Annotated in this window: 51 protein-coding genes, 1 tRNA gene and 1 riboswitch (2 of these 53 running past the window's edge); of the genes, 17 read left to right on the top strand and 35 right to left on the bottom strand. The window is 43.0% G+C overall.

Annotated features, from left to right (window positions below; all coding sequences use genetic code 11):
• On the bottom strand, positions 1-428 hold the 5' portion of the coding sequence (locus EL241_RS03795; protein ID WP_036104659.1) for a redox-sensing transcriptional repressor Rex. Its footprint begins 214 nt before the window's first position; the window shows 428 of its 642 coding nt (coding positions 1-428); the start codon lies at positions 426-428; the stop codon falls past the left edge of the window.
• Positions 429-746: 318 nt separating this feature from the next.
• Here EL241_RS03795 and EL241_RS03790 point away from each other — a divergent pair, with 318 nt between their 5' ends.
• The gene (locus EL241_RS03790; protein WP_036104662.1) at positions 747-2,699 is read left to right on the top strand and encodes an ABC-F family ATP-binding cassette domain-containing protein; all 1,953 of its coding nucleotides are present in this window, start codon (positions 747-749) and stop codon (positions 2,697-2,699) included.
• A gap of 142 nt (positions 2,700-2,841) precedes the next feature.
• Here the strand turns inward: EL241_RS03790 and EL241_RS03785 are convergent, their stop codons facing one another.
• Positions 2,842-3,411 carry an isochorismatase family protein gene (locus EL241_RS03785; RefSeq protein ID WP_036104665.1) on the bottom strand — a complete coding sequence of 190 codons (570 nt, stop codon included), beginning with the start codon at positions 3,409-3,411 and terminating at the stop codon, positions 2,842-2,844.
• Between the two features lie 88 nt (positions 3,412-3,499).
• On the opposite strand from EL241_RS03785, the gene EL241_RS03780 reads away from it, so the two are divergent.
• Positions 3,500-4,396 carry a TetR/AcrR family transcriptional regulator gene (locus tag EL241_RS03780; protein WP_126320364.1) on the top strand — a complete coding sequence of 299 codons (897 nt, stop codon included), beginning with the start codon at positions 3,500-3,502 and terminating at the stop codon, positions 4,394-4,396.
• A gap of 38 nt (positions 4,397-4,434) precedes the next feature.
• Here the strand turns inward: EL241_RS03780 and tsaD are convergent, their stop codons facing one another.
• The 6 genes from tsaD to EL241_RS03750 all read right to left on the bottom strand — a co-directional run bounded on the left by tsaD (position 4,435) and on the right by EL241_RS03750 (position 7,850).
• Positions 4,435-5,451 (bottom strand): tRNA (adenosine(37)-N6)-threonylcarbamoyltransferase complex transferase subunit TsaD, encoded by a 1,017-nt coding sequence (tsaD, locus tag EL241_RS03775; RefSeq protein WP_036104667.1) that lies wholly within the window; start codon positions 5,449-5,451, stop codon positions 4,435-4,437.
• Positions 5,451-5,930 carry a ribosomal protein S18-alanine N-acetyltransferase gene (gene rimI / locus EL241_RS03770; RefSeq protein ID WP_036104668.1) on the bottom strand — a complete coding sequence of 160 codons (480 nt, stop codon included), beginning with the start codon at positions 5,928-5,930 and terminating at the stop codon, positions 5,451-5,453. Before rimI ends, tsaD begins: the two co-directional genes overlap by 1 nt.
• Positions 5,903-6,574 (bottom strand): tRNA (adenosine(37)-N6)-threonylcarbamoyltransferase complex dimerization subunit type 1 TsaB, encoded by a 672-nt coding sequence (gene tsaB / locus EL241_RS03765; protein ID WP_036104669.1) that lies wholly within the window; start codon positions 6,572-6,574, stop codon positions 5,903-5,905. Before tsaB ends, rimI begins: the two co-directional genes overlap by 28 nt.
• Positions 6,571-7,029, bottom strand: a complete 459-nt coding sequence (gene tsaE, locus EL241_RS03760) for a tRNA (adenosine(37)-N6)-threonylcarbamoyltransferase complex ATPase subunit type 1 TsaE (RefSeq protein ID WP_036104670.1) — start codon at positions 7,027-7,029, stop codon at positions 6,571-6,573. Before tsaE ends, tsaB begins: the two co-directional genes overlap by 4 nt.
• Before the next feature lie 82 nt (positions 7,030-7,111).
• Positions 7,112-7,468 (bottom strand): fluoride efflux transporter CrcB, encoded by a 357-nt coding sequence (gene crcB, locus EL241_RS03755; protein ID WP_003758153.1) that lies wholly within the window; start codon positions 7,466-7,468, stop codon positions 7,112-7,114.
• Positions 7,458-7,850: a fluoride efflux transporter FluC gene (locus EL241_RS03750; protein ID WP_036104673.1), complete on the bottom strand. Its 393-nt coding sequence runs from the start codon at positions 7,848-7,850 to the stop codon at positions 7,458-7,460. The genes crcB and EL241_RS03750 overlap by 11 nt, the downstream gene beginning before the upstream one ends.
• A 152-nt stretch (positions 7,851-8,002) precedes the next feature.
• Here EL241_RS03750 and EL241_RS03745 point away from each other — a divergent pair.
• A tRNA-Leu gene (locus EL241_RS03745) sits at positions 8,003-8,086 on the top strand.
• A gap of 522 nt (positions 8,087-8,608) precedes the next feature.
• Here EL241_RS03745 and EL241_RS03740 read toward each other — a convergent pair.
• The 6 genes from EL241_RS03740 to EL241_RS03715 form a co-directional block, all read right to left on the bottom strand.
• Positions 8,609-9,058 carry a hypothetical protein gene (locus tag EL241_RS03740; RefSeq protein ID WP_036104674.1) on the bottom strand — a complete coding sequence of 150 codons (450 nt, stop codon included), beginning with the start codon at positions 9,056-9,058 and terminating at the stop codon, positions 8,609-8,611.
• Between the two features lie 12 nt (positions 9,059-9,070).
• The gene (locus tag EL241_RS03735) at positions 9,071-9,442 is read right to left on the bottom strand and encodes a DNA/RNA non-specific endonuclease (protein ID WP_126320363.1); all 372 of its coding nucleotides are present in this window, start codon (positions 9,440-9,442) and stop codon (positions 9,071-9,073) included.
• Between the two features lie 312 nt (positions 9,443-9,754).
• Positions 9,755-10,240: an SMI1/KNR4 family protein gene (locus EL241_RS03730; protein WP_036104675.1), complete on the bottom strand. Its 486-nt coding sequence runs from the start codon at positions 10,238-10,240 to the stop codon at positions 9,755-9,757.
• A gap of 20 nt (positions 10,241-10,260) precedes the next feature.
• On the bottom strand, positions 10,261-11,685 hold the full coding sequence (locus EL241_RS13780; RefSeq protein ID WP_052009104.1) for an HNH endonuclease signature motif containing protein: 1,425 nt from the start codon (positions 11,683-11,685) through the stop codon (positions 10,261-10,263).
• Positions 11,685-11,975 carry a DUF5344 family protein gene (locus EL241_RS03720; RefSeq protein WP_036104676.1) on the bottom strand — a complete coding sequence of 97 codons (291 nt, stop codon included), beginning with the start codon at positions 11,973-11,975 and terminating at the stop codon, positions 11,685-11,687. The genes EL241_RS13780 and EL241_RS03720 overlap by 1 nt, the downstream gene beginning before the upstream one ends.
• A gap of 2 nt (positions 11,976-11,977) precedes the next feature.
• Positions 11,978-12,196, bottom strand: coding sequence for a hypothetical protein (locus EL241_RS03715; RefSeq protein ID WP_036104677.1), 219 nt, complete (start codon positions 12,194-12,196; stop codon positions 11,978-11,980).
• 274 nt (positions 12,197-12,470) lie between these two features.
• On the opposite strand from EL241_RS03715, the gene EL241_RS13615 reads away from it, so the two are divergent.
• Positions 12,471-12,620, top strand: a complete 150-nt coding sequence (locus tag EL241_RS13615) for a hypothetical protein (RefSeq protein ID WP_159099828.1) — start codon at positions 12,471-12,473, stop codon at positions 12,618-12,620.
• Between the two features lie 11 nt (positions 12,621-12,631).
• On the opposite strand, the gene EL241_RS03710 is transcribed toward EL241_RS13615, so the two are convergent.
• On the bottom strand, positions 12,632-13,990 hold the full coding sequence (locus tag EL241_RS03710; RefSeq protein WP_036104678.1) for a DUF2254 domain-containing protein: 1,359 nt from the start codon (positions 13,988-13,990) through the stop codon (positions 12,632-12,634).
• A gap of 109 nt (positions 13,991-14,099) precedes the next feature.
• Positions 14,100-15,143, bottom strand: a complete 1,044-nt coding sequence (locus tag EL241_RS03705; RefSeq protein WP_036104679.1) for an alpha/beta hydrolase — start codon at positions 15,141-15,143, stop codon at positions 14,100-14,102.
• Between the two features lie 204 nt (positions 15,144-15,347).
• Here EL241_RS03705 and EL241_RS03700 point away from each other — a divergent pair, with 204 nt between their 5' ends.
• Both EL241_RS03700 and argH read left to right on the top strand, forming a co-directional pair.
• Positions 15,348-16,562 (top strand): argininosuccinate synthase, encoded by a 1,215-nt coding sequence (locus EL241_RS03700; protein WP_036104680.1) that lies wholly within the window; start codon positions 15,348-15,350, stop codon positions 16,560-16,562.
• 3 nt (positions 16,563-16,565) lie between these two features.
• Complete coding sequence (argH, locus tag EL241_RS03695) at positions 16,566-17,933, top strand: argininosuccinate lyase (RefSeq protein WP_126320361.1); 1,368 nt, start codon at positions 16,566-16,568, stop codon at positions 17,931-17,933.
• A 21-nt stretch (positions 17,934-17,954) separates the two neighbouring features.
• Here argH and EL241_RS03690 read toward each other — a convergent pair whose 3' ends face one another.
• The 3 genes from EL241_RS03690 to EL241_RS03680 are packed head-to-tail and all read right to left on the bottom strand — an operon-like array spanning position 17,955 to position 20,124.
• A complete protein-coding gene (locus EL241_RS03690) occupies positions 17,955-18,821 on the bottom strand; it encodes an ROK family protein (RefSeq protein WP_036104682.1) in 867 nt (288 codons plus the stop codon).
• A 40-nt stretch (positions 18,822-18,861) separates the two neighbouring features.
• Positions 18,862-19,404 (bottom strand): HD domain-containing protein, encoded by a 543-nt coding sequence (locus EL241_RS03685; RefSeq protein ID WP_036104684.1) that lies wholly within the window; start codon positions 19,402-19,404, stop codon positions 18,862-18,864.
• 24 nt (positions 19,405-19,428) lie between these two features.
• On the bottom strand, positions 19,429-20,124 hold the full coding sequence (locus tag EL241_RS03680) for a carbonic anhydrase (RefSeq protein ID WP_036104687.1): 696 nt from the start codon (positions 20,122-20,124) through the stop codon (positions 19,429-19,431).
• A gap of 214 nt (positions 20,125-20,338) precedes the next feature.
• Here EL241_RS03680 and EL241_RS03675 point away from each other — a divergent pair, with 214 nt between their 5' ends.
• Positions 20,339-21,634: an arsenic transporter gene (locus EL241_RS03675; RefSeq protein WP_036104689.1), complete on the top strand. Its 1,296-nt coding sequence runs from the start codon at positions 20,339-20,341 to the stop codon at positions 21,632-21,634.
• A 34-nt stretch (positions 21,635-21,668) separates the two neighbouring features.
• Here the strand turns inward: EL241_RS03675 and EL241_RS03670 are convergent, their stop codons facing one another.
• The 5 genes from EL241_RS03670 to EL241_RS03650 are packed head-to-tail and all read right to left on the bottom strand — an operon-like array spanning position 21,669 to position 26,018.
• Positions 21,669-22,742 carry an ABC transporter substrate-binding protein gene (locus EL241_RS03670; protein ID WP_036104692.1) on the bottom strand — a complete coding sequence of 358 codons (1,074 nt, stop codon included), beginning with the start codon at positions 22,740-22,742 and terminating at the stop codon, positions 21,669-21,671.
• Complete coding sequence (locus EL241_RS03665; protein ID WP_036104694.1) at positions 22,739-23,548, bottom strand: ABC transporter permease; 810 nt, start codon at positions 23,546-23,548, stop codon at positions 22,739-22,741. Before EL241_RS03665 ends, EL241_RS03670 begins: the two co-directional genes overlap by 4 nt.
• Positions 23,545-24,360, bottom strand: a complete 816-nt coding sequence (locus tag EL241_RS03660; protein ID WP_003758120.1) for an ABC transporter permease — start codon at positions 24,358-24,360, stop codon at positions 23,545-23,547. The genes EL241_RS03665 and EL241_RS03660 overlap by 4 nt, the downstream gene beginning before the upstream one ends.
• Positions 24,361-25,455 carry an ABC transporter ATP-binding protein gene (locus EL241_RS03655; RefSeq protein WP_003758117.1) on the bottom strand — a complete coding sequence of 365 codons (1,095 nt, stop codon included), beginning with the start codon at positions 25,453-25,455 and terminating at the stop codon, positions 24,361-24,363.
• Positions 25,456-25,475: 20 nt separating this feature from the next.
• A complete protein-coding gene (locus EL241_RS03650) occupies positions 25,476-26,018 on the bottom strand; it encodes a helix-turn-helix domain-containing protein (protein ID WP_036104696.1) in 543 nt (180 codons plus the stop codon).
• A gap of 270 nt (positions 26,019-26,288) precedes the next feature.
• Between EL241_RS03650 and EL241_RS03645 the strand changes: the two genes are divergently transcribed.
• Entirely contained in the window at positions 26,289-26,654 is a 366-nt protein-coding gene (locus tag EL241_RS03645) for a hypothetical protein (RefSeq protein ID WP_036104698.1), read from the top strand.
• Positions 26,655-26,672: 18 nt separating this feature from the next.
• Here the strand turns inward: EL241_RS03645 and cobA are convergent, their stop codons facing one another.
• The 8 genes from cobA to EL241_RS03605 form a co-directional block, all read right to left on the bottom strand.
• Entirely contained in the window at positions 26,673-27,650 is a 978-nt protein-coding gene (gene cobA / locus EL241_RS03640) for a uroporphyrinogen-III C-methyltransferase (protein WP_036104700.1), read from the bottom strand.
• Entirely contained in the window at positions 27,647-27,961 is a 315-nt protein-coding gene (gene nirD / locus EL241_RS03635; protein WP_003758108.1) for a nitrite reductase small subunit NirD, read from the bottom strand. Before nirD ends, cobA begins: the two co-directional genes overlap by 4 nt.
• A 4-nt stretch (positions 27,962-27,965) precedes the next feature.
• The gene (gene nirB, locus EL241_RS03630) at positions 27,966-30,365 is read right to left on the bottom strand and encodes a nitrite reductase large subunit NirB (RefSeq protein ID WP_036104702.1); all 2,400 of its coding nucleotides are present in this window, start codon (positions 30,363-30,365) and stop codon (positions 27,966-27,968) included.
• A gap of 131 nt (positions 30,366-30,496) precedes the next feature.
• Entirely contained in the window at positions 30,497-30,979 is a 483-nt protein-coding gene (locus EL241_RS03625; protein ID WP_052009105.1) for a precorrin-2 dehydrogenase/sirohydrochlorin ferrochelatase family protein, read from the bottom strand.
• Positions 30,976-31,686 (bottom strand): sirohydrochlorin chelatase, encoded by a 711-nt coding sequence (locus tag EL241_RS03620; RefSeq protein ID WP_159099829.1) that lies wholly within the window; start codon positions 31,684-31,686, stop codon positions 30,976-30,978. The genes EL241_RS03625 and EL241_RS03620 overlap by 4 nt, the downstream gene beginning before the upstream one ends.
• Before the next feature lie 99 nt (positions 31,687-31,785).
• Positions 31,786-33,834, bottom strand: coding sequence for a Na+/H+ antiporter (locus tag EL241_RS03615; protein ID WP_003758100.1), 2,049 nt, complete (start codon positions 33,832-33,834; stop codon positions 31,786-31,788).
• Between the two features lie 97 nt (positions 33,835-33,931).
• Positions 33,932-34,570, bottom strand: a complete 639-nt coding sequence (locus tag EL241_RS03610; RefSeq protein ID WP_003758098.1) for a GTP pyrophosphokinase — start codon at positions 34,568-34,570, stop codon at positions 33,932-33,934.
• A 154-nt stretch (positions 34,571-34,724) separates the two neighbouring features.
• Positions 34,725-35,042: an iron-sulfur cluster biosynthesis family protein gene (locus tag EL241_RS03605; protein WP_036104707.1), complete on the bottom strand. Its 318-nt coding sequence runs from the start codon at positions 35,040-35,042 to the stop codon at positions 34,725-34,727.
• Between the two features lie 135 nt (positions 35,043-35,177).
• On the opposite strand from EL241_RS03605, the gene EL241_RS03600 reads away from it, so the two are divergent.
• The 5 genes from EL241_RS03600 (at position 35,178) to EL241_RS03580 (ending at position 40,126) form a co-directional block, all read left to right on the top strand.
• Positions 35,178-35,951, top strand: coding sequence for a YtvA family blue-light photoreceptor (locus EL241_RS03600; protein WP_003758096.1), 774 nt, complete (start codon positions 35,178-35,180; stop codon positions 35,949-35,951).
• A 75-nt stretch (positions 35,952-36,026) separates the two neighbouring features.
• Positions 36,027-36,217: riboswitch (Lysine riboswitch) on the top strand.
• Positions 36,218-36,360: 143 nt separating this feature from the next.
• Positions 36,361-37,761 (top strand): amino acid permease, encoded by a 1,401-nt coding sequence (locus tag EL241_RS03595; RefSeq protein ID WP_221644484.1) that lies wholly within the window; start codon positions 36,361-36,363, stop codon positions 37,759-37,761.
• Positions 37,762-37,839: 78 nt separating this feature from the next.
• The gene (locus tag EL241_RS03590) at positions 37,840-38,376 is read left to right on the top strand and encodes a YceI family protein (RefSeq protein ID WP_036104711.1); all 537 of its coding nucleotides are present in this window, start codon (positions 37,840-37,842) and stop codon (positions 38,374-38,376) included.
• A 120-nt stretch (positions 38,377-38,496) separates the two neighbouring features.
• Positions 38,497-39,402 carry an EamA family transporter RarD gene (gene rarD / locus EL241_RS03585; protein ID WP_126320359.1) on the top strand — a complete coding sequence of 302 codons (906 nt, stop codon included), beginning with the start codon at positions 38,497-38,499 and terminating at the stop codon, positions 39,400-39,402.
• 82 nt (positions 39,403-39,484) lie between these two features.
• Positions 39,485-40,126, top strand: a complete 642-nt coding sequence (locus EL241_RS03580; protein ID WP_036104720.1) for an NAD(P)-dependent oxidoreductase — start codon at positions 39,485-39,487, stop codon at positions 40,124-40,126.
• 129 nt (positions 40,127-40,255) lie between these two features.
• On the opposite strand, the gene EL241_RS03575 is transcribed toward EL241_RS03580, so the two are convergent.
• Positions 40,256-53,449 (bottom strand): isopeptide-forming domain-containing fimbrial protein, encoded by a 13,194-nt coding sequence (locus tag EL241_RS03575; RefSeq protein ID WP_126320358.1) that lies wholly within the window; start codon positions 53,447-53,449, stop codon positions 40,256-40,258.
• A 264-nt stretch (positions 53,450-53,713) separates the two neighbouring features.
• Here EL241_RS03575 and ybaK point away from each other — a divergent pair, with 264 nt between their 5' ends.
• Together ybaK and EL241_RS03565 are read left to right on the top strand one after the other, a co-directional pair.
• Positions 53,714-54,184 (top strand): Cys-tRNA(Pro) deacylase, encoded by a 471-nt coding sequence (gene ybaK / locus EL241_RS03570; RefSeq protein WP_003758089.1) that lies wholly within the window; start codon positions 53,714-53,716, stop codon positions 54,182-54,184.
• Positions 54,185-54,283: 99 nt separating this feature from the next.
• A complete protein-coding gene (locus tag EL241_RS03565; protein WP_036107840.1) occupies positions 54,284-54,751 on the top strand; it encodes a DUF986 family protein in 468 nt (155 codons plus the stop codon).
• A gap of 47 nt (positions 54,752-54,798) precedes the next feature.
• On the opposite strand, the gene EL241_RS03560 is transcribed toward EL241_RS03565, so the two are convergent.
• Together EL241_RS03560 and EL241_RS03555 are read right to left on the bottom strand one after the other, a co-directional pair.
• A complete protein-coding gene (locus tag EL241_RS03560) occupies positions 54,799-55,179 on the bottom strand; it encodes a hypothetical protein (protein ID WP_040486732.1) in 381 nt (126 codons plus the stop codon).
• 128 nt (positions 55,180-55,307) lie between these two features.
• Entirely contained in the window at positions 55,308-56,201 is an 894-nt protein-coding gene (locus EL241_RS03555) for a diacylglycerol/lipid kinase family protein (protein ID WP_170166140.1), read from the bottom strand.
• Between the two features lie 169 nt (positions 56,202-56,370).
• Between EL241_RS03555 and EL241_RS03550 the strand changes: the two genes are divergently transcribed.
• Positions 56,371-57,372 (top strand): oxidoreductase, encoded by a 1,002-nt coding sequence (locus tag EL241_RS03550; RefSeq protein WP_036107843.1) that lies wholly within the window; start codon positions 56,371-56,373, stop codon positions 57,370-57,372.
• Between the two features lie 60 nt (positions 57,373-57,432).
• On the top strand, positions 57,433-57,671 hold the 5' portion of the coding sequence (locus EL241_RS03545; protein WP_036107846.1) for an aldo/keto reductase. 616 nt of this gene lie beyond the right edge of the window; only the first 239 of its 855 coding nucleotides appear in the window; the start codon lies at positions 57,433-57,435; its stop codon lies beyond the right edge, outside the window.

Raw genomic sequence — 57,671 nt, 5'->3', positions numbered from 1 at the left:
CGTAATGTTTCTTCCATATCATTTAAATGATAAATTGGTATATCTTGTTGGATCGTGCCTACTTTATCAGCATCGACATCAAAAGCAGCGGCGATCTTGATATTATTGTTTTTCATGAAGTTGTAATGCAGGAGCGCCATTCCTAAGTTCCCTACTCCAATGATAGCAACGTTAGTTTGTTTATCTTGACTTAGCGTTTTGCTGAAGAAATCGAGGATATACGCTACATTATAGCCATAGCCTTTCTTTCCAAGTGCTCCAAAATAGGAGAAATCACGACGAATGGTTGCAGAATCTACTTTCACTGCCTCACTTAATTCAGCAGATGATACGCGCTCTTTACCAGACTCATGTAGATATTTTAAATAACGATGATATAATGGCAAGCGTTTTGCTGTTGCTTGTGGAATTTTTGTATTTTCCTCCATCTTAACTTTTCCCTTCTTCCTTGAAAATTTTGCTAATTGAACCGAAGCACTTCTTAAAGATCTGCAGATAACTGCTCTCATTTTCACATGCTTGCTTTTATACTATAAACATTTCACAAAGAATGCACAAACTTTTTGCTCATAATTTTTCAAAAAACTAACAAAAAGCCGTTAGACATCATTTTACCATAAAAATTCACAAAAGAAATCACAAATTTTCACAAAAATATAATACGTGAAAAGAATTTTGATAGTCGCACGTTGCCTTTGCTAATTCTTTGAGCTAAACTAAAAGTAGTAAGTTAGAGGAGAGAAATCATGATTTTATTACAAGTACAGCAAATCAGCAAATATTTCGGGGCAGAAATGATCCTAGATAATATAAAATTAGAAGTAAAAACAAATGATCGAATTGCATTAGTCGGCCGCAATGGTGCTGGGAAATCCACCCTGCTAAAAATCATCGCTGGCGAACTGAGTTATGACGGGGGGACGATCTCCAAACCAAAACAGGTGAAGATCGGTTATTTGGCACAAAGCACACCCCTAGAATCAGAACGAACGATCTGGGCAGAGATGCTCACCGTTTTTACTGAGTTACAGCAAATGGAACGACAGCTGCGCGAGATCGAATTGAAAATCGCCGATCCGGAGATTATTTCCAACGAAGCGCAATTCCAATCGCTTTTGAAGCAATATGATGAACTGCAGCATAACTTCAAAGAACAAGGCGGTTATCAATACGAAGCCGATATCCGTTCGATTCTGCATGGTTTCCGCTTTTATGAAGCAGATTATGAGAAACCGATCCAATCCCTGAGCGGTGGTCAAAAAACACGGCTTTCCCTAGCGAAATTGTTGCTTTCCAAGCAAGATATCCTTATTCTCGATGAACCGACCAACCATTTGGACATCGATACGCTGACATGGCTGGAAAACTATCTGCAAAATTATCAGGGCGCGTTGGTCATCGTTTCGCATGACCGTTATTTCTTAGATAAAGTCGTCAACCAAGTTTATGAGATCAGTCGCACGAAAATCGACCGTTTTGTCGGCAACTACAGCCAGTTCTTGGTTCAAAAACAAGCCAAGCTCGAAAAAGAATGGAAAGAATTCGATATGCAACAAAAGAAAATCGCGAAACTCGAAGATTTCGTTGCTCGCAATATCGTCCGCGCTTCCACGACAAAACGCGCGCAAAGCAGAAGAAAACAATTAGAAAAACTCGACCGGATCGATCGGCCAGAAGGCAGTGAGAAATCGGCACATTTTGGTTTCCATTTTTCCAAACCTACTGGAAAAGATGTGTTATCAACATACGATCTGGCGATTGGGTATCAAAAAGAGCAACCGATCGCTCAGCATATCCAGTTTGAAGTCAAACGTCCCGACAGTGTGGCGATCGTCGGTCCCAATGGTATCGGCAAAACCACCCTTTTAAAAACGTTGATCGAAAAGTTGCCACCATTATACGGCGACTTTGAATTTGGTTCCGGCGTTCAGATTGGCTATTACGATCAAGAACAAACCAATCTTTCCTCCAATAAAACTGTGCTCCAAGAATTATGGGACGATTTCCCCGATATGACCGAACAAGCTGTTCGGACATGCTTAGGCAATTTTCTATTTTCTGAGGAAGACTGCAGCAAGCTGGTCTATAGCCTAAGCGGCGGGGAGAAAGCACGGCTGGCATTATCGAAGCTGACGCTACTTGGTGCTAATGTGTTGATCTTAGATGAACCGACCAACCACCTGGATATCGATAGCAAGGAAGTATTGGAAGCTGCACTGATCCAATTTGAGGGAACGATTTTATTCGTTTCGCATGACCGCTATTTTATCAACCGAATCGCTTCGAAAGTATTGGAAATGGCTCCTGATGGCGCGACGACATATTTAGGCGATTATGATTATTACTTGCAAAAACTAGCCGAGGCAGAGGAGATCGCCCGCTTAGATGCCGAGGAAGCAGCGAAACAAAACCCGTCTGCCCCGCTTCCTACTAGCAGCAGTCCAGCCAAAAATAGCTATCAGCAAGATAAAGAGCAGCAGAAGCAACGGCGGAAATTAGAGCGGCGCTTAACAGAGATCGAAAAAGAATTGGAAAAAACGGAAGCCCAAATTTCCGAATTGGAAAGCTTGCTTACAGAACCTACTGTTTATCAAGACCACGAAAAAGCATATGAGGTCAACACGCAATTAGAAAAGCAGAAACGAGCAGCAGAAAAATGGATGGAAGAATGGGAAGAAGTTAGTGAACATCTGGAATAGAGAATGGAAAAAAGAGCGATTATCTCGCTCTTTTTTTCCATTTATTGTCGCTTTAAGGCGGTTCTCCCAGCTCTTCTATGAGAACCTAGTCCAATCGTCAAGCTCCATTGCATATAATTTGCTGGTATCTATTTGTTGATTCTTAACCTTCGAATGAAGCAATGATTTCTGCTGTTGTTCGGATTTTCCCCATTCTAGGAAAAATATAATTTTTCACATGATCGTGCTCTTCCTGAGTAAAACCGGACATCGCATCAATACTGAAAACTTGATTATATCCAAGCATAAACGCTTCTCTTGCTGTTGTATCCACCCCTAGACCTGTTGCGATACCTGCTAACACGATTGTATCGATTCCGCGTCTACGCAACTGCAGATCCAAGTCTGTTCCAAAGAATGCTCCCCACTGCTTTTTCACTATCAGATGATCCGTTTCCTGTACATTTAACTCCGGAACGATCTCATCCCACTGCTCAGGAAGATTCAATTGTGGGGCCTCCCGATCTAATAATGGAGCTGGCATGTCTTTCATATCTTTACTTGATACATGGACAAGTACAACAAATGCACCTGCTTTGCGAAATTTATCCGTCAATTGCGCTGCCTTTGCCACCACGTCTTCAGCTGAATTCGGAGCATAATTGTTTCCCAGCCATTTTTGCAGATCAATAATTACTAACGCCGTTTTTTTAGGATCTAATCCATTTCCCATTTTAAAGACCTCTCTTTTACGATTTATTTGACTTGATGTTTTATATATTGTACTATAAGTCAAAACAAGTCAAGTGGAAGGAATTAAAATGATGAAAATTCTTAAAGAAGATGTAATCAACACAGCAGAGCTGCTTTTCAAAAAACATGGATATTTAGACGTCACTATCCAAGATATTGCTGATACGTATGGAGTAGCGAAAGGCTCGATCTATAAATTTTTTTCGTCAAAAGAAGCACTTTTTAGTGAAGTATTTGATCGCTGTCAAAACGAATATTTTGCGGAAACCGAGAAACTATATGAACAAGCTCATTCCACAACTCGAATCAGATTCTTACAGCAAATCGTCTTTCGCTTTCAGTATTTTTCAACATACCAAAATATTTTAGTAGCATTTACAGAGCTGCCCATTCAACAGGATGATACCTTTGAAACATTGCGTAAAAGAGTAAGAGCCAGATTGATCGAATGGCACCGCAAGTGCTTAATGGATTTTTATGGCGATAAACTCACTCATAACCGCTATGATCTGATCTTTATATATCGCGCGATTTTGAAAGAATATTTATCTTGGGTGATAGAAGCGGAAACCCTTGTTTCTCTGGAAGACATAGCTGAAATCATCATCAGCAAAATGGACGTCCTGGTGGAAGATAGTTATCAGAACACCTCACAGTCTATTATCAGCTCGGAAAATTATACTTCCTATATTCGCGGAACAAAGACTATGGATGAACAAGCTATGATTACTCGATTATTGACTAGCATGGAAGCAGCGATTGCCGAATTGCAGTTACAAGATGAAATGTCAGCAACCCTTACAAGTCTCTTAAATACGTTAAAAAGTGAATTGATAGATAAACCGGTAGACAACAAGCCGCTGCTGCAAGCAATCTTATTTTATTTAAAACAGGAAAAAACTTTGATGAGTAGTGTCATTCAATTGAAGAATATTCTCTTTACAGAAGATGCAAGCGCAAAATAGTTAACAAAAAAACAGCTGGCCTGCTACCCAGCTGTTTCTTATTTTCCTAATTCCAAACTTGGATCGGCATTCAGTGCCAAACCACTCCGTTTGCCTTGTTCGTAAGCGATAGTTCCTGCCGCTGCGATCATTGCTGCATTATCGCCGCACAGCGATAACGGCGGAATCACCAGCTCTACTTCCGGAAGTGCTTCAAAAGCAGCTTCTAAACCTGCTCGGAGTCCCTCATTCGCAGCTACACCGCCAGCCAGCAGCAATTGTTTGACACCATAATGTTGTACCGCCCGCATGGTTTTCGTTACTAATACTTCTACCACACTTGCTTGGAAACTTGCCGCAAAATCTGCGTTGTTAAGTGTCTCACCACGTTGGCGCATATTATGCACTTGATTGATGAACGCTGATTTTAAACCGCTAAAACTGAAATCATAATTATCTTCCCGAATCATCGCTCTGGGGAAAGGAAAAACAGCTTCGCCTTCCTTTGCTAAACGATCGATCTGCACACCGCCGGGATAAGCCAAGCCAAGTGTCCGAGCTACTTTATCATAGGCTTCGCCGGCTGCATCATCACGTGTTTCACCAATCACGTCAAAGGAATAATCTTCTTTCATCAAAACAAGTTCCGTATGGCCACCACTCACTACCAAGGCAAGCAACGGAAATTTCAAAGCCGCCACCAAACGATTGGCATAGATATGGCCGGCGATATGGTGAACACCGATGAGTGGTTTTTGATGAGCAAATGCTAACGCCTTCGCAGCATTTACCCCGATAAGTAATGCACCGACTAATCCCGGCCCCTCCGTCACAGCGATTGCTGTAACTTCATCGATCGTCACACCTGCTTCTGTCAATGCGGCTTCGATCACAATCGTGATCTGCTCGACATGATGCCGCGATGCGATTTCAGGAACCACGCCGCCAAAACGTTTATGGCTCTCGATCTGCGAGGCGACAATATTTGAAAGGATCTCCGTACCATTTTTCACCACTGCTGCAGCTGTTTCATCACAGCTTGACTCGATTCCTAAAATATACTTGTCTTTTGTCATTATAGATCCACCCACATTACTAGTGCATTTTCGTGATTGTCCGGATAATAATTCTTACGGATCGCTCCGGGTTCGAAATGCAACTTTTTATATAAATTTTGTGCTTTCTGATTACTCACGCGAACTTCTAACGTCATGTGTGTGACACCAGCCTTTTCCGCCTGCTGCATCAATTCCCGCAGCAACAGCTCGCCATAATGATTGCCTTGCTGTTCGGGATGAATCGCAATATTGGTGATGTGCCCTTCATCTAAGATCAGCCAGATCCCCGCATAGCCGATAATGACCGCGTCTAATTCGATGACGATATAAGCCGCAAATTCATTCAATACCAGTTCATTGCGAAAAGCCGTTTCCGTCCATGGCGAAGTAAATGCCGCTTTTTCAACACGTAAAATACCGGGTAAATCTTCCAGTTCCGCATTACGCAGAACTACTTTTCCCGACTCGTTCACTTGTTTTCCCTCGCTTCCAGCCACTTGCTTTCCGCCTCCGCAAGCTTCAAATAGGTTGGCACAAACTGCGTGGCATTCTCGCCAGCTTCATTCAAAGCGAGTTTTACTAATGTACTAGCTCGTGCAAAGTTCAAATCGACCGATGCAAAAATCGCCCGATCACCCAGCCGCTCGCTGATACGTTCCTTTAAAACAGGAGAAATGTCCCCAGCGATGATCGCCCGGTCCGAGATGTGAGCAAGCAGTTCCTCCAAAGCGATATGCTGATCGGAAAATACACTCTTCCCTTGCTGATAAACCGCTCCATATACATTTCCGCGCCGTGCATCGATCAATGGCACTACTGGCTCCGTGGCGAAGGAAAAATTACCTGCAATCGCAGCTAATGACGAAATGCCCACGATAGGGATCTGCCGGTCCCAAGCAAGTGTCTTCGCAACTGTCACTCCGATCCGAAGCCCTGTATACGATCCCGGACCACTCGAAACAGCAATTTTCTCCAAGTCAGCAACCGCAATGCCACATTCTTCCAATAACTGTTCAATCGCCGGCATCAGCCGAACACTGTGATTTTTCTTTAAATTGGTCGTGAGCTCGCCTAATATTCCCGACGCATTCCCAACCGCGACACTCATCGTATCCGTTGCTGTATCGATTCCTAAAATCATTTCATCACCTCCGCACATAACGCCTCATAGCGGTTCCCCACCGGATTCAGAACAATATCGCGCACCTCATCGCTCACCCGCGTGATCGTTATTTCCAAATAATCAGGAGGTAGAATGTCACGAATAAAGTGCGCCCATTCCACGACAGCAACACCGTCGCCCTCGATATATTCCTCGATCCCCAGGTCATCGCTGCCAGCTTCTTCCAGCCGATAAACGTCCAAATGATATAGGGGCAGTTTCCCCGATCGGTATTCCCGTAATATCGTAAACGTCGGACTTTTGACCATTTGGCTGATACCAAGACCTTCTGCAAGACCTTTTGTAAATGTCGTCTTCCCCGCGCCAAGATCACCTTCCAGCAAGATCAGATCCTGCCGCTTTAAATGTCCAGCTATTTTTTCCGCAAACTGGATCGTTTCCAGCGCGTTTTTCGTCTGTACACAATACTCCATTTCGTCACCTATCTCAATTTATTCTGTCATTATCATATCATATAATAATCAAAAACAATATCGCCGCTACTTCATCATCAGCTTACTTTCCCAGCCACAATCCAAACAAGACCGCTGCTAGTCCGCCGCCATAAGTAAGAAGTGCATAACTCACCATATTCCCTATTTTCCGATTGCGGAACAGTTCCACTAGATCGACTTGAAACGTTGAAAATGTCGTAAAACCCGCGATGATCCCCGTTCCGATAAACAACCGCCAATGTGCTGGGACTGCTATCGCCGTCAAATAGCCTAGCAACGTCGCACCGATCATATTGATCAAAAACGTTCCCAAGGGAAAAGCAAACCGCCAGTTCGCCTTAACAAGCAACGATAAGACATAGCGCCCGACCGCCCCGATACTGCTTCCTGCTGCCACCACTAAAAAGTTAATCCACATGGAGCGTCCTCCTTCTCTGCAACCGTGCACTTATTGAAAAACCATAAAACGCCAGCACTAGTCCCGCAACAGCGCTGATGATCCCATAAGTCATTGCTAACCCCACATGACCTGCCTCAAGCAGCTGGATCGTTTCCATGCTAAATGTAGAAAACGTCGTAAACGTTCCGATAAATCCTGTTCCGATCCCGGAAATAAACGCCTGCGAAAATATTTTTCGCGATTGCAGATAAGAAACCGCAAACCCCAATAAAAAGCTGCCAACCAGATTAACGATCAGCGTATGCCACGGAAATAGCCCGTCAGGAACGATAACACTCACCCCATACCGCGCCATGCCACCTAAAGCACCAAAAAAAAGAATATATCCATAATAATACATCTATGCCAACCACTTTTCGTTATTATTTATTCGTTTATTATAGCACGAGAGATATCATTATTGCGGATTATTTTAGTAGAAATCCAGCTTGACAATTCTTATCGAAGCTAGTTATAATAACGTTACGCGTGAGTTTCACGCACTAAAACAACGCGGTCGTGGCGGAATCGGCAGACGCGCTAGGTTGAGGGCCTAGTGGGGTAAAACCCGTGGAGGTTCAAGTCCTCTCGGCCGTATATAAAGTATGAAAACTCTTAGAGGTTCTAGGGGTTTTTCTTTTTTTCTTCTCCTTGTAAGTAGGTAGGCATAATTGGTAACTAGCCTAGTGGGTTACTGTTAGTAGGAATAAAAAGTATTTTTAATAAAAATGTGAGATATAATGATAACTTCCTTATCGAGAATTTTATCAGAATCAATTCAAAGAGACTTGGAAGATATTGTTATATATTATAAACAAAGGGTTAAACAGAAACTAAACTCCTATGCTTCTGCAAGTTCTCCTACATAGTTGGCTCACCTATTGCAAGCTTCTTTACTAAAGCGTATAAGTACTCAAACTCCCCTCAATGTGTATCTTGTATTTCAGTATTCCTCTATCTGTGTAGATGTTTTGGCTGGATAAATTGAAAATTTCTTCCATGTTATCCCTCTCCTATCGTCTTATTACCTTTATTTAACGAACGAACGTTCTTGTTATCAATAGGTATTTAGGCACAAAAAAAGCCCTGCCAATTAAGGCAAGGCTACAAAATATTCTTTTACTTATTTTTATTTCTCTCTGCGTCTATCCATTCCATAAAAATGTCAGATGAGTGTTTATCGTCAGTATTAGAATAAACTGGTTCATATTGGTAATCTGATTTTAAGGAATTAGCTTTCACATCATAAGTCAATCGCATTTCGGTCGGAATTGGACGGTCGTATTCTTTGCATGCAGAAATTATGCGGTCAAGTTCTTTTATCCCCGCATTCAGTATAGAAAAAACTTCTTTCTTATTAAAATTTTTCTTATTTCCTAACACCTCATTTACCTTACTAATAGTAACTATTTTTCCCTTTATTTGATAAAAAACATTAAATGTCAATGCACTTTCTTCATAAGACACGTAAATAAATACCTTTTCTGCTTGTGATTCTACATAGTCAAGCCCTAAAGAAATCATATCTGCTTGAATCTCCATAAATACATCTTCAAATACTTTTGCCATTTTAAATTCCTCCTAGTTGCGTATAATTTTTTTATAAGCGTTCCCGTCTATTTCATATTCTACCTCAAAAGATTTTGGTCGTAGAGAGCCTTCCTCATAATGTATTTTTATATCCACCGATACTTTTTTTCCTTCTTTGATTGCTTTAGCCCATGTATCTTCTAAATTTTTATAATGTTTTAAATTCACTTTCTTTGCTTGTGATACCAAGTTATCCAAGTCCCCCGAACCACCAAACCTATCGGCTACTAAATGCCCTGCATGGTCTCCTTCTTGCTTATCGGGTGTTTTTGGGTTATGTGGCTTCCGTCCTTCGTGGATTTTAAGTTGTAAATCATCTGCATACGCATGGACGATAGCGCCGTTTGAATCGGATGATAAAATACGTCAAAAATGTTGGTTGCCGTTACTTTCATGCCTACTCCAATTTATTTATTATACTACAATCTCAAGTGAGAATTTAAATCATTTTCCCACTATAAAACAAAAACCCCCAATACTACTTAAAGTACTGGGGTTACTTGATAGCGCCATGACCTTAACGGGCACAGGATTTTGAGGACTGTAAACACCGAAAATGGGTGGTGCTAGCTAGATATATAAAAATATCCTAACCGTTACTAAACACTATCTTTCTATATTTAAAACAGCCTAAACTGGTCTGTTTTTGGTCAATAAACTTTATTGAAATCCGGCTTATTTCACAATCTTCATAAATTCATCAAAGCTATTTGCTACATGATAAAATACAGGTTTCCAATCATCCGATCTTTCATGATCCCATACAACGACTGTAGGATTATCTCCACCTTTTCGAAAATCTAAACAAAGGAAATTTCCTGCAAAAAGGACTGCTATTGGAACAACAGCATTACCTAGTTCATCTGCATGTTCCTCGTCCGTCAATCGTTCTTCGATTTGCGCTAAAACCACGTTTATATCATATACTCCCAGCTCTATTTCCTTTGGGTTAGGTACTTGGCATAACAACCTATCAATGACATATTCATGATTATTTTCTGCTAGGAATACCCCTCTATAATCTTTAGGAGAACAACCATTGTATTCTTTTATTAATTCCCTATATTTTTCAGGAAATGTCACTCTTAAAAACGCCTCATTTTCATTAATTAGTTCATCTGTAGGCAATGGTAAAATTACACTAGTATTATCAAATTCCATTCTTTTATGCTCCTTTTATTTTAACGTTTGCTGTCCGCCCACATGCCTGCACTTCTTCCACCATCATGGGTAGTCACGTTGTGTATGCCGAATTCTACTAACTCCATTTTCCCCGGTGTTTCTGTATGATGCCATGTAGTTTTTTCCACTACGCCACCAATTTGCTCATTCAGCCATTTAAATTGTATATAGTCGGACTTAACCCACAGTTCTTTTGGTAAATATACTGTCTTACATACAACTCCAGCATCTTTAAATTGAGCAATTCGTTTGCTGTCAATTTTTTCGATTTTTATTTTAGGTATATAGCCTAACTCTTCTGATCTTTGCTTTATAACTATACGCTTACTCTTTGGTATAATTGCTCCACCTAGAACATCATTTTTCCAATCCCAAGTATTATTACTCTTAACATTACCAGCATACACAGCCGCATACTCATCCAAAACCTCATCAAACGTCTTCGTTCCTGCAATAAATTCATTGATTTTCTTCGTATTCGGCTCCGGGATTTTCTTCGTTTTGTTTCTTTTAAAGAAATCCTTCGCACTCTTGATCGAGCCAAACTTTTTCAATCTCGCAAGTCGATTTATCCCACCTGCTACCCCGATAACACCCATCACGCCTGTTACGACATTGGTATAACCATAAGCGTCTCCATATTCATAGGGTTCGAGCATGCTTTGATACGCCACTAACTTTGTTGTTTCTAGTGGATCGGCTAGAAAAGAAGTCGCTAAACTCCCTAATCCCTTTACTGTTTGAACAGGGTGGAAAAATGGTGCTATAAAACTGGTTGCTGTTACTTTCATGCCTGCCCCGATTTGCCTTGCTTTGTTTCGATCATAATTCCGATAATCTTTTTCAATTCGAGAAGCATGGCGCTGCTCCATCTGTAATAATTGTTCCATTTTCTTTGCTGTCTTGGCAAGTTCATGCCCTTCTGAATCCTGTAACTTTCTTATTTTCTGTTTAAGTTCCCGGTCTAGCTCTTCCAACACCTGTTTATTATGGGTCTGATTCGCTTTCATATCCGGTTTATCATCTAAAATCGGAAACATACTTCTGGGTGGCGCATGGGAAGCGAACACACTATAACTAAGCTCGTGCAACGCTTGCTCCTCTGATTTTGCCACGTTTCGCAAGTAGCTTGGATTAATGATACTCGGTCGATTCGGATAGATCTCGCCGTCAATACTGCGAAAATCTTCCATGTAACTGGATAGATATGTAAAAAGTTTCTCCACCGCAACCGTTTCTCGGTCGACCGTGTCACGATGACCGCCATACGCGATATTCATTGCCTTGGCTAGTTTTCCGTCTTGTTGTTGGATCTCTCGCTGTAATTTTGCTAGTGAACTATCCAATGTTTTTAGGGACTGTTTCATTTTATAAAGCGCTCGAACCGCTTCTTCCATCTCTCCCATGGTAAGTTTGAATTCCACTATTTTCCACCGCCTAGTTGTTTATCTTGTTGTATCACGCTCTCCACGGCTTTCTTACTTGTTTGGATATCTTTTTGTAAACGATTTAAGCTCCACGAATGGAGCGTCTTTTCCATCGCTCGCTGGACTTCGGTATAACGTGTGATAAAATTAGGGGATTTCATGTGTTCTACTTTCGCCAATATTTTTTCTATGTGTTTCATTTCGGTTTGAAAGCTGTCTAAGGAATGCTCCGCACGTTTTAATTCTTGTAAAACTTCTCCTGCCGTCCATTTGATCTCTTGCGCCATTGTTAGAAGTCCTCCCTTAGCTGTGCGGATTTCTCGTTGCAAAGGGAGATTATGCTTCCTAATATGCTTTCGATATTTATCAGTGTATTTTCCAAGGTTTCGATTTCTTTGTGGTTCTCATCGACCAATTGCTTACGCCTTCGACCCACGGCAGACTTTGCTTCTTCCAGTACTGCCCTTCTTGCGTTTATCGTACTTTTTAGCTGTGTTTTGTAACTCATATGTGTTCATCTCCTTGGTGTCTGTGTGAGAAAAGTATACCAAAAAAGAGAATAAAGAGCTATAATCCTTCTATAGCGCATATATTAAAAAAACCACTCCCTAATTAAAGAGAATGGCGCAAGAAATAAGGTGCCTATTAGATAGGTTAGCTCCTACTAGATAGCTTATTAAAGCCCTGTTGATATAAGTGAAGTGCACCCCTAAGTTAGACCAAAAAATCCAACTTTAGGGGCGCACTATAAGACAATGGGGTATCCAACTAGGAGGTACTACATGATCATCATTGAATGGCTCATCTCCCTTTTTCTCTCTCTTCTAGGTGACGGCATCCAAGATTTTGTCGGTGCTAAGCTCGCGAATCGAGAAAAGAGGAGAAAGCGAAGTAAAAAGAAAAACAAATATAACTTTGATCGGCTAAATTAAGTTTTTGATCTTCACAAAAACTTCGTCTTGATCTTCAAATAAGCATCCATCTTCTTTGTGTAAATAGCAATCTCATGAATAGAGTCCAACATCATTTTCCGATCTTGTTGGTAAAAATGATCTTTGTTGGCAAACTCTAACGTTTCTTGGATAAAATCCCAAATATCCTCAAAACGTTTAGGATTTACTACTTTAATAACGACAGCCATGGTGTAAAACAATTCATTAAATAGGACGTAATTGCCATTTAAATAATAGCGAACTTGCCCAAAACCTTCATGGAGGTAACTTCTAAAATCGATCAATTTGTAAACGACGCGAATCTGATTTTCTTTATCCTGTAGGTATGGCGCGGAAGAGACCGTTTTATCCATATAGATCAGTAGTTCTGCCATTTTGTGAAAGGTAGACTTTAATGTATGCGGGTCATTATTTCCGATTGCTTTGATCGCCATGTCACTTAACTTGCCCATGCTGTATTCCATATCCTGCATCTCCGAACGTTTATGCCCGATCGTGATGAAGGTATTGTAGCTTTCTCGATCGACATTATCACAGCCGGGACCCCAATAGGAAAATAAAATGCTTCCTTCTAATACGAAATCCCCCGGTTTTGCTTCTAATTCAAGCATGATATCGTCTTTTCTCGCTTGCTCGATCAGCTGATAAAAATCGATCAGTTCAATGTAACCCGCCGTATCCGAGTGAAAAGATTGATGATTTTCCTTAGGTAAAAGCGAACTATCATCATCTGTACGATGAGGTTCTAATTCTTCTAATATGGTGGACTCCATAATCCCGATCGAGTTATTTTTCATCCGCTCCACAATATTATGTACTTGCAGCCATGTAACCGTATGATTAATAAAACCAATAAATACGATTGCTGTAAACAGTGTTACGATCACGCAAGAAATTGGAACGGCGGTGAAGGTATCGCGGGAACTCGTCGTCACAAATAAAAAGGAGATCAATGTAAAAACAAAGCTACCGTTAAATATCCCTAAGATATGCTGCGTTTTTCGATCAGCAACAAAATTGAGCAGCATCCGTGGAGTAAACTCGGAACTGAAAGTCGTTAAGACGACGAGGATCGAATTGAGTGTGTATGCACTGATCAGCAAAGTCCCACTTACTAAAACACCCAGTAGCGTTCTCGTGCTGACACTGCTAGCTGCCAGCATTTGGTTAACGTGATCAGGCATGTCCCACACCAGATCTACCACAAGCGGTACCGAAACAAGCGCTCCCGTTATCAGAATATAAATAAGCGGCTGGACCCAGATCGTTAGGTGCGTTTCATAGCGACGCTGCCTTCGATTCATTTGAAAATATTTTTTGATCGTCTTTGGTAAAAGTCGTTGAAACATATAGTTGTGCCTCCCTCTCTCTAGGTCTTATTACCACATTAGCAGGGTTAGAAACATCCGGGCACAAAAAAGGAACCCGAGATTGATCTCGGGTTCCTTTTCAAATGCTTTATTTTTCTTGTAAAAATTCGCTGATCCATTCATACGTCTGCTTCGTTGCTTCCGAAGGCGTCGTCATGAAGTCATGCGTTACTTTGTCCAAACGTTTTGCAAATACTTTTACACCGGCATTCTTCAGTTTTTCAGCATACGCTTCACCTTGATCGCGCAATGGATCGTATTCAGCGGTCACTAGGAAAGTATCTGGCAAACCACTGAGATCTTTGCTGCGGATCGGAGCAACGAGCGGATCGTATTTATGTTCGGTATTTTTAGAAAGATATAATTTGAAAAATTTATCTAAGGATTCTTTCGTCAATACATAACCGTCTTGGAATTCGTCCATCGAAGGATAAAGGACGGATGCGTCACGGCTGAAAATATCTGTTGGCGGATATAATAGGATCTGTTTTGTGATGACCGGTCGGCCTTTTGCCTTCGCAAGCTGTGCTGTAACCGCTGCCAGGTTGGCACCAGCGCTATCGCCGGCTACAACGATTCCTTCTGATTTAGCTTGTAAGCTAGTTGGATGACTTGCTACCCAAAGGAGCGCGCTGTAAGCATCTTCTACTGCTGCCGGGAAAGGATTTTCCGGAGCTAAGCGGTAATCCACGGAGACCACTTTCATTCCTGTTTTTTGCACGAGATTCCGAGCGATCGCATCAGTACTTTTTACATTCCCAACGACGAAGCCGCCGCCATGGAAATAGACCATGATGTCGTAAGGTCCTTTATCGGTTGGTGTATAGATTCGCAAATTCAGTTTTCCACCGGGGCCGTCGATTTTTTTATCTTCTACGTCGCCGATTTCAATTTCTTTTGCAGCTGGCAATGCTTTTTCAGTTAAGCGCATGTATTTATATCTGGAATCGACATCTGAGAGAGGCGCTTTATTTTTAACATATTCCTTGGCTGCCTCTTCTAAATTATCTAATACTTCTGGATTGAATTCCTTTTTGCCGTTTGCTTTTTTGTAAATAAAAAAGACTACCGCGAGTGGTAATAAGATGATACTGACGAATACGACCAGTATCCATTTTAGTACGCTTTTCATTTGCGTTCAGCTCCTTTGTACCTGATTTTCTACTCTGTAAGTATAGCAGTTTTATTGAAAAGAACCAATTATAAACGCTTACCTAAAAATGAATTTTTAAACAAATAAATGTATAAATATAATAAAAAGGGTTGTTTTTCGTTTTATTCAATGGTAATATTAATTCAATAATTCGTATATTTATTAATAAAAGGAGTTGCTGACATGACAAAAGAAAAAATCGTACTTGCTTATTCTGGAGGTTTAGATACATCTGTAGCTATTCAATGGTTGCTGGAATCGGGCTATGATGTGATCGCCTGCTGTTTAGATGTTGGAGAAGGTAAAAACCTGGATTTCGTGAAAGAAAAAGCACTGACTGTTGGCGCAAGTGCTTCCTATACCATTGATGCCAAAGAAGAATTTGCGAAAGACTTTGCATTGATCGCCTTGCAAGCACACGCTTATTATGAAGGAAAATATCCGCTGATCTCCGCACTCAGTAGACCGCTGATCGCTAAAAAACTTGTCGAAGTAGCACGTACAGAAGGTGCCAGCGCGATCGCGCATGGCTGTACTGGGAAAGGAAATGACCAAGTGCGTTTTGAAGTGGCGATCCATGCCTTAGCACCTGATTTGAAAGTTGTTGCTCCTGTTCGTGATTGGAAATGGTCGCGTGAAGAAGAAATCAATTATGCCAAAGAACATGACATTCCGGTTCCGATCAATCTAGATAATCCATTTTCGATCGATCAAAACTTGTGGGGCCGCAGCAATGAGTGTGGTGTGCTCGAAAACCCGTGGGTCGCACCTCCTGAGGAAGCCTATGATCTGACAACTAGTTTAGAAAACACGCCGGATCAAGCAGACATCATCGAGATCACCTTTGATCAAGGAGTTCCGATCGCTTTAAATGATCAAAACATCCCGCTTGCGGAATTGATCCTTACATTGAATGAAATCGCCGGTAAACATGGCGTTGGCCGGATCGACCACATTGAAAACCGTTTAGTTGGCATCAAATCACGTGAAGTTTACGAGTGCCCTGCTGCCGTCACATTGATCGCTGCTCATAAAGAACTGGAAGACCTAACATTCGTTAGAGAGATCGCGCATTTCAAACCCGTGATCGAACAAAAAATCAGTGAAATGATCTATAACGGATTATGGTTCTCCCCGCTTACTAGCGCATTGATCGCCTTCCTTAAAACGACACAAAAATTTGTCAACGGGACGATCCGTGTGAAATTATTCAAAGGTCATGCCATCGTAGAAGGCAGAAAATCACCGAATTCCTTATATGATGAAAACTTGGCTACCTATACTTCTGCTGATACATTTGACCAAGAAGCAGCTGTCGGCTTTATCAAGCTTTGGGGACTGCCAACGAAGGTTCATGCAGAAGTCAATGCGAAAATCGAAGTAGATTCGGAGGTATAAGACATGGAAAAATTATGGGGCGGACGATTTACAGGGAAAAGTGAAGCGTGGATCGATGAATTCGGCGCCTCGATTTTCTATGATCAAAAGCTTGCGCAAGAAGATATCGAAGGAAGCAAAGCACACGTTACCATGCTTGGAAAAACCGGGATCATCAGTGAGGTGGAAGCAGCCGAGATCCTGCAAGGTCTTACGATTTTAGAAGAAAAAGCTCAGCAAGGTAAGCTTTCTTTTACTAGTCAAAACGAAGATATCCATCTCAATATCGAAAAACTGCTTCATGATGAGATCGGCGCGGTAGCTGGGAAACTGCATACTGGTAGAAGCCGAAACGATCAAGTTGCAACGGATATGCATTTGTACTTAAAAAAACAAGTCCAGCTTATCCTAGAGGGTATCCAAGCTTTGAAGGAAACGCTAGTAGACAAAGCGGAACAGCATGTAGAAACGATCATGCCTGGCTATACGCATTTGCAACACGCCCAGCCGATCTCCTTTGCACACCATCTGCTTGCCTACCACGGTATGTTTGCCAGAGATTATGAACGCTTCTCCGAGAGCATCAAGCGGATCGACATTTCTCCACTTGGTTCAGCAGCGCTTGCCGGCACTACTTTCCCGATCGACCGGGAACTTACTGCAGAATTGCTCGGCTTTTCTAGTATTTACGAAAATAGTTTAGACGGCGTCAGCGATCGGGATTTTATTATCGAATTTTTGAGTAATGCCTCGTTGCTGATGATGCACTTATCACGTTTTTGCGAAGAATTGATTTTATGGACAAGTCATGAATTTCAATTTGTCGAATTGACGGATACGTATTCTACAGGCAGCTCGATCATGCCGCAGAAAAAAAATCCGGATATGGCAGAATTGATTCGTGGAAAAACCGGCCGTGTCTATGGGAATCTTTTCAGCTTGCTTACCGTTCTCAAAGGGCTACCGCTTGCTTATAACAAGGATCTCCAGGAAGATAAAGAAGGCATGTTCGACACGGCAGAAACGGTGCAGAAATGTGTCGCTGTTTTTACCGGGATGATCGAAACAATGAAAGTCAATAAGCAAACCATGGCGGCTTCGACGGAAAAAGATTTCTCCAATGCCACCGAACTGGCGGACTATTTGGCGAAAAAAGGTGTTCCGTTCCGTGAGGCACATGAAATCGTCGGTAAACTAGTGCTTACTTGCACGCAAAATGGCCATTATCTGCAAGATATTCCTTTGGCAGATTATCAAGCAGTGCATCCGGCGATCGAAGCGGATATTTATGAAGTACTTGCCTCTAAGACAGCCGTTGAAAAACGAGATTCTTATGGCGGTACGGGCTTTGAGCAAATCAAAGCCGCGATCGCACGCATAAAAAAAGGGTAGCCTAAGTGGCTACCTCTTTTTTTATTTACTTGCTTCAACAGCAAGTAACACACAACCAGTAATACCGGCATTATCTTCTAATTTCGGTGGTACGATATAGCTTTCCAGATCCGGCAGTTCGATGTAGTCATTATTAAGTGTTACGATCTTCTCGCGGATCAGCGGGAATAATTGGCGCTGTTTCATGACACCACCGCCGAGGACGATTCGTTCTGGTGACAGGATCAATGTATAATCCAGCAATGCTTTCGCCAAATAGCTGGCTTCCAGATCCCAAACGGCTTTGTCTTCGCTCAGATCAACGCCTTTTTTGCCCCAGCGCGCTTCGATCGCACTACCAGCCGCCAGACCTTCCAGACAATTTTTATGGCTTGGACATGTACCTTCAAATGTATCTTCCTTTTCATTCCCAATTAAAATATGTCCCATTTCCGGGTGAGAATATCCTTCTAAGATTTTGCCATTTACGACCGCGCCTCCGCCAATGCCCGTTCCGACCGTTAAGTAGATACAGCTTTCCACATCTGCTGCCGCACCGAGTTTCACTTCTCCTAATGCAGCTGCATTCACATCTGTCGTAAAGCCGATCGGTACATCGAATTTCGCTTTCATATTGCCGACAAAATCATAATTCCTCCACGCTAATTTCGGTGTTTGCGTGATATAGCCGTATGTATCGCTTTTTTTACGAATATCGATCGGTCCAAAAGAACCGATACCAATTGCAACAAGCTCCGCCCGATAGTTTTCAAAAAAAGCATATACTTTTTCCATCGTTATTTCCGGTTTCTCAGTCGGAAACGATTCGCGCTTGATGATTTTCCCATTTTCCTCGCCGACTGCAACGACAAATTTCGTTCCGCCAGCTTCAATTGCTCCATAAAGCATGCTAAACTCCTCCTCTAAATAAAACGGTTACATTTTGTTGTTATTTACGGAAGATCCAGCCGACAAGCCTAGCATAGGTCTCAAAATAAGCTGGGATCTCCTTCGGGTCGAGCCCGTAAGTCATGTTTTTCACAACACTTTGATTATACCACTTTTGCAGAGAATAGCCACGTTTAAAATAGTTCCAGACACGATCGCCTTCCGAGCTTAGCGCATACTTGACAGAAGTCAAATTATCCAATTTATCTGCTACAATGATCGCTTTTTCTTCCAAAGAACCGTTTCTTACCACTTCAATTGTATGTGCTTTACGTTCTTCCCACGATAAATCTTTATTTTCCGTATGGGCAGCGACCAATTGTGCCACGTGCCTACCGAATTCTGTTTCGATTTCTTCTATCGTGATTGGCGTGTCCTCCACAACATCGTGAAGTAGTCCGGCAACAACGACATCAGTTCCAAATCCTGCTTGTTGTAAGATCCGGGCGACATTAAAAGGATGGGAAAAATAAGGCTCTCCAGTGATTTTGCGACGTTGGCCACGATGTGCTTCTTTTATAAATGTTTTTGCTTTTTCATACATAGCTGGAAAGCCCCTTCCCCGTTCTTATTCTGATTCGACTACTGTCCGGCCATGGAGCGGTTGAACTGGTCTGACCGTCCCGCCGATTATTTTTTCGAAGGTTGCATGATCTGCCGGTGTAATCGTTGCTGGCTCTTTCAATACGATCCATGTCAGATTTTCAAGCGTTGGCGGTGTAGTGAGTGATCCCATGTAATGATAATAAGCCCGTTCTTTCGGCAAAAAATCCTCTACGGATAACTGGATCGTCCGCTGTTGTTCAAAATCCGGGAAAACTTTATTGAAGTCTTCAGCGAGTTCCTGCAAAACAGCATTCATTGCTTCGCCAAACTCCATCCATACACCAATCACTAATTTTTCTTGGTTTTCGTTTTCATGGACAAAATGCCATTCGATCGGTTTTTCCTTGCCATTCAACAGATGTTCAGACGGAATATGAGCGTGAAACGCAAATAACTTATAAAAGGTACCCTTATAGGTAACACCTTGTGTTTGATCTGTTGGGAAAGCATGCACACTATTCTCGATACGCTTGATCGTGAACGTATCCTTTATGTAGTGAAATGCTAATGGTTCTTTCGTTATTTTTTGAAGCTGATCTTGCTGAATGTCGATGGGAGATTGCTCCCTACCAGTATCGGCGATTTCAAATTCCGGACAAAGATGCCCCCACATCTCTGGTCCGCGTTCGCCATGGTAGTCCCAGGTCACTTGGTTCATATTCTTCTATTTCCTCCTTATAGCTGATTGTGCCATTTCATTATTTTAGCTGTTTCTTTATAAAAATAGCAAATATTTGCTACAAAGCCCGACCTCTTTTAAAGTAGGAATGAAACGGGTATTATAAAGATATTATGCTAACGTAATTTTCTATTTACCCGTTTTTCACTGTTTACAAGCATGAAATTCCATTATTTTTAAATAGGAGCTCAAAATGACCATTTTTTTAGCAATTCTCATTTTTTTCATCACTTTATTATTCGTGATCTGGCAGCCAAAAGGTCTTTCGATCGGTTGGTCCGCACTTGGGGGTGCAGCGTTAGTACTACTGCTCCAGATCGTCTCACTGGAGGATGTCTGGGCTGTGGTCAGGATCACTTGGAATGCGACACTGACATTTGTAGCACTTATTATCATTTCTTTAGTGCTGGATAAAATCGGTTTCTTTGAATGGGCCGCATTACACATGGCGAAGTTTGCCGGCGGACATGGCAAGCGGATGTTTTTAGCGTTGATACTGCTTGGCGCTGTGATCGCTGGATTGTTTGCCAATGATGGCGCTTCGTTGATCCTCACCCCGATTGTACTCGCGATCGTGCGCACACTTGATTTTGATGACAAGCAGATCTTTCCGTTTATCATCGCTTCCGGATTTATTGCCGATACGACCAGCATGCCACTCGTTGTCAGCAATCTCGTCAATATATTGTCGGCAGATTTCTTTCATATTTCTTTTTCCAGTTATGTCGTGCAGATGCTATTGCCAACGCTATTTTCTTTCCTAGCCAGCACGCTTGTTTTATATCTGTATTTCCGCAAAGCCCTACCGAAAACATATGACTTAGCACAAGTCAAAGTTCCCGCCGAGGCAATCCAAGATCGTCGATTATTCAAAATCAGCTGGTACCTACTTGCCATTCTGTTGGTCGGTTATTGGGTCGCACCGATCTTTAAACTTCCGATCTCAGTCATCGCGCTACCGGCTGCCGGCATCCTATTATACGCCAGCAAAAAAAGCCACTGGATCAAGGCCAAGCAAGTTTTGAAGGAAGCGCCCTGGAATATCGTCTTCTTTTCCGTAGGTATGTATGTTGTTGTATACGGCCTGCAAAATGCCGGGATCACAAAACTGCTAGCACAGATCATTCAAACAGCGAGTTCGCACGGCTTATTCGCATCGATACTTTCCATGGGATTCTTATCTGCTTTCCTCTCCTCCATTATGAATAATATGCCTGCCGTAATGATCCATGCACTGGCGATCGACCAAGTCCACGTTCACACCACGATTCATTCAGCACTTATATACGCCAATATCATCGGTGCCGATATCGGTCCGAAGATCACACCGATCGGCTCGCTAGCAACATTGATATGGCTTCATTTACTGAATAAGAAAGGGATTCAGATCTCTTGGCTACGGTATATGAAGATTGGGATCATTTTGACGGTTCCGGTGTTGTTTGTTACGCTTGTGGGCTTGTATGTTAGTGTGGTTTGGTTGCATTAAAAAAAGCTGAAGCCCGGGGCTTCAGCTTTTTTTATTATTTCCGATACATCTTCACTTCCAAAAACAACTCATTATAATAAGCCAACATCTTCTTCCCAAGATTATCATACACTTCCAAGTTTTCAAGTGCTTTTTTCGTTGGGTAAAAACGTTTGTCGTTAGCTATTTCTTTTGGAAGTAAGCTGACGGCTTTTTTATTTGGCGTTGCATAACCGATGTATTCTGCATTTTGTGCAGCGTTTTTAGGATCAAGCATAAAGTTGATAAATGTATGGGCTCCTTCTACATTTTTCGCTGTTTTTGGGATGACCATGTTGTCGAACCATAAGTTGGAACCATCTGTCGGGATGACATATTCTAAATCTTTATTTTCATCCAGCATTTCGGAGGCTTCTCCGGAGAATGTCACGGCCACGCCTGCTTCGTTATCAGCCATCAGGAGTTTGATCTCATCGCCGACAACGGCTTTCACATTCGGCATCAATTGCTGCAATTTATCGCGTGCGGCCAATAGATCTTTTTTATTCGTATCATTCACGGATTTCCCCATGCTGTTAAGGCCAAGTCCCATGACTTCCCGCGCGCCGTCGATCAGTAGGATCTGATTAGCGAGGTCTTTGTCCCAGAGTGTATCCCAATGGCTGAAGTCTTTATCAGGAAACATTTTCTTGTTATAAATGACTCCCAGTGTTCCCCAGAAATACGGCATTGAGTATTTATTATTTGTGTCAAAGGATAGATCCATAAATTGTTTATCGAGGTATTTTTCATTTGGTAGTTTTTTATGATCAAGTGGAATGAGCAGGTTTTCTTGTTTCATTTTGCTGATGGCATAATCACTTGGTACTGCGACATCAAATGTGGTACCGCCTTGTTCGATTTTCGTCATCATCGCTTCATTTGAATCAAAGGTTTGGTAAATAACTTTGATGCCGGTCTGCTTTTCGAATTTCTTCAATAGCGCTGGATCGATGTAATCGCCCCAGTTATAAATGGTCAGCGTATTTTTGCCGGAATAACCTTCGCTACGGTTCAAACTCGAAGCAAGCACCAGCATCACAAGCGCTAACAGGATGATCGGGATAAATATACTTACTAATCGCTTCATTCTTTCACAGCTCCTGTTCCTGCGCGTCCTGCTTTACTATTGCGCTGATTGATAAAGTAATAGCCAACTACCAGCAAGATCGTAAATAGGAATAACAGTGTCGATAACGCGTTGATCGATAGGGAGATCCCTTGCCGAGCCCGCGAATAGATCTCAACGGATAACGTCGAGAAGCCATTTCCGGTGACAAAAAAGGTAACAGCAAAGTCATCTAATGAATAGGTCAATGCCATGAAAAAGCCGGCTAGTATCCCGGGTGAGATCGACGGCAGGATTACTTTGCTCAGCACCTGAAATTGACTGGCGCCGAGGTCTCGCGCTGCGTCTACCATTGTTGTGCTCATTTCTTGAAGCTTCGGTAGCACCATCAATACAACGATCGGAATGCTGAAAGCGATGTGCGATACCAACACCGAAGAAAAGCCGAGTTTGATTCCCAAAATAGTAAAGAAAATCAAAAAACTGGCACCAATAATAACATCTGGACTAACGATCAAGACATTATTCAAACTAAGCAATGTATTTTTCGTAAATTGCTTTTGCAGATATTTGATCGCAAGCGCTCCGCAGACACCGACTAAGGTTGCGATCACGGAAGATAACAGTGCGATCACGAATGTATTAAGCACAATGATCAACAATCTGGTATCTTGAAAAACTTCCTTGTAATAAGCGAGCGTGAAACCTTTGAAATGGTGCATCGTCCCGCCGCTGTTGAAAGAATAGAAAATCAAGTAAAAGATGGGCGCGTACAAAATCACAAAAACGATGAACAGGTAAAGATTGCCCCATTTATTTCTTTTCATTTGTTCGTCCCTCCTTTACGTTTGCGTTTTGAACCGGTCAAAAACATAATAATGATCATTGCGATGATCAAAAACACACCGATCGTTGAGCCCATTCCCCAGTCCTGTGTGACCAAGAAATGTTCTTCGATCGCAGTACCAAGTGTGATGACGCGGTTTCCGGCAATCAATCTGGTGATCATGAACAATGAAAGTGCCGGAATAAAGACAGCCTGACAGCCTGCTTTCACTCCGTCAGCCGTCAATGGGAAAATCACCCGTTTGAAAGTCGTCCAGCTTGATGCACCAAGATCACGAGATGCTTGAATCAATGTCGGATTGATTTCTTCGACCGCATTAAAGATCGGCAAGATCATAAACGGGATAAAGATATACGTCGACACAAATAAGAAACTAAAATCAGTGAATAAGATTTGTTTCCCGCCGATGCCGATAAATTTCAAGAATTGATTGGCTGTTCCATAAGTGCCGAAAATCCCGATGAAGGCATAAGCTTTCAGCAGCAAATTGATCCAGGTCGGTAGAATGATCAAAAGCAGCCATAATTGTTTGTGTTTCAATTTTGTCAGCAAGTAGGCCGTTGGATAGGAGATCAATAGCGTGAATAGCGTGATCAAAAACGCATACCAAAAGGAACTCAGCGTCATTTTCATATAAACGGGCGTAAAGAAATGCTGATAATTGCTAAATGTAAAATTGCCATTGATATCGAAAAAGGAATAATAAACGATCAGTAAGATGGGAGCCACAACAAACAGAATGATCCATAACAAATAAGGAACGAGATAGACAGCACGTGATTTCCGGCTCATTTATTCTACCTCGTCGTAGCTTTCCAAACGTTTGTCGAATTCTGCTTCTGTTTCGCCAAGGCGCATGACATGGATCGCTTCTGGCTCAAAAGCAAGTCCGATCTTGTCGCCGATCTTTACTTTGCGTGTCGTATGCACTAACCATTCGTTCCCATCAGTATCCATACAACCGATCTCATAATGGACGCCGCGGAACAATAGCCAGTCGACAGTTACTTGTAGTCTGCCATTTTCTGCAGAAGTGATTTCCAGATCTTCTGGACGCAGGACTACTTCGACTGTTTCATTCGCATGGAATCCTTGGTCCACACATTCAAAACGTCGGTTTACAAATTCCACTTCAAAATCTTGGATCATTTTCCCACTGACGATATTAGATTCGCCGATAAAATCCGCCACGAAACGGTTGAGCGGCTCATCATAGATGTCGATCGGCGTACCGCTTTGCTGGATCTCGCCTTTATTTAAAACAAAGATCTCATCGCTCATCGCCAGCGCTTCTTCTTGATCATGTGTAACAAAGATAAAAGTGATTCCGAGCCGACGCTGCAATTCGCGCAGTTCGTACTGCATCTCTGTTCTTAATTTCAAATCTAACGCGGACAGTGGTTCATCGAGCAAGATCACTTCCGGTTCATTCACGATCGCCCGGGCGATCGCGACACGCTGCTTCTGACCGCCGGACATTTCAGCGATTTCTCGCTTTTCGTATCCTGCTAAATTGACAAACCGCAATGCTTCTTTCACTTTTTCATCAATTGCTGCTTTCTTCCATTTCTTGATTTTAAGTCCGAATGCTACATTTTCATAAACATTCAAATGTGGAAATAACGCGTAATCTTGGAATACCGTATTTACCGGACGTTTATTTGCTGGAATCGTATTTATAACACGATCATTCAAATGGATCTTTCCATCAGTCGCTTCTAAAAAACCTGCGATCAGACGCAGAATCGTTGTTTTTCCGCAGCCAGAAGGCCCTAGTAAAGTATAAAATTTCCCTCTTTCGATCTCAAAACTAACATTATCCAATACTGGTGGATCATTATCAAATTGCTTTGTCACGTTTTCAAAGCGAATAATTGTTTCTGCCACGTCAATTCCCCCTATTTCTCTTATAAATACGACTCCGTTGCGACAATAATCAGTTTCGCAGGTTGGTCGGTTTGGTTGATGATTCGATGTTCATCGGTTGCGCTAAAATAGACAGCTTCGCCATTTTTCGCTATATAGGCATTTTTCCCGATCAAAATCGTGATTTCGCCTTCTAATACATAGCCGAATGTTTCCGACAGCGAAGGTTCAAAGCTTTTAAACGCACTGTGCGCTGCTACTTCCAGCAGTACCGGTTCCATTTCTTTTTCATTCGATTCCGGGACAAGCCATTTTATCCTGTACCCTTTTTCTTCATCTTCAAAAAAAGTATGTTCTCCTTCGCCATAAATAACTTTTTGCGTATGTTCTTCTTCATCAAAGAACGCTTTTGGCGAACTGCCAAGCACTTCTAAAATATCAAAAAGCGTCACAATTGACGGAGAACTCAAATCACGTTCCAGCTGTGAAATATATCCTTTCGTCAAATCTGTCCGCTCGCCAAGTTCTTCCTGTGTTAAATTTTTACTTAATCGTAAGTTTTTGATTTTTTTCCCAATCTCCATGTCGCTATCCTCTCAAGTTTAAAAATAGTAAACATCAAGTCAGTATAGTTTAGTAAAAATAAACTTCAAGTTTACTTACAGCAAGGGTAATTATACATGATTCTTTGCGTTGGGGCAATGACTTTTTGGAAATTGACTCTCTCGGGAGTAAATGCGGCAATGTCAAGACTTAGGAAAGAAAAAAAGTTAGATTGTTTTAAAATCGTCACATTTTATCCACAGCAATTTTTCTAGTTCTTTAGTATCCTTTTAACTGAAAGGAGCTTTCAAATGAAACGACTACTCATTCATTTGTTTGGTTTTGTCATATCCTTATTTTTCTTAGGATATGCAGCCTACACTGTTATATATTTAGGTTATCTAGTTGATGCAAAAAATCTTAGCATCGAATCTCAAGTAAACCATGCTCATCAATATTCGTGGTTGATTTTTTTCACTTCTCTAGCCGCGGTCTTATTGTTCGCACTGGCAATAATAAAGCAGGTTCGAACAAATACATGGTCTTTATTCGGTGCTTTATTTCTAGTTTTTGCCTTTGGATTAAGCTATTTTACCGTACATTCTATCAAGCAAGTAGAACAGACACCTGCCAAGCAGTTGTGCGTTCACAAAAAAACAGAAATGCTATCTCATTAGCATTTCTGTTTTTATTTTTTAGCCAACAAATCCCTTTTCCCTGTGACTGACACCGATTCGTTTTTCTAATCTTGCTAGTAGATTAGCCGCTTCACTATCCAGAAAAACAATCTCATCCCAGCAAGCTGTTTCGTGCAAAATGCGCTGATGGATCGTATCAAATCGCTGATCAGCCGTTGCCACTGCCCACACATACGCACCTTTTTCGGTGTAGGAAGTGACTTGCTCGAAGCGAAGTGGCTTGCTGGAAACAAGGAGATAATTCTTTCCAAATAGCGGCAATTTCTCGAACCATGATTTGCCATGGTGCTCTTTGACGACATCGCCGATAAGGATCATAGCGGGATTATGGATCGCAGCTGCCTTCACTTTATGAATGATCGTGCCCACGTCGCCGATGATCGTCTTTTGTTTGCCTAGTGTTCCCCACTCAATTACAGCGACCGGAAGCTTTTTATCTGCGATCTGTAAGCAGATTTCCGTCAAATTCTCGATTCCCATGTAAAAAGCATAGGTTCCCTTGTCCAATGTCTGCAAACTCGGCAAGCCGTCGATCGCCCGATGTCCCGTTGCAAGTGTGGCATGACTGCAGTGCTCGCGATGTGTGAGCGGGATCCCGGCATAGATCGAAGCAGCCGAGGCCGCTGTTATACCGGGAATCACTTCATAGTCGATTCCATATTGGTTGATCCAATCCATTTCTTCCCCGACTCTGCCAAATACTGCTGGATCGCCGCCTTTCAGTCGAACGACCTGTTTTCCGGAAAGTGCTTGCTCAACGATTGTTTCATTGATCTTGGTTTGGCGCAGGCTATGTTTGTGCGGCTCTTTTCCGCAATAAATAAATGTGGCATCGGCTTTGGCTAGATATAACAGCAGCGGATTGACTAAGCGATCATAAATAATAACATCTGCTTGTTCGATCACCCTTCTCCCTTTGATCGTAAGCAGTTCGGGATCGCCGGGACCGGCGCCTACTAGCGAGATGCGTATCATTGTTCCATCACCAAGTACACATCGCCGTCCTCGACCACGGTTTGATAAGTTTCCACGCAACCATCGTCTGGCTCTTGTACTTTACCGTCTTCCAGTGAGATTTTGTAGTCATGGAGCGGACAGAAAACGAAATTGCCGGAAACCGTTCCTTCTGCGAGTGGACCTTCTTTATGTGGACATTTATTGTTGACTGCTTTGATCTCATCGTTAGAAAGTCTAAAAAGTGCAATCGTTTTATCATTATAATGTACTTCTCTCCCAATGCGAGGGATCAAGTCATCTAATTTCGATACAAATACTTTCTCTTTCATTTTCTCACACTCTTTCTACTTCATATAGTTTTTGTCTATCGTCTGATTCTAAAATGGCTTGCCATGGTTCTTTTCGTCCTGCCAAAGCTTTTTCCAGCTCTTTATTCAAATCTGCGCACAATGCCTGATCGGTAAGCACGGTCTGTACTTTTTCAAAGCCCATTCGTTCTAACCACGGAGCGGTCCGTTCGCCATAGATCCCTGTTTCGCGATAGTACTGCATCATTGCACCGCAAATCTCTATTACTTTTGCTTCGGTTTCTACGGTCGTCAGCAACTGACCTTGCTTGACCTCTGTACCGCCATTTCCGCCGATATAGATTTGAAAGCCGTTTTCTACACAGATGACACCGAAATCTTTGACGCCGGATTCTACGCAGCTGCGTGGACATCCGGAAACGCCGATCTTAAATTTATGCGGGGTATCGACAAATTCAAATTTTCGTTCAAGCTTGATGCCTAATCCCAAAGAATCTTGCGTGCCAAAACGGCAATATTGCTGACCGACACAGGTTTTGACGGTACGCAGTGTTTTACCGTAAGCATAGCCGGAACGCATATCTAATTCTTCCCAGATCTGCGGTAATTGTTCTTTTTTCACACCGAACAGGCCGATTCGCTGACCGCCAGTTAATTTCACAAGCGGGATATCATATTTTTCCGCTGCTTTCGCAATTTTGATCAGCTGCTGTGGATCTGTCTTTCCGCCTTCCATTCGTGGGATAACACTATATGTGCCGTCTTTTTGGATATTGGCGTGCATCCGTTCGTTCACAAAACGCGAAGAAGGATCTTCTACATATTCGCCCGGCCACAGCATCGTCAAATAGTAATTCAGTGCCGGGCGACACTTGGAGCAGCCTTCTAAATTGGTAAACTCTAGCACATGGCGAACCTCTTTGGCTGTCTTTAGCTTTTTGGCTCCGATCTGCGTAATGATCTGATCGCGTGAAAGTGTGGTACAGCCACAGATCCCAGTTGGTGCACTTGCTACTTTATCGCCAAGTGTATATTCTAAGATATCGCCAATGATTGGTTTACACTTTCCGCATGAACCGCCTGCCTTCGTATGTGCTGTTACTTCGGCAATAGAACTGAGTCCTTTTTCTTGGATGGCACTGACGATATTGCCCTTGGTCACACCGTTACAGCCACAGACTGTTTCGTCATCCGGCATGTCTGCAATATTGGTTGCTTCTGTTTCGCCTGCTTTGTGCAACATCGAGATCAATGTAAAATCAGTCACAGCTTCTTTTTTCTTGAGTAGATTGTAAAAACGGTTTCCTTCCGCTGTATCGCCATATAACACGATCCCAACTAATGTATCGTTTTCAATAAATAGCTTTTTATAGCAATTGTGAAGGCTGTCGAATACTTCTACTGCCTTGATGTCTTCCCCGCCTTGAATGCTTCCCGCCGAGAATAAATCGCAGCCGGATACTTTCAATTGCGTAAACATGGTACTTCCTTGGTAAGGAGCCGTTTCGATGTCGCATAAATGATCTGCTAAGATCTTCCCTTGCTCATAAAGCGGAGCAACTAGCCCGTAAACTCGTCCGTTATGCTCGGCACATTCGCCAACCGCAAAAACAGCTGGATCTGAAGCCTGCATAAAGTCATTCACCACAATACCTCGGTTCACCTGTAGACCGGCATTTTTCGCTACACTTACTTCTGGACGAATCCCGATCGCCATTACCACCAGATCCGATTCGATCTCCTCGCCATCGCTAAATCTAAGACCGGTTACCCGTTTTTCGCCCAGTATGGACTGAGTTGCTTTTTCCATTAAGAATTTCATGCCTTGTTTTTCCAAATCGGCTTTTAATAATTCGCCTGCCCGTTTGTCTAATTGCGTTTCCATCAACCATTCTGCTAAGTGGACGACCGTGACATCCATGCCTTGATCTAGTAGTCCACGAGCTGCCTCTAGACCAAGCAGTCCACCACCGATGACGGTAGCTTTTTGATAGTTTTTAGCCGTTTCCAGCATCGTATTCGTATCATCGATCGTCCGGAAACCAATAACACCTTCGAGCTGACTTCCTTCGATCGGTAAAATAAATGCCCTTGAACCGGTTGCCATCAATAATTTATCATAGTGGATACACTTACCAGACTGTGTGCCAACTTGTTTCGCCGTCACATCTACTGTTAGCGCCGGGTCCTGATTGATCAGATCGATTTGATTTTCTTCATACCAAGCATATGGATTAGTGATAATTTCTTCTGTAGTCATTTTATTTTGCAGTACATTGGAGAGCATGATCCGATTGTAGTTCGGATAGGCTTCTTCTCCAATAATTGTAATTTCATATCTGTTTGGATCACGTTCCAGGATTTCCTCAATAGTTCTGACTCCGGCCATCCCGTTACCTATCATGACAAGCCTTTCTTTTTTCATATGATCGCTCCTTATTTTGTGAAACTTTGAACATTACTACTTTATTTTAAGGAACGCTTTATTTTTTGCCTATTAGGGAAATCACTATATTTAAAAAAAAGCCGGAAAACATTACTGTTTCCGGCGAATGATCATTTCTTTTTTTGACGACTAGCAAGTTGCTGCTTTATGCCTGCAAGTCGCTCATGTGTAAATAAATTTTCTAATTCTTGACGCAGCATTTTTGCGTAGGCTGGATTTTTTCCCTGTGTGGAAATAGCGATAGTGAGTGCATCCTGCTTGACCACGGCCATATTGGTAAACGTGGAACGCGTCTGATCCGAACAATTATTGACGAGGGCGTTTGAACCAGCATCGGCGCATATTTCCGCATTAACAGCAGCATCATCGGTAGCGGCGAAAATCAGAAATTGACCAGCTAGATCCGCCTTTTCATAGCACTTCTGGATTTTTTTAGCAGGGATCTCCTCCCAACCAGTGCGGAATTCCGTGGCAATGACGGTCAGTTGTGGCTCAGCCGGGATAAGTTGTTGTGCTTTATATAGCGCCACTTTCCCGCCGCCGATGATCAGCACAGGACGATTTTTTAATTGGAGCATTACGGGGTATGTCATGAGCGCATCACTTCTTGAAGGTTATTTTCGATGGCTGTAAAAAGTTGTTCATCGAGTTGCAGGGAGTGCGTCCAAACGATTTTCAGCTTAGGTAGACGCGCGTTTAATTCCTGCTGCCATTTGCGCACGAGAATCCCGTCAAATAGGAAATAAGGAATGATCCCGATCCGGCTCGTAGATCTCATCAGTTGTTCTACTTTGGAGATCAATTGCGGTTCTCCATAAATAAACGCATAGCTGACCGGTTTTCCTAACTTTTCCGCAAGTTTCTGGGTAATTACTGTCATTTCAGGGGTAGGATAACTTTTACTCCCATGAACGAAAAGTAAAAATTGCTCCACTTCCATTTGGCTATCCGCTGCTCGATTGGCCGCCACTTGAATCGTAGCAGGGTCTGCTCCTAATGTTGCTGTTTGCTTAAATAGGATGTCCGGATACTTTTGCTGTAGCGTCGCCATAAACTGCGGAATATCTTCCTGCGCATGCATTGCTGAAAACAGTAATAGCGGTACCACGATAACTTCCGAAACGCCTTGCGCAATGAGACTATCCCCTGCTGCAGTCGGATCTGGCGTAGTTGCTTCTAAGAATCCCAAGGCGTGGAGAAACTCTGGATGCTGGGCTTCAAATGCTTTGACAAACGAATGCACTGCTTGATTTTTATCTGCTTTTTTACTGCCATGTGCGATGTATAAAATTCCTATCACTTTGTTCACCCGTTTTCGTTTTTCTATACTATAGCAGAATTGTTTGCAAACCGCCATATTCAAAAAAAGCCTGCATGCTTTCGCATACAGACTTCCTTTTTATGCCAGCTCTTCCTCTGACAAGTAAGTTTCAAGCATATTGATATTCTGCCTAAGTTCTCGGACTAGATCTCTGGACATTTTCCCAGCTTCATAAAACTGCTGGATCTCGTCGCGCTCTGCTTGGAAACCTGCCTGCTGAACTTCCCGTTTTTTCTGTTCGAATTTCCCGCGCGTGGTAAACGGCTTCCGCTCGCTATTAGCGCGTTTCAATGCAATGATATGCTCGGTGATCAAAGGTGCCAACCAGCTTTCATTTTCCGGCTTCAGTTCGTCTTTCAAACGCTGCACGACTAATTCTTCGTTGCTGACACGGACACGCTGGATCTCTTGAAAAATCCCTTCTTGCTCGGATTTAAGATTTTTTGCTTTAGATTTAGTTTCCTGCCAATTCTTCGGATGTAGGATAAAACGTAAAATTCTTTTTAGAAATTTCAATGTTGTTTTGACGCGGAAACGAAAACGATTTTTAAGCGCGCCAGCCAGTAAATTAAGGTAATGCTGATAGCGGTAGCTCACGGCTGCACTGATTTCGCCATTATCTGTCATGCGTTGGGTATTTTCACGCTGCCAATCGATCAGTTCTAAACGCTTATCGCGCTCTTCCTTGCTGACTCTACGATTCAAGCTAGTATTGTTTTGCTGCAGATCATAGATGCGCCGTCGATAATCTTCTACGACGATTTCTGTAGCTGCTTTATTTTCCGGTGTGATCTGTTCGTGTAATTCTCGGATGACATTTCTAAGTATCTTGATTCGTATCGCGCGTTCCACTCGATCGTCTGCTGTTTTATCGTCGCTTTTTGCCAATAACGGCAAAATGAAGGTCGCGATCAGCAACGAACACAAGATAACGCCGGAAGCGATACTGATGATCAGCGCCCGTTGTGGAAATGCGGATCCGTCTGCTAGCACAAATGGTATCGATAAACTACTGGCAAGTGTGACAGCGCCTCTGACTCCTGATAGCGAAGTCAATATAGCAGAGCGAATCCGCGGCTTCCCAACATTCTGACCACCAAGCTGCTTTTTCCGCCAATTGGCGAGCCAGAAAGAATAGACCCAGATAAAGCGCAATAAGATCAGCGCTACGGTGATCAAAATGATATACGTGAATACTTGCAGATTGCTGATACCCGAATCATTCCAAACCGCTTGCATGATCGATGGAAGCTGTGTTCCTAAAATCAAAAAGACAAGCCCGTTCAATACAAATAAAATAACAGACCAAGTACTTTGCGAAACCATATTCAGTCGTACTAACTGCGGGTCGGTTTTTTTACGCTGCATCGAGTCCATGATCCCCGCGGCAACAACTGCCAAGATACCAGAAACATGCAATTCTTCGGCTGCTAAGTAAATCAAAAATGGTGTCAAAATCTGAATAAGCATGTGGAAGGTGACATCTTCCATTCCTAAACTGCGTACCCATTTGATGATTTTGATTTTCAAATAAGTAATAACGATACCAACTAAGATCCCGCCGATCGCAATGATCACGAAACTGTAGCTGGCATTAAACAAACTAAATGCGCCGGTGACCATCGCCGCGATCGCAAATTGGAAAGCCACTAAGCCAGAAGCATCATTCATCAGCGCTTCGCCTTCCAGCAAATGCATGATCCGCTTTGGCAAATTGATCCGCCCCGAGAGCGAACTTACAGCTACGGCATCCGTCGGCGCCAACGCTGCTGCTAGGGCAAACGCTGCCGCTAGCGGAATCGTCGGTATCATCCAATGGACAAAATAACCGATAACAAGTACGGTAATAAAAACCAATCCTAAGGCGAGTACAAGGATCGCACTGCGCAAATGCCACAAAGCCTGTTTATCCGTTCGTCTGCCGTCATTATAAAGCAGCGGTGCAATAAACATGACGAGAAATAGTTCCGGATTCAGTTTTAAATTTAAACTTAATGGAAATAAGGCGATCAAAACGCCTAAACCGATCTGGATCAATGGCACCGATACAAAAGGAACGAAGCGATTGATCAAATTAGAGATAAAAATAGCCACTAATAGAAGTAATACATATAAGAATATTTCCAAATTTTTGTTCCCCCTTCGAAGATGTGCTATTTCTATTATACCGTAATAATAAGGTTTCTTTCAAACTATTTAACTTTATTAACTATGTACCGTTGAACTATTTCTCAATATCAGCTTTATAAGCATCGATCTGTGTATTGAGTTTTTTCATCTTGTCATCTAAAAAAGTAATAATATCGGCAGCTTCCTTTAGCTCATCCAGTAATTCCTGCGGCGCCTCCTGCTGATATTTATAATAGATCTTATGCTCTAAACTAGCCCAAAAGTCCATCGCGATCGTCCGAATCTGGATTTCAACTGTCATCCGCTCTGAACGATTGGTCAGAAAGATCGGTAGCTCGCAAAGCAGATGCAAGCTTCGATAACCATTCGGTTTTGGGTTCGTTACATAATCTTTCACTCGCAAGATCGTAATATCGTCTTGATTAGCCAACATATCATGGATCTTGAAAATATCCGATACAAAAGAACACGTTACTCGGATCCCCGCGATATCACGCACATGTTCTCGGGCATTTTCCGGGGTGATCTCCAGCCCTTTTTTCTCCAGCTTCGCCCCAATACTTTCCAGTGATTTGATTCGCGATTTGATATGCTCGACCGGATTATAATCATGGATAAATTGAAATTCTTCATTTAATATTTTCAGCTTCGTATTCACTTCATCCAATGCAAAACGATGAAGCAACATAATATCACGCCATTCGCGTAATTCTTCTACTGATGGTTGTTCCATGTGTGACCCTCGCTTTCTACTACTCCTTTTATTTTACTACATTTTTGCAGCGCGCAAAGTAATATGACGAAGATTTTAGTCTTTTCTCATATACTTTTCACATTACCGCCACAAAAAAAGACATGGAATAAATCCATGTCCATTTCTATTTTCCTCAAGCAACGAACAGCAAATTCGTATTGTAGTAGCCAGAATCGCCTTTTAAGACAAGTGCATTTTTTTCTGGCAGATAATCGATCACAAGGGATTCTTCTAAGAAATTCATTGTCCAGTCTTTGATAAGCAAATCGCCGACATTGCTTTGGATAACTTTGTCTTCCGCAGTCACTTCACCAACTAAATGCAAGGAAAAGATACCGGAGTTTCCACAGCCACATCCTTCTGTTTCATAGAACAAATGTAGCATGCCTTCTTTATCGCCGCGCAATTCGTGGTAACGTTCGATTGCTTGCGGAGTAAATTGAATATACATAAAACCTCACCTCTTTAGCTTTATTATACGCCCCTTCCTTTTCCTTTGCTGTTATTTTGCTCACTTTTAGTAAGTTTCTCTTTCGCCTTTTCGTTCTTGTTTATGGTAAAATAGACGCATTAGGAGGTAATTGAATTGTCTGATACATATCCATACCCAAATTTTGATGTCGTTTTGGAAGCACTCAACATGTCCAGCGTTGGCGTTGTCATTACAGACGCCGCTCTAGAAAACAATCCTGTTATCTATGTAAATAAGGGGTTTGAAAAAAATACCGGCTATCTTGCTGAAGAAGTATTGGGAGAAAACTGTCGCTTTTTGCAGGGACCAGATACTGATCAAGCAGAAATCGCTAAAATTTCCGCTGCTGTTAAAAACCGCCGCAGTGTCCGTGCGTTTTTAAAGAACTATCACAAAAACGGTACTTATTTTTTTAATGAATTAACGATTGATCCAATCGTGGATGCAAATGGTCATCCTTATTTTGTCGGTATCCAAAAAGACGTTACCCGCGAACGTAATTATCAGTTCGAGTTAGAGAAATCACTGACGGAGATTCAGAAATTATCTACACCGATCGTCCCGATCACAGATAATATCTCTGTTTTGCCACTCGTTGGTACACTTGATAATGATCGTTTTGAGTACATGTCGGAAAATGTCAGCAACTACTTGGATACTAGTAAAGAAGATTACTTGGTCATTGATCTGTCTGGACTTGCTGATTTCAATGAAGATGTTGTGACCAACCTTGTAAAATTCCATAGCTTGTTAAAACTGACCGGCGTCGAATTGATCTTGACTGGATTATCGCCGAAATTTGCAATGCTGATGGTTCGCTATGAGCAAGATCTTGCTGGCATCATCACTTTCAGCAATGTAAAAGAAGCCTTGAAACATTACGAATAAAAAATCGAGGTTGCTTTCTCCGGCTAAATGGCTTATCATATAACACGAAATAAAATTTCATATAAAATCCCTTTTATACAGGGTAGAGGTTGCGAAAATCACTAGTAATTGCTGGGAAGCGGTCAAAGCCGCTTGCGATCAGTAAGGAACAGGATGCTCGCCGAAGTCTGAACTACTTTGATGCGTTTGGGCTGGGTCAATTGACGAAAGGCAATTGGACTGCTGCTAGAAAAAGTCTGATTCTAAGCAGGTGCGCTATCTGACAATAGTTGGGTTCTGATAGACAGTCACTTTTTCTCAGTGGCTGTTTTTTATATGTTTTAACCTATTTATAGAAAGGAAGAAATTTACATTGACTACGAAACAACAAGGAGAAATACGCCGCGAGCTAAAAACCCGCCACTTATCCATGATCGCGATCGGAGGATCGATCGGAACCGGTCTTTTCTTAGCAAGTGGTAATGCGATCCACACGGCTGGACCTGGTGGTGCGATCATTGCTTATATCGCGATCGGCTTAATGGTGTACTTCTTAATGACCAGTCTAGGAGAAATGGCGACTTATATGCCTGTTTCCGGTTCTTTCAGTACTTATGCGAACCGCTTTGTCGATCCTGCTTTCGGATTTGCATTGGGGTGGAATTACTGGTTCAATTGGGCGATCACCCTCGCTGTAGATATTTCCACCGCTTCGATCATCGTGAAATTCTGGTTTCCACATTCGCCAAGTTGGCTGTGGAGCACGATTTTCCTTTTATTGATTTTCGGATTGAATGCTCTATCTGTTCGTGCTTATGGAGAATCTGAATATTGGTTTTCCATTATCAAGGTCGCGACAGTTATCGTTTTTCTGATCGTCGGTGTCTTGACGATCTTCGGTATCTTAGGCGGCCACTTCATCGGCTTCGAAAATTTCACGACCGGTAATGCGCCGATCAACGGCGGCTTTTTCGCCATTCTCGGAATCTTTCTTGTCGCCGGCTTTTCTTTCCAAGGGACTGAACTGGTAGGAATTGCCGCTGGTGAAAGTGAAAATCCGAAAGAAAGCGTTCCAAAAGCCATTAAACAAATTTTTTGGCGCATCCTGCTCTTTTATATTTTTGCTATTTTCATTATCGGTTTGATCATCCCTTATACAAGTCCGAATCTTCTAGGAAGTGAAGCGACAGAAGTTGCGATCAGCCCCTTCACGCTTGTTTTTGAAAAGGCCGGCCTTGCATTTGCTGCCTCAGTCATGAATGCGATCATTTTGACTTCTGTTCTGTCAGCTGGTAATTCCGGATTATATGCAGCGACGCGGATGCTATGGTCAATGGCGATGGAAAACAAAGCACCTAAGCTTCTCAAAAAAGTCAACCGTCGCGGTATCCCGATTGCCGCCCTTGTTACCACGACAATCATTGGTGCCCTGACATTTATCACGACACTAAGCGAAAACGGCACAGTCATTTACACCTGGCTGCTAAGTGCTTCGGGGCTTACCGGTTTTATTGCCTGGGTCGGGATCGCGATCAGTCATTATCGTTTCCGCCGCGCTTTTGTCAAACAAGGATATTCGCTGGATACGCTCGCTTATAAGGCCAAATTTTTCCCATTCGGACCAATTCTCGCATTAGCGCTTTGCTTATTAGTGATCGTTGGTCAAGATTATAATGCGTTTATCCATCCGGACTGGGGTAACCCGGGTTGGTGGCAACGTATTGCGATCTCTTATATCGGTCTGCCTGTCTTCCTTGTTTTCTGGCTAAGTTACAAGCTGATCCATAAAACGAAAGTGATTCCTTTGGAAGACTGCGAATTTGATAAATAAAATTTTATCTGAGGTTTGAAATTTCGCCGTCGTGGTATTTAATAAAGGTAAAAAATGTATTTATGGGAGGAATTCAGCATGACAGTAGAAAAATGGCAAGTAGATCCTGCACACAGCTCCATTGAATTTCAAGTGAAACATATGATGGTATCCAAAGTAAAAGGGGCCTTCAAAGACTTCTCCGCTTCTGTAGACATGGATCCGGAAGATCTGACAGATGCGAAAATTCATTTTGAAGTGGATGCTGCGAGTATTGATACAAGACAAGCCGATCGCGATAAACACCTTATCAGCGATGACTTCTTAAGCACAGAAAAATATCCAAAAATCACATTTGAATCTACCTCTGTTTCCAAAAAAGGAGACGACGAATATGATGTTACCGGCGATCTAACTATTCGCGGCGTAACGAAACCTGCTACTTTCCACGTTACCTTTGAAGGATCTGGAAAAGATCCAATGGGTGGAAAAACTGTTGCCGGCTTTGAAGCAACTGGCAAAATCAATCGTAAAGATTTTGATCTCACTTGGAATGTGGCACTGGAAACAGGCGGCGTTTTAGTTGGAGATGAAATCAAAATAAATATTCAATTAGAAGCAAGTCAAGCCGAATAAATCTAAGACATAGAAGGCTGCCACACATGGCAGTCTTTTTTTTGAGCAAATTACATAGTATTTCACTGCCACATGCGATAAGATAGGATACGTATGATTTTAAATTAGGGAGGGGTTTTTTTGAACAACACAGAAAAGACACCGCTAATCGGTGTCATCTGCGGCATTATTGCCTATATTTTATGGGGTGTGCTGCCTATTTATTGGAAGCTCGCAGCGAATGTCCCTTCTATTGAGATATTGGCATACCGGATCATCTGGTCCTTTGTCTTTATGGTCTTCTTAGTCGTTTGTCTTCGCAAATCTCGCTCCGTTTTTGGCGAGGCGGTCGCCGTACTCAGAAAACCAAAAACATTTTTGGCTATCACTGCTGCTGCTGTTTTGATCACTGTAAATTGGTTTATTTTTATTTTTTCTGTCAACAGTGGACATGTTACGGAAGCCAGTCTCGGCTATTATATCAACCCGCTTGTGAACATCTTGCTAGCTACGGTTTTCCTAAAAGAACGTCTGAATCGCAGTGAAACGATTGCGGTTGTGGCTGCCTTCATTGGCGTTGTTATTCTAACTATCCATGTTGGACAAATGCCTTGGGCTGCGCTTGGGATGGCAGTGACATTCTCTTTGTATGGTCTGATCAAGAAATTTGTTCCCGTTTCGACATGGGCCGGTTTAACGCTGGAAACGTTGATCATAACACCTTTTGCACTTATTTTTGTTATTTTCTTTTCCAAAGACGGTTTTTTAGCATTTCCGATCGAAACGAACTTTATCTTAGTGGGAGCCGGGGTAGTCACAGCGATTCCATTGTTGCTATTTGCCACCGCTGCGAAAACTATCAATTATACATTACTCGGATTTTTACAATATATCGGACCGACGATCATGTTGGCACTGGGTGTATTACTTTATAACGAAAAATTCGACATGACTCAGCTAGTCGCGTTTATTTTCATCTGGTTCGCTTTGATCATCTTTACTTCTTCCCATATTATTTTGGCGCGCAAATCCCGCCAAACACGCTAAATCATCTTTAACATGTTTTTCTTTTACCAAAAGGGGAATATTAGTTTAGACGTTATAGAAAACATTTTAGGGGGCATTTAAAATGAAAATTGGCATTATAGGTGCAACTGGTAGAGCTGGTAACCGAATTATGGAAGAAGCATTGGAACGTGGACATGAAGTTACTGCCATCGTCCGCAATGCGGGAAAAGTTACCCATGAACATAAAGATGTAGATATTCTGCAAAAGGATATTTTCGAGTTGACGCTTGCTGATTTGGAGGAATTGAATGTTGTTGTTGATGCATTCGGAGCTCCAGTGGAAGAATCAAAAAACCATGTGAAATCACTCGATCATTTAGTGGAGCTATTAAGTGGAACGACCTCACCGCGATTGATCGTTGTCGGAGGAGCCGGCAGCTTGCATGTCGATGAAGCGGGTAGTTTGCTACTGGATACTAAAGGCATGCGAGAAGCACCCTATTATCCAACTGCTAAAGCACAAACAGAGCAACTTGAACATTTAAGAAAAGCATCTCATCAGTTGAGCTGGACCTATATTTCACCAGGAGCAATGTTTGAACCTGGTGAGAAAACTGGTAAATATCAAGTCGGCGAAGATCATCTTTTATTTGATAAAGACGGAAATAGTTTTATCAGCATGGAAGATTATGCAGTCGCTTTGCTCGATGAAATTGAGAAACCGCAGCACTTGAATAAACGTTTTACCGTTGCGAATGGATAATAAAAAAGACTAATGATTGTGAGAATAGTTTTACTATACTCACAACTATTAGCTTTTTATAAAAATAAAGACCGCTCTTAGATTATCTTTCTGAGAGCGGTCTTTATCGTTAGGACTTTTTTAGTAATTTTATTTTTTTCTATTTTTCCGTAATACTAAGATACCTCCGATAATAAGCACTAATCCAATAAGGCTAACATACCAAACTAATTGATCCCCTGTTTTAGGTAGGAGTTTCTTGATGACTTTGGAAATTTCATTTTGATTGTTAGAGTCGGCATTATCATTATTTTGATTATTATAATGATTATGGTTATTATCTGGTTTATCGCTGTTATCAGGATCATCTGGATCTTTAGGGTCATCGGATGTTCCTTTGTAAATCGCGGTCGTGACTTCGGCCGGATCCGCTACCACTGCTTCTCCCGAAGCGTCGCTTCCTTCCGCGGTCACTCGGTTCGTCACTTGGCCACTCTTCGGTACTTGGATGACTTGGACCTCATAACTGATCGTCGTTTTTTCCGTTTCTGTCAAACTTCCTAGCGTCGTCGCATATGTCCCGGCTTTCCAGTCTTCATCCGACACCGCTTCTCCGTTGACTTTCGTACTATCAGACACATAACGTACGCCTGCTGGCAAGCTATCTTGGACTGCGATCGCTTGCCATTTTCCGCCGCCCTTGCCATTGCTGACTTCGATCGTATAACGGTAGGTTTCTCCTAGTTTCGCTTTCGCTACGCTTGCGGTCTTCGTGATGCTTGGTTTCGGCGAAACCTTCATTCCGTTTTCTCCATCGGTTTCTTTGTCGTCTCCACCATCTGTTTTACCGACGGCGATATTGGTGAGATCTCCGCTGGCTTCTTGGTTGATCGTCGCTTCAAAACGTACTTCTACTGGGTTCCCCGCACTTACTTCCGCTAGGACCACTTCTAAGTTTCCGTCTTGGATATCGCCTGTATACGCCACCGCTTTCCCTGTTTGATCCACGACTTTCAGGCTACCTGCTTTCACATCCAGCCCGGATGGGATCGCATCACTCACATGGAAATCGGTCAACGTCGTGCCCGCGATCGTATTTGTCACACCGATCCGGTATTCTACTTGACTGCCGACTTCGACAGCTTTTCCATCAAGTTTCTCCCCTGCCTCATTGTAGACGTGTTTGCTCAACTCAAAGGCATTCGCACTCATTTCGATCGGCGTTGTGACTTCGGCCGGATCCGCTACCACTGCTTCTCCCGAAGCGTCGCTTCCTTCTGCGGTCACTCGATTCGTCACTTGGCCACTCTTCGGTACTTGGATGACTTGGACCTCATAACTGATCGTCGTTTTTTCCGTTTCTGTCAAACTTCCTAGCGTCGTCGCATATGTCCCGGCTTTCCAGTCTTCATCCGACACCGCTTCTCCGTTGACTTTCGTACTATCAGACACATAACGTACGCCTGCTGGCAAGCTATCTTGGACTGCGATCGCTTGCCATTTTCCGCCGCCCTTGCCATTGCTGACTTCGATCGTATAACGGTAGGTTTCTCCTAGTTTCGCTTTCGCTACGCTTGCGGTCTTCGTGATGCTTGGTTTCGGCGAAACCTTCATTCCGTTTTCTCCATCGGTTTCTTTGTCGTCTCCACCATCTGTTTTACCGACGGCGATATTGGTGAGATCTCCGCTGGCTTCTTGGTTGATCGTCGCTTCAAAACGTACTTCTACTGGGTTCCCCGCACTTACTTCCGCTAGGACCACTTCTAAGTTTCCGTCTTGGATATCGCCTGTATACGCCACCGCTTTCCCTGTTTGATCCACGACTTTCAGGCTACCTGCTTTCACATCCAGCCCGGATGGGATCGCATCACTCACATGGAAATCGGTCAACGTCGTGCCCGCGATCGTATTTGTCACACCGATCCGGTATTCTACTTGACTGCCGACTTCGACAGCTTTTCCATCAAGTTTCTCCCCTGCCTCATTGTAGACGTGTTTGCTCAACTCAAAGGCATTCGCACTCATTTCGATCGGCGTTGTGACTTCGGCCGGATCCGCTACCACTGCTTCTCCCGAAGCGTCGCTTCCTTCTGCGGTCACTCGATTCGTCACTTGGCCACTCTTCGGTACTTGGATGACTTGGACCTCATAACTGATCGTCGTTTTTTCCGTTTCTGTCAAACTTCCTAGCGTCGTCGCATATGTCCCGGCTTTCCAGTCTTCATCCGACACCGCTTCTCCGTTGACTTTCGTACTATCAGACACATAACGTACGCCTGCTGGCAAGCTATCTTGGACTGCGATCGCTTGCCATTTTCCGCCGCCCTTGCCATTGCTGACTTCGATCGTATAACGGTAGGTTTCTCCTAGTTTCGCTTTCGCTACGCTTGCGGTCTTCGTGATGCTTGGTTTCGGCGAAACCTTCATTCCGTTTTCTCCATCGGTTTCTTTGTCGTCTCCACCATCTGTTTTACCGACGGCGATATTGGTGAGATCTCCGCTGGCTTCTTGGTTGATTGTCGCTTCAAAACGTACTTCTACTGGGTTCCCCGCACTTACTTCCGCTAGGACCACTTCTAAGTTTCCGTCTTGGATATCGCCTGTATACGCCACCGCTTTCCCTGTTTGATCCACGACTTTCAGGCTACCTGCTTTCACATCCAGCCCGGATGGGATCGCATCACTCACATGGAAATCGGTCAACGTCGTGCCCGCGATCGTATTTGTCACACCGATCCGGTATTCTACTTGACTGCCGACTTCGACAGCTTTTCCATCAAGTTTCTCCCCTGCCTCATTGTAGACGTGTTTGCTCAACTCAAAGGCATTCGCACTCATTTCGATCGGCGTTGTGACTTCGGCCGGATCCGCTACCACTGCTTCTCCCGAAGCGTCGCTTCCTTCTGCGGTCACTCGATTCGTCACTTGGCCACTCTTCGGTACTTGGATGACTTGGACCTCATAACTGATCGTCGTTTTTTCCGTTTCTGTCAAACTTCCTAGCGTCGTCGCATATGTCCCGGCTTTCCAGTCTTCATCCGACACCGCTTCTCCGTTGACTTTCGTACTATCAGACACATAACGTACGCCTGCTGGCAAGCTATCTTGGACTGCGATCGCTTGCCATTTTCCGCCGCCCTTGCCATTGCTGACTTCGATCGTATAACGGTAGGTTTCTCCTAGTTTCGCTTTCGCTACGCTTGCGGTCTTCGTGATGCTTGGTTTCGGCGAAACCTTCATTCCGTTTTCTCCATCGGTTTCTTTGTCGTCTCCACCATCTGTTTTACCGACGGCGATATTGGTGAGATCTCCGCTGGCTTCTTGGTTGATCGTCGCTTCAAAACGTACTTCTACTGGGTTCCCCGCACTTACTTCCGCTAGGACCACTTCTAAGTTTCCGCCTTGGATATCGCCTGTATACGCCACCGCTTTCCCTGCTTGATCCACGACTTTCAAGCTACCTGCTTTCACGTCCAGCCCAGATGGGATCGCATCGCTCACATGGAAATCGGTCAACGTCGTGCCCGCGATCGTATTCGTCACACCGATCCGGTATTCTACTTGACTGCCGACTTCGACAGCTTTTCCATCGAGTTTCTCCCCTGCCTCATTGTAGACGTGTTTGCTTAACTCAAAGGCATTCGCACTCATTTCGATCGGCGTTGTGACTTCGGCCGGATCCGCTACCACTGCTTCTCCCGAAGCGTCGCTTCCTTCTGCGGTCACTCGGTTGGTCACTTGGCCACTCTTCGGTACTTGGATGACTTGGACCTCATAACTGATCGTCGTTTTTTCCGTTTCTGTCAAACTTCCTAGCGTCGTCGCATATGTCCCGGCTTTCCAGTCTTCATCCGACACCGCTTCTCCGTTGACTTTCGTACTATCAGACACATAACGTACGCCTGCTGGCAAGCTATCTTGGACTGCGATCGCTTGCCATTTTCCGCCGCCCTTGCCATTGCTGACTTCGATCGTATAACGGTAGGTTTCTCCTAGTTTCGCTTTCGCTACACTTGCGGTCTTCGTGATGCTTGGTTTCGGCGAAACCTTCATTCCGTTCTCTCCATCGGTTTCTTTGTCGTCTCCACCATCTGTTTTACCGACGGCGATATTGGTGAGATCTCCGCTGGCTTCTTGGTTGATCGTCGCTTCAAAACGTACTTCTACTGGGTTCCCCGCACTTACTTCCGCTAGGACCACTTCTAAGTTTCCGCCTTGGATATCACCTGTATACGCCACCGCTTTCCCTGCTTGATCCACGACTTTCAAGCTACCTGCTTTCACGTCCAGCCCGGATGGGATCGCATCGCTCACATGGAAATCGGTCAACGTCGTGCCCGCGATCGTATTCGTCACACCGATCCGGTATTCTACTTGACTGCCGACTTCGACAGCTTTTCCATCGAGTTTCTCCCCTGCCTCATTGTAGACGTGTTTGCTTAACTCAAAGGCATTCGCACTCATTTCGATCGGCGTTGTGACTTCGGCCGGATCCGCTACCACTGCTTCTCCCGAAGCGTCGCTTCCTTCTGCGGTCACTCGGTTGGTCACTTGGCCACTCTTCGGTACTTGGATGACTTGGACCTCATAACTGATCGTCGTTTTTTCCGTTTCTGTCAAACTTCCTAGCGTCGTCGCATATGTCCCGGCTTTCCAGTCTTCATCCGACACCGCTTCTCCGTTGACTTTCGTACTATCAGACACATAACGTACGCCTGCTGGCAAGCTATCTTGGACTGCGATCGCTTGCCATTTTCCGCCGCCCTTGCCATTGCTGACTTCGATCGTATAACGGTAGGTTTCTCCTAGTTTCGCTTTCGCTACACTTGCGGTCTTCGTGATGCTTGGTTTCGGCGAAACCTTCATTCCGTTCTCTCCATCGGTTTCTTTGTCGTCTCCACCATCTGTTTTACCGACGGCGATATTGGTGAGATCTCCGCTGGCTTCTTGGTTGATTGTCGCTTCAAAACGTACTTCTACTGGGTTCCCCGCACTTACTTCCGCTAGGACCACTTCTAAGTTTCCGTCTTGGATATCGCCTGTATACGCCACCGCTTTCCCTGTTTGATCCACGACTTTCAGGCTACCTGCTTTCACATCCAGCCCGGATGGGATCGCATCACTCACATGGAAATCGGTCAACGTCGTGCCCGCGATCGTATTTGTCACACCGATCCGGTATTCTACTTGACTGCCGACTTCGACAGCTTTTCCATCAAGTTTCTCCCCTGCCTCATTGTAGACGTGTTTGCTCAACTCAAAGGCATTCGCACTCATTTCGATCGGCGTTGTGACTTCGGCCGGATCCGCTACCACTGCTTCTCCCGAAGCGTCGCTTCCTTCTGCGGTCACTCGATTCGTCACTTGGCCACTCTTCGGTACTTGGATGACTTGGACCTCATAACTGATCGTCGTTTTTTCCGTTTCTGTCAAACTTCCTAGCGTCGTCGCATATGTCCCGGCTTTCCAGTCTTCATCCGACACCGCTTCTCCGTTGACTTTCGTACTATCAGACACATAACGTACGCCTGCTGGCAAGCTATCTTGGACTGCGATCGCTTGCCATTTTCCGCCGCCCTTGCCATTGCTGACTTCGATCGTATAACGGTAGGTTTCTCCTAGTTTCGCTTTCGCTACGCTTGCGGTCTTCGTGATGCTTGGTTTCGGCGAAACCTTCATTCCGTTTTCTCCATCGGTTTCTTTGTCGTCTCCACCATCTGTTTTACCGACGGCGATATTGGTGAGATCTCCGCTGGCTTCTTGGTTGATCGTCGCTTCAAAACGTACTTCTACTGGGTTCCCCGCACTTACTTCCGCTAGGACCACTTCTAAGTTTCCGCCTTGGATATCGCCTGTATACGCCACCGCTTTCCCTGCTTGATCCACGACTTTCAAGCTACCTGCTTTCACGTCCAGCCCAGATGGGATCGCATCGCTCACATGGAAATCGGTCAACGTCGTGCCCGCGATCGTATTCGTCACACCGATCCGGTATTCTACTTGACTGCCGACTTCGACAGCTTTTCCATCGAGTTTCTCCCCTGCCTCATTGTAGACGTGTTTGCTTAACTCAAAGGCATTCGCACTCATTTCGATCGGCGTTGTGACTTCGGCCGGATCCGCTACCACTGCTTCTCCCGAAGCGTCGCTTCCTTCTGCGGTCACTCGGTTGGTCACTTGGCCACTCTTCGGTACTTGGATGACTTGGACCTCATAACTGATCGTCGTTTTTTCCGTTTCTGTCAAACTTCCTAGCGTCGTCGCATATGTCCCGGCTTTCCAGTCTTCATCCGACACCGCTTCTCCGTTGACTTTCGTACTATCAGACACATAACGTACGCCTGCTGGCAAGCTATCTTGGACTGCGATCGCTTGCCATTTTCCGCCGCCCTTGCCATTGCTGACTTCGATCGTATAACGGTAGGTTTCTCCTAGTTTCGCTTTCGCTACACTTGCGGTCTTCGTGATGCTTGGTTTCGGCGAAACCTTCATTCCGTTCTCTCCATCGGTTTCTTTGTCGTCTCCACCATCTGTTTTACCGACGGCGATATTGGTGAGATCTCCGCTGGCTTCTTGGTTGATCGTCGCTTCAAAACGTACTTCTACTGGGTTCCCCGCACTTACTTCCGCTAGGACCACTTCTAAGTTTCCGCCTTGGATATCGCCTGTATACGCCACCGCTTTCCCTGCTTGATCCACGACTTTCAAGCTACCTGCTTTCACGTCCAGCCCGGATGGGATCGCATCGCTCACATGGAAATCGGTCAACGTCGTGCCCGCGATCGTATTCGTCACACCGATCCGGTATTCTACTTGACTGCCGACTTCGACAGCTTTTCCATCAAGTCTCTCCCCTGCCTCATTGTAGACGTGTTTGCTTAACTCAAAGGCATTCGCACTCATTTCGATCGGCGTTGTGACTTCGGCCGGATCCGCTACCACTGCTTCTCCCGAAGCGTCGCTTCCTTCTGCGGTCACTCGATTCGTCACTTGGCCACTCTTCGGTACTTGGATGACTTGGACCTCATAACTGATCGTCGTTTTTTCCGTTTCTGTCAAACTTCCTAGCGTCGTCGCATATGTCCCGGCTTTCCAGTCTTCATCCGACACCGCTTCTCCGTTGACTTTCGTACTATCAGACACATAACGTACGCCTGCTGGCAAGCTATCTTGGACTGCGATCGCTTGCCATTTTCCGCCGCCCTTGCCATTGCTGACTTCGATCGTATAACGGTAGGTTTCTCCTAGTTTCGCTTTCGCTACGCTTGCGGTCTTCGTGATGCTTGGTTTCGGCGAAACCTTCATTCCGTTTTCTCCATCGGTTTCTTTGTCGTCTCCACCATCTGTTTTACCGACGGCGATATTGGTGAGATCTCCGCTGGCTTCTTGGTTGATTGTCGCTTCAAAACGTACTTCTACTGGGTTCCCCGCACTTACTTCCGCTAGGACCACTTCTAAGTTTCCGCCTTGGATATCGCCTGTATACGCCACCGCTTTCCCTGCTTGATCCACGACTTTCAAGCTACCTGCTTTCACGTCCAGCCCAGATGGGATCGCATCACTCACATGGAAATCGGTCAACGTCGTGCCCGCGATCGTATTTGTCACACCGATCCGGTATTCTACTTGACTGCCGACTTCGACAGCTTTTCCATCAAGTTTCTCCCCTGCCTCATTGTAGACGTGTTTGCTCAACTCAAAGGCATTCGCACTCATTTCGATCGGCGTTGTGACTTCGGCCGGATCCGCTACCACTGCTTCTCCCGAAGCGTCGCTTCCTTCTGCGGTCACTCGATTCGTCACTTGGCCACTCTTCGGTACTTGGATGACTTGGACCTCATAACTGATCGTCGTTTTTTCCGTTTCTGTCAAACTTCCTAGCGTCGTCGCATATGTCCCGGCTTTCCAGTCTTCATCCGACACCGCTTCTCCGTTGACTTTCGTACTATCAGACACATAACGTACGCCTGCTGGCAAGCTATCTTGGACTGCGATCGCTTGCCATTTTCCGCCGCCCTTGCCATTGCTGACTTCGATCGTATAACGGTAGGTTTCTCCTAGTTTCGCTTTCGCTACGCTTGCGGTCTTCGTGATGCTTGGTTTCGGCGAAACCTTCATTTCGTTTTCTCCATCGGTTTCTTTGTCGTCTCCACCATCTGTTTTACCGACGGCGATATTGGTGAGATCTCCGCTGGCTTCTTGGTTGATCGTCGCTTCAAAACGTACTTCTACTGGGTTCCCCGCACTTACTTCCGCTAGGACCACTTCTAAGTTTCCGCCTTGGATATCGCCTGTATACGCCACCGCTTTCCCTGCTTGATCCACGACTTTCAAGCTACCTGCTTTCACATCCAGCCCGGATGGGATCGCATCACTCACATGGAAATCGGTCAACGTCGTGCCCGCGATCGTATTCGTCACATCGATCCGGTATTCTACTTGACTGCCGACTTCGACAGCTTTTCCATCAAGTTTCTCCCCTGCCTCATTGTAGACGTGTTTGCTTAACTCAAAGGCATTCGCTGGGATAGCTGCTGCTAATTCAACTTCGCTTTTTGCTTCTTTTTCTTCGCCCCAAGCATTTTGTCCCGTTAATATAGCTTCATTTTTAATAATACTATTCTTTGCATTACCGGTTATTTTTGCTTGAAAAGTAATATTCATTTCATCTTCGCTGTTTAAAGCATCTGCACTATACGTAAACTGATTATTACTTTCTCCCGACCAAACCTCTGCATCTTTCACCTTGGTTGAATTAATAGTCGTGCTGTCTTTTACATAAGTAAGATTTTTGCTCAGTAAGTCTTCTATTCGTGCTCCATGTAAAATAGAGCCATTTTTATTGGTTGCTTTGATTTTATAAGTTACGGTATCGCCAAGCATATAGTTTTGCTTTGGATTCTCAATCGTTTTCTCAATGCTTGGGTTGGCATCTAACTTATTGTCTTTTTCATCTGATTTAGAAATATCGATTGAGTCATCTTTACCTTGAACCTCTGCTTTGTTTACAAGTGTTCCTTCTGCATCTTTCGTAACTTTTACATTAAACTCGATCGTACTCTCTTTCTTTCCTATTAAGGATTTTAAGTCATAAACCAACTTTTGGTCTTGAATAGTAGGATTTTCTTCTTCTTCCCCATCGATTTTGGATGAATCCGTGATATATTCCAATCCTTTTGGTAATGTATCACTCACGCGGATATTATCAATCATCGAATCGGCAATCGGATTTTTCACTTTTAGTTTATAGGTGATTGTATCGCCTATTTGGACATTCTGGCCATCAATATTTTCTCCGGCTGTATTCCACACGGACTTTTCTATTTCCAGATCGCCATAGGCTGTGATACCAGCGTTTATGTTGTTTAATATAAAGGTGCTGGATGTCATGTCTTTTGTTTCTGGAAGTGTGTATGCGTCTGTTAAATAGAAATCTTCGTCTTTTTCATTAGCGTTGATTTTACTGCTTGTATATCCTGGGTATGGATCTTTAGGCGCTAGGTAATAAGAACCGGTCGCCATTTCTTTAGATAAATCAAAGCCTACAACATAGTCTCCTGCGTCAAGATGAGGGAAATGATAGTTTCCTTGTTCATCCGTTTTGATATTGCTGATATCTGTTCCTTCTTTATTGACTTTTACTATTTCTAAGGTTCCATTTGTTGCTTTTTCATATAGGCGTACTGGAACATTCTTTAGTATCGTTTCACCGTCATCGACAGCGTTGTTTTTGTTGCCATCGATCCATGCTTTCCCATTGATTTCCCGGTCGACAACAGCTGTTCTTGCTGTATTTCCCAAAACTTTGATGTCGTCATCTGAGTTTGCTGTCACAGTATTATTATACGTATCACCCGACGCATTAGCTGTTGGCGTAATATGGAATTCGATGTATTCTTGCTTACCGCCATCTGTAGAGCTACTGATTGGTCCTGGTATGACGTAATATACGGCAGTAGTGTCAGCTGGCAATGCACCGCTTGTATATTTTGTCCAACCAGTTGTAGTATCGATTGTTTTGGGATCGGCGTTTCTGTCTACTTTTTTGTTAGTGTAGTAAACATCCATATCCTCTGTAGATTTGACGATTTCCGATAAGCGGTAGGAACCATTGATCACGGAATCTAGTTCACCGTTTTTAGGTAATACATCCAGTACACGAATGTTGGTTTGCGGATGTTTCGTGCGCACATCGGTTGTTAGGCGGTAAGTAAAATCATCGCCTTGTTCTAAGATTTTCTTATTGACCGATTTACGAATTCCCCATTCCTTGGGTGTCACTGCATCATTGAGTGAAAAATAACTAAAACGTACAGATTCTTTTTCTTGGAATGGTACTTTAAATGTCGCTTTGATGTTGAAACTTTTATTGCCGTCTAGATTTGGTTCATCAAATGTTGTTTTAAATGATAAGTAAACACGATCTGAAGAATTTGTTAACTGTGAGGAAACACCACTCCATTTCAGCGTGGTCGTGTCATCTAAATTATGAATCACCTCAGGCTCTTCATTAGTTAAAACAAAATTCCTCGAATATTCGCCTAAGGCTGTTGAACCAGTTTTATAGTTAATTCCTTTTGGCAATACACTTGTTATTTCCATTGCTATTGGCGAGCCTGCGTCTCGCGATTTTGCTTCAAACTGGATTTGTTGACTAACTTCTTCATTTAATGAGGCTGAATTGGGTTTTGCGGTAATACTTTCTTGACTTAGACTTTTTCCTTGTAAATAGTATTGGAATTGATTATCATCTCGTTTTCCTTTTTTTATAGGGATCTCTTGGCTATCTCCCCATTCGCTTAGTTCTAATTTGCTGGTAGTATTTTTGTCTCTTGCACGCAGAATATTCCCTTCCTCATCATAGGAAAACGCGTTTATAGAAAGTGTATATGGTGCTCCAGCATTTGAAATGGCACCACTTTTAATGTCATTCACCATTTCCAAACTAATATAAGAACCATCATAGCTTATATCACTATATTTTGCTGCTGTTCCTTCCGTATCATAGTACACCATAACAGCTGAAAATGAGCTTGGAGCATTTTCGCTCCATTCATAATCTTCTTCTGTGTAACTGAATAATTTTTCAGGAGAATAATTGTTGCCCTTTAACTTTCCGAATTTCAACTGTGGTTCATATTGCGAGCCGTCAGATCCGATTAATTTCGGAAAATAGTTAATTACATTCCCGTAAGACGGTTTTGTCATAACTTCCCCAGCTGTATTGAATATATAATGAGGATCAATAAGGTTTTGTGACTTTTTCGGTAACTGTGGTTTGATCCTAAATGTAGTCATTTTTGAAGAAGCGATATTAAGCCTATTTAATGTGTGGTCATAATCATTATTCCCGTCCGTTAAGTCTAAGCATGGTTTTAATAAGGATAGGTCAACTTTTTGTGCTTTCTCAGGTACATCTAGTCGTTTTGTGTTCCATTTATAAGAACCGTCATCATTATAAAGTCCTTTGTAATAAGTGCCTTCTTTCTCCTTTCCTTCTGAAGTATACGTTATTTTTTGTGGTGTCATTTTAAAATTGATCGTTTTCCCTGGATCAACGCCTTCTAATGGCGAATGCCAAATCGTTTCTGCTACCGCTATCCCGCCGCCATAGGGGAAAGATAGGTTTTTGTAACTGGAATAATCAAATGTGATCGAGATATGATTATTGTCGGGGTAAGAGATCAATGGCTGCTTCGCTCTTGCAGCATCCCATCCAGCATCTTCATTATTTGTAATTCCCTTGGTAAGATCATTTGCTTTATACTTATCGAATGCCGTAGGTTGGTCTAAAGCTGGCGGGAATGTTATCGGAGCGCCATAGCGGTAGGCCGTTATTGGTCTGCTGTTGGTAGGGACTGCAATTTCTTTTCCTTTGTCGTCCGTAATTTCCGACAGAAAATCGACCTTTATTTTCCCGGGTACAGGAAGTGACTGGCCAATACCTGTCAAATGATTCTTGCCGACTGGCTGATTGAATTGCGGATAAATGGATGTACTAATATCTTGCAGGTAAGCATCGCGATCATCTTTGGTTTTAGTTAATCCGTTGAAATATCCCCCCGACTCATTTCCATACCGGCGATTATGTGCCATATAAAATGCATCGGTTTCTTTTGCTGACACGGTTAATTGTTTCTTACTTGTTGTTTCTACTTCATCATTTCCGGTCGTAGAGACTTTTTTACCGTCGATACTTATTATTCTAGCTTTTGCTGTCGGTTTAGGTAATTTATGTCCGTTCGGTAAAAAGCCGACTTGATAAGAAAAATCTACTTGCTTGACGTTTCCTGTTTGTTCGATCGTGAACGTTTTGGTTTCTTTGTATTTATCTCTGATCAACTTTCCATTTTCGAAATATTGATAAATGTTCCCATCTGCCTTGGTAATCGAGTATAAGCCATGTTCTTCTGTGATTGGCATTTCCATGGTTACTTCCACTTCGATATTTTTATATTCATCGCCATCATTCGTTGCTACAGAAACCCCAAATGTATGGGTTGCTTGATCGCGTGCACGAATAAGGTCATTATCTGCATTTTCATCTTTTCCAGGACCATCGCCTTCCCCAGCAGTGAATGGTTCTGTTCCTGATTGAACATTGACCTCTTTAAAGTCCGAAATATAGACGGGGATTTCTGTTCCACTTGCTTTAAGCTGTTTTTTCTCCTTTGGTTGTTCGGTTTCTTTGTTTTGCTCTGCTTGCTTATCAGTTGTTTCTTTGTCTTCTGTCTTCGATTTTTTCTGCTCTTTTTTTTCTGTATCTTCGTTACCTTTTTCATTTTTGTTGTCTTCTGGTTCTTGTTTTTCAGGTGTTTCAATCGTTACTTCCACAGGTTTGGATTGTATGGTTTGTCCTTGATCCTCCGCGACAGCGACGATCTCGCCTTTACTGTTTTCTGCTTCATTTGTCTTTTCCGAAGTTACGATGAATTTTGCAGTACGAGGCGCCTTTTTATTTTCAGCTTCGGCCTGTTCTTTCCAATTGATAGTGACTTGATTGGTTGAAGCGGCGTAATCAACGGTCACTTCTTTATTATTGCTTTGCATTGTTTTTGCTTTATCAAGCGAAACACTTTCTGGTAGAACGATTTTGACTGTTCGATTATCATCATTTTTATCTTCTAGCATTATGTAAGCTTGTTGCTTCTCTTTTAATGTCAGTTTGGTCAAATCTACTCCGCTTGTGTCTTTTAACTTTAGTTTATCGCTGATTTGATAGTTATTTGCTTTTAAATCTGTTTGATTGCGTATTTGACTTAATAGTGTGCTAATATGTGGTTGTAATACATATAAAAGGATTACAGCTAATAGTAAATACGATCCTAATTTCTTATGTTTCATAAGTTTCCCCTCTCAAATCCAAATAATAAAATTCCTAAAATAACACTTCTTTCTAAGCTTGAATTTTATATTTTTTTTAAAAACAACAATTGAACATATGCCTATATTTAAGTGGGGTAATTATTTGTTTTTGACATTTTTATGTCTTTTTAAGATTTTTATTTAACTATCAGAGAGGGAATTTGTAAATTTACGAACATTTATTGCTTTATTATTTCAACAAGTATACTATTTTATATATCATCAAAAAGGAGTTGACTCCCTATGGCTCATAAAACAAATGCCTGCCGGCGCTTAGATAAGTTGGCGATTCCTTATCAGTTGCATGAATATGATTATTCAGAAGAACATTTGGACGCTGTTCATGCTGCGAAAGAGAATCATATTCCTGTCGAACGTTTATTTAAGACATTAGTGGCGAAAGGCGATAAAACAGGAGTAACTGTTGCTTGTATTCCTGCGGATCAAACAATCGATTTGAAAAATCTGGCTAAAATAAGCCATAACAAAAAAATCGAGATGCTGCCGCTCAAAGAATTGGAAAAAACAACTGGCTATATACGTGGCGGCTGTTCTCCGATCGGGATGAAAAAACAATTCCCGACATATCTGGATCAAGCAGCTGAATCTCAGGAAACGATTTATATTTCAGCTGGCAAACGCGGTCTACAGTTGGAAATAAAGCCCGCCGATCTGGCAAAGGCCTGTCCGCTGACAGTTGCAGAGCTGACATGAAACTTTTAAGCTATTGCTACCGTTCTCATAGCGCTCGTGATACAATAAATAGGCAACCGTTTATTCGGTATTTTTTAAAGAAATGTGAGTGATTAAGAAGTGGAATTTAATGCGACCAATATTTTTTTGCTTATCATTATTGTATTAGCACTGGTTTTCGTGATTTATAATGACTTGCTTTTACCTGTTTTAAATGGGAAAACGGTTTTGACTGTTAAATTGCGCTCACGAGGAAAATCGGATGGTTATCTGTTTGTGGGGATCATCGCAGTCATGTTTATCACCAATACGTTTTATCGCGATGGAGAAATGGCTACTTCGATCTTACTGCTTATCTTAGGTGTGATCTTTATCTACATCTCTTTCATACGCGGTCGCAAGATCCTTTTCAAGTCAACTGGGTTTTATCATGCCTTGCTCTTCTTCCCCTACTCCACGATCGAACGCATCAATGTTTCCGAAGATGGATTCTTAGTGCTTGAAAATGGCAAACAGCGCTTAATGTTAGCTGCCAGAACAGAAGCAGATCTAAAGAAAATGATCAGCACGATCGAAACACACCGCTAAAAAAGGATGCTTTTCCTCTTTATTCGAAAGAGGAAAAGCATCCTTTTTTAATTACCTACATTTTCTACTATTATCTTAGGAACCGTTAGTTCAATAAATTTACCGTGTAATCTTTCTACCTCTTCACTAAAGTTGGTATCAAAACCGATGATACTCTCTTCCAAGCGAAGTACCGCAAAGCCGTCTTCTTCATAATCTTCCAACTGACCTACGATGAAAACTCCTTCATCATCTGCTTCTAACATACAATGTTTTTCGTCGCTTTCTTGAAGTGCTTCGACGCTTACTTTATCAGGAACGGTGACTTTGATCGTATACTTTCTCCCGGGCTCCGGTTCTTCGTCTGCCCAGACACCGATACATTCTCCATACGCGCTGACAAACTGAACTCTACCATTAGAAAGCTTTTCTTGAACCTTTATCTCCAATTTGACATATCCTCCTGTATTCAATGTTCCTTGCTAGTATACCACGATTTTCTCTTTTTTAACGGGAAATTTTTACTTTTATACTGCGAATTTTACCATAAAAGTCGGAAAATAGGTACTTTTACCCCTTAGGAATTTTTGGGAACGAGGACTTGCAAATGGCTCGGCAATACTTCCAAATGGACTGGGAGACTTGGGCCCGGATCGCCATCTACATTTACGACGATGTCACTTTCGTCCGCTTGTACCTGCACTTTTTTCGTTTTGATATAAATAACATCCTCGCTATTTTCCAATTTTCCGCTCAGTAATTTTGGTAGCATATTCGCGGTGCTTAGTAAATTCAATTTTGTTAATAAAAACAAATGCATGTATCCGTCATCGACTTTCGCATCCGATGCAAATGTTTCGATCCCGGCAACTGAATTAGTCAGGCCGATAATGACCATTGCTGCTTCGCCTTCCCATTTTCCCGCCTCATGCTCTACTTGAAAATGAAGAAGTTCCCCTTTGTTAAAAGCTTTCACGCCTTCAAAGAAATAAGCAAGCGACCCAAATTTTGTTTTTTGTTCTACATCTACTTTATCTACTGCTTGAGCGATCATTCCAGCTGCTACAACGTTCATAAAATAGCTGTCTTCGATCTTCCCAAGATCCATTGGTTTTAAAACTGCTTTTTCCAAAGCTTTGATCGCTTTTTCAGGTTTGCGTGGGATTCCGAGCGATCTTGCTAGGTCGTTGACAGTACCGAGTGGGATAAACCCAAATGCCGGTCTGTTGTCATGCGGTGCCAAACCATTGATCACTTCGTTTAGTGTTCCGTCACCGCCCATTGCAACGACTGCATCAAAGCCCTGTTTTGCTGCATCAGAGGCGAAATCAGTAGCATCGCCGCCTTTTTCTGTTTCTTTGACGACCACATCTTCATATCTTTTTTCTAACACTTCTTTTGTCATGTCTTTATATTTTGCACCTTTTTCTTTACCTGAACTAGGATTTACGATCAATAACGCTTTCGCCATCTTCTTTTTCATTCCTTTCTGTCGTTACTTTTCCCATCAATGCACTGTTTCTCTATAAAAATTTTAACTGGTTTTCTTAGAAAAAACAAGAATCTGCCTTTGCTTGCTAATCTATTTTTGAAGATGTAAAGTAGTAATGTAAAGTAATCTACATAAAGGAGTGACAACCGTGTCTCAATTTGAAGCATTATTTGTGGAAAAAGAAGAAGAAAAAGTGAAATTAGCTTACCGGACGATTACCGAGGAGTCGCTTCCGGCTGGTGATGTCACCATTTCCGTTCATTATTCTGGTATCAACTACAAGGATGCGCTCGCAGCTTCCCCGAACGGCAATATCGTTAGAAATTATCCGTTTATTCCTGGAATCGATGCTGCTGGAACCATTATCCATTCGGAGGATACGCGTTTCCAAGCAGGCGACCAAGTGATCGTCACAAGCTATGAACTAGGCGTCAGTCATTTCGGCGGCTACAGCGAACAGATCCGCGTTCCTGGCGACTGGGTCGTTCCGCTACCTGAGGGAATGTCACTCAAAGAAGCAATGAGTTACGGGACAGCTGGTTTCACAGCAGCTTTATCGGTGGAAGCAATCATCAATCATGGCATAAGACCGGAAGATGGCAAAATCGCAGTAAGCGGCGCAAGTGGCGGCGTTGGCTCGATTGCTACGGCTATTTTAGCAAAATTAGGCTACACTGTTGTTGCTTCTTCTGGTAAAAAGGACGCCGAGCCACTGCTGAAAAAATTAGGCGCGGCTGAAATAGTTGACCGCAGTGAATTTGCCCCGGCCAAAATCAAAGCTTTGGGTAAACAAGCCTTCGCAGCAAGCCTTGATTGTGTGGGCGGTGATACCTTGGCGTACTTGATCTCCTCAACAAACTATGATGGTATCGTAACAACTTGCGGCATGGCGGCAAGCGGTAAACTGAACACCACTGTTTTTCCATTTATCTTACGCGGCGTTACGCTTAAAGGGATCGACTCTGTTTACTGTCCGATGGAAAAAAGATTGGCGATCTGGAAGCTGTTAGCGAGTACTTATCACATTGATAGCCTGGCAGAATTAACCATCTCGCTTCCTTTTCACGAGCTTCCACCAGCCCTTTCCGAATTACTGAATGGTAATTCCCATTTAGGACGATACGTTGTCGAAGTAAAACCTTCTAACTGACAGAAAAAGCCGCTTTGTGCTATGCTTAAAGTGAATTTTCAAGACGGAAGGATGGGGAAAATGGCGAATTTAGATTTGCACGCTACCGTGACACTGAACAATGGGGTAGAAATGCCCAAGTTAGGATTAGGGGTATGGAAAGCCAGCCAAGAAGATGCTGAGGAATCTGTCCGCACAGCCATCGAGAATGGTTACATCTTGATCGATACCGCAAAAGCTTACGGAAACGAAGAAGCTGTCCGTAAAGGAATCGAAGCAGGCTTAAAAGCAACTGGCAAAAAACGTGAAGACCTCTTTAT

This window comes from Listeria grayi, from assembly GCF_900638015.1.
GTDB lineage: Bacteria > Bacillota > Bacilli > Lactobacillales > Listeriaceae > Listeria > Listeria grayi.
The sequence above is the reverse complement of the archived record's forward strand: the minus strand, read 5'-3'. Positions and strand labels throughout refer to the sequence as shown.

Coding starts and splice junctions, on each gene's coding strand:
- EL241_RS03715 (WP_036104677.1), bottom strand. CDS start 12,196: ATGAGTTACAAAACACAGCTAAAAAGTACGATAAACGCAAGAAGGGCA.
- EL241_RS03790 (WP_036104662.1), top strand. CDS start 747: ATGATTTTATTACAAGTACAGCAAATCAGCAAATATTTCGGGGCAGAA.
- EL241_RS03575 (WP_126320358.1), bottom strand. CDS start 53,449: ATGAAACATAAGAAATTAGGATCGTATTTACTATTAGCTGTAATCCTT.
- ybaK (WP_003758089.1), top strand. CDS start 53,714: ATGGCTCATAAAACAAATGCCTGCCGGCGCTTAGATAAGTTGGCGATT.
- nirB (WP_036104702.1), bottom strand. CDS start 30,365: ATGAAAAAAGAAAGGCTTGTCATGATAGGTAACGGGATGGCCGGAGTC.
- crcB (WP_003758153.1), bottom strand. CDS start 7,468: ATGTGGATTAACTTTTTAGTGGTGGCAGCAGGAAGCAGTATCGGGGCG.
- EL241_RS03680 (WP_036104687.1), bottom strand. CDS start 20,124: ATGAACCAAGTGACCTGGGACTACCATGGCGAACGCGGACCAGAGATG.
- EL241_RS03780 (WP_126320364.1), top strand. CDS start 3,500: ATGATGAAAATTCTTAAAGAAGATGTAATCAACACAGCAGAGCTGCTT.
- EL241_RS03720 (WP_036104676.1), bottom strand. CDS start 11,975: ATGGCGCAAGAGATCAAATGGACGGCAGGAGAAGTTTTACAAGAATTA.
- EL241_RS03690 (WP_036104682.1), bottom strand. CDS start 18,821: ATGCTTTATGGAGCAATTGAAGCTGGCGGAACGAAATTTGTCGTTGCA.
- tsaE (WP_036104670.1), bottom strand. CDS start 7,029: ATGGAGTATTGTGTACAGACGAAAAACGCGCTGGAAACGATCCAGTTT.
- EL241_RS03705 (WP_036104679.1), bottom strand. CDS start 15,143: ATGAAAAGCGTACTAAAATGGATACTGGTCGTATTCGTCAGTATCATC.
- EL241_RS03675 (WP_036104689.1), top strand. CDS start 20,339: ATGACCATTTTTTTAGCAATTCTCATTTTTTTCATCACTTTATTATTC.
- EL241_RS03665 (WP_036104694.1), bottom strand. CDS start 23,548: ATGAAAAGAAATAAATGGGGCAATCTTTACCTGTTCATCGTTTTTGTG.
- EL241_RS03685 (WP_036104684.1), bottom strand. CDS start 19,404: ATGTATGAAAAAGCAAAAACATTTATAAAAGAAGCACATCGTGGCCAA.
- EL241_RS03710 (WP_036104678.1), bottom strand. CDS start 13,990: ATGTTTCAACGACTTTTACCAAAGACGATCAAAAAATATTTTCAAATG.
- EL241_RS03610 (WP_003758098.1), bottom strand. CDS start 34,570: ATGGAACAACCATCAGTAGAAGAATTACGCGAATGGCGTGATATTATG.
- EL241_RS03605 (WP_036104707.1), bottom strand. CDS start 35,042: ATGTATATTCAATTTACTCCGCAAGCAATCGAACGTTACCACGAATTG.
- EL241_RS03750 (WP_036104673.1), bottom strand. CDS start 7,850: ATGTATTATTATGGATATATTCTTTTTTTTGGTGCTTTAGGTGGCATG.
- argH (WP_126320361.1), top strand. CDS start 16,566: ATGGAAAAATTATGGGGCGGACGATTTACAGGGAAAAGTGAAGCGTGG.
- EL241_RS03785 (WP_036104665.1), bottom strand. CDS start 3,411: ATGGGAAATGGATTAGATCCTAAAAAAACGGCGTTAGTAATTATTGAT.
- EL241_RS03740 (WP_036104674.1), bottom strand. CDS start 9,058: ATGGCAAAAGTATTTGAAGATGTATTTATGGAGATTCAAGCAGATATG.
- nirD (WP_003758108.1), bottom strand. CDS start 27,961: ATGAAAGAGAAAGTATTTGTATCGAAATTAGATGACTTGATCCCTCGC.
- EL241_RS03670 (WP_036104692.1), bottom strand. CDS start 22,742: ATGAAGCGATTAGTAAGTATATTTATCCCGATCATCCTGTTAGCGCTT.
- cobA (WP_036104700.1), bottom strand. CDS start 27,650: ATGATACGCATCTCGCTAGTAGGCGCCGGTCCCGGCGATCCCGAACTG.
- EL241_RS03580 (WP_036104720.1), top strand. CDS start 39,485: ATGAAAATTGGCATTATAGGTGCAACTGGTAGAGCTGGTAACCGAATT.
- tsaD (WP_036104667.1), bottom strand. CDS start 5,451: ATGACAAAAGACAAGTATATTTTAGGAATCGAGTCAAGCTGTGATGAA.
- EL241_RS03645 (WP_036104698.1), top strand. CDS start 26,289: ATGAAACGACTACTCATTCATTTGTTTGGTTTTGTCATATCCTTATTT.
- EL241_RS03730 (WP_036104675.1), bottom strand. CDS start 10,240: ATGGAATTTGATAATACTAGTGTAATTTTACCATTGCCTACAGATGAA.
- EL241_RS03700 (WP_036104680.1), top strand. CDS start 15,348: ATGACAAAAGAAAAAATCGTACTTGCTTATTCTGGAGGTTTAGATACA.
- tsaB (WP_036104669.1), bottom strand. CDS start 6,574: ATGATTTTAGGAATCGATACAGCAACGGATACGATGAGTGTCGCGGTT.
- EL241_RS03555 (WP_170166140.1), bottom strand. CDS start 56,201: ATGGCGAAAGCGTTATTGATCGTAAATCCTAGTTCAGGTAAAGAAAAA.
- EL241_RS03625 (WP_052009105.1), bottom strand. CDS start 30,979: ATGACATACCCCGTAATGCTCCAATTAAAAAATCGTCCTGTGCTGATC.
- EL241_RS03650 (WP_036104696.1), bottom strand. CDS start 26,018: ATGGAGATTGGGAAAAAAATCAAAAACTTACGATTAAGTAAAAATTTA.
- EL241_RS03595 (WP_221644484.1), top strand. CDS start 36,361: ATGATCGCGATCGGAGGATCGATCGGAACCGGTCTTTTCTTAGCAAGT.
- EL241_RS03660 (WP_003758120.1), bottom strand. CDS start 24,360: ATGAGCCGGAAATCACGTGCTGTCTATCTCGTTCCTTATTTGTTATGG.
- EL241_RS03590 (WP_036104711.1), top strand. CDS start 37,840: ATGACAGTAGAAAAATGGCAAGTAGATCCTGCACACAGCTCCATTGAA.
- EL241_RS13615 (WP_159099828.1), top strand. CDS start 12,471: ATGATCATCATTGAATGGCTCATCTCCCTTTTTCTCTCTCTTCTAGGT.